Origin of the sequence: Streptomyces hokutonensis, from assembly GCF_042751305.1 — a bacterium.
Taxonomy (GTDB): domain Bacteria; phylum Actinomycetota; class Actinomycetes; order Streptomycetales; family Streptomycetaceae; genus Streptomyces; species Streptomyces hokutonensis_A.
The window spans coordinates 525,822-582,850 of the sequence record NZ_JBHYWD010000002.1 but is presented as its reverse complement, the minus strand read 5'-3'; the positions used below and the strand labels follow the sequence as shown (position 1 = coordinate 582,850).

The window sequence follows — 57,029 nt, the reverse complement described above, 5'->3', positions numbered from 1 at the left end:
ACGCCTCGATCACGGCGTCGTGTTCACGGATGTTCAACTGCCGGTGGCGTTCGTCGCCGGCGAGGGCGAGCGAGGAGACGTTGCGCGGGAAGCTCTCGTTGATCCGGTCGATCATCCGGGTCAGCCAGGGGTTGTCGGCCGCGTCGCAGATCACCGTGTGGAAGCAGTCGTTGGCGGCGGTGGTGGTGGGGCTGCCGGCGCTCCGTCCCTCTCCGGCGACCCGTGCCGCTGCCTCGCGCAGGACGGCGTTGTGCTCGCGCAGTGCGGCGAGCCCGCGTTCCGTGATGCGGGAGGCGGCGCGCCGGGCGGCCATGCCCTCCAGCTCGGCACGCACCTCGTACGCCTGCCGCACCTCCCAGGGCGCGGGCACCCGGACCACCGCACCACGGTTCGGCTGCATCTCGATCAGTCCGCCGTTCTGGAGCTGACGCAGCGCCTCGCGCACCGGTGTGCGGCTGACCCCGAACTCGGTGGCCAGCGCCGCCTGGCGCAGCGGTTTGCCGATCGCCAGCTCGCCGTTCATGATCCGCGCGCGGATACGGGCCGCGATGTCGTCGACGAGGGGCTCGTCGTCTGTCTGGGGGGTCATGGGAGTCGGTCAAACCCTTCTCGGGGGCGGTCGGGGGGTGCGCGGTGGTGGAGCAGTTTCCCACGCGGCCCGGGGTGTCCACAGCCTCACACTTTTGGATCCACTTCCATGATATCCGCATCCAATAGGAGGGCCGCATGAATCTGGACTTCGCGAAGGCGATCGACGTGTCCGTTCCCATCCACCCCGGCATGCTGCACTGGGGCCGCCGCCCCGAGGTGGAGATCGTCGAATCCCGCACCGCAGGCGATCCCTCCAACGTCAGCCGCTGGCGCATCGGCGCCCACACCGGCACCCACATCGACGCTCCGGCCCACTTCATCGACGGCGGCAAGACGGTCGACCGGCTCGACCTGTCCGCCCTCAACGGCACCGCCCGCGTCCTCGACCTCACCCACGTCAAGGAACAGATCACCGCCGCCGACCTCGACGCGGCGGGCCTCGGTACCGAGGAACGCGTGCTGCTGCGCACCAGCAACTCGGAAGGCGTCCTGCGCAGCCCGTGGAAGGCCCGGCAGTGGGTCGGCCTGGCCCCGGACGGCGCGGAACGCCTCATCGAGGCCGGCGTGCGCACCGCGGGCATCGACTACCTGAGCATCGAGGCGGTCGCCTACACCACCCACTGGGAAACCCACCAACTCCTCTGCGCCGCAGACGTGTTGATCCTGGAAGTGGTGGATCTGCTGCACACACCGGCAGGGGTCTACGACATGATCTCCCTCCCCCTGCCCCTGCAGGGCGCCGAGGCCGCTCCCTCCCGAACCGTGCTGTTCCCCAGGGACGAGACATGACAGCCGCCTCCCCGCTGATCCTCGCCGCACCGCACCCGGCGGCACTGACGGCCGCCCGGCGCGCGGCCGAGCGGGGCGGCAACGCCGTGGACGCGGCGCTGGCGGCAGCCGCCGCTCTCACCGTCGTCTACCCCCACCAGTGTTCCCTGGGCGGCGACTTGATCGCCCTCGTCCACGCCCCCGGCGGCTCGGTGCGCGCGGTGATCTCGGTCGGGGCCGCCGCAGAGGCCGTGGACGTCGACGCGTTGCGCGCGGCCGACGAGCGGATGCCCGCACAGGGCCCGCAGACGGTGACCGTGCCCGGTGTGGTGGCGGGCTGGGCCGCGCTCGCCGAGGCCCACGGCACGCCCGGTGCCCTGGCCGCAGCGCTGCGGGACGCCGGCGAACTGGCCGAGCAAGGGGCCACCGTATCGGCGGGTCTCGCTCGCGCCATCCGTGAGCGGGCCCCGCAGATCGCGGCGGACCCGGGACTCACCGCACTCCTGACCGGTCCCGGCGGCGCACCGCTCGACGAGGGCGACCCGCTCCCCCAGCCGCAGCTGGCCGACGTACTGCGCACGCTCGCCGACGATCCGTCGTCCTTCTACCGGGGAGCGGTCGCCGAGGCGCTGGCGAACGGCCTGCGCCGGGCCGGGAGTTCACTCACCGCGAGCGATCTCGCGGCCCATCAGGCCGAAAACGTAGAGCCGTTGACGCTGGACGTGGCCGGTACGCGGTGGTGGACCGCACCGCCGCCGAGTCAGGGGGCGAGCCTGCTGGCCCTACTGGAGACCGCCGCCTCGGTGGTGAAGCTGCCCGAGCCGGAGCGCACCGACGCACTGGCTTCCCGCTGCCAAGACGCCTCGGCGGCAAGGGACTTGCTGCTCGGTGACCCGCTCGGCCCCTCCCCCATCGACCTGGACGGACTGCTGCACCCGGCTCCGCTCGCCGGTGCGCGACCGCCCGAGCCGCCCTTCCGGCCCGCCGGGGACACCGTCGCGATCACGGCCGTGGACGCGTCCGGGTTGGCCGTCTCGCTGATCCAGAGCGTGTACCAGACCTTCGGTTCCGGCATCTGCGACCCGGAGACGGGCATCGTGCTGCACAACCGCGGCTCGGCGTTCAGCCTGCTCCCGGGCCATCCGGCCCTCATCGGCCCCGGTCTGCGGCCCCCGCACACCCTCTGTCCCGTGCTCGGCCGGTCCGCCGAGCTGCTGCTCGCGGCGGGCTGCCAGGGCGGCCGGGCGCAGCCGCAGATCCTCGCCCAGACCGTGCCCGATCTGATGGACCCGGCCGCCGATCCGGCCGCCGTACTGGACCGTCCGCGCTGGGTGATCGGCGCCCGCGACATCGGCCACGAGACGCAGACGCTGCTGGCCGAGCCCGGGTCGGTCCCGGCAGGCGCCTTCCCGTCGGCGGTTCCGGTCGTCGTGGCGCCGGGCCGCACCGATCCGGCCGGTCACACCCAGGCCGTACGACTGTCCGCCGGCGGTCGGCTGGACGGCGCCTCCGATCCCCGCGCCGACGGCGGCACCACCTTGGAAGGAAGTTCCCTGTGAGCACTCTCGCCCCCGAACCCGTACCGGCCGGCGCACCGCATCCGCTGGACCCGCTCACCGTCACCGAACTCGCCACGGCCGCAGGGGTGTTGAGGTCCGACACCCGGGTCCCCGAGGATGCGCGGTTCTGGGGTGTGGCGCTGGACGAGGACCACGCCCGTCGCGCCGCGCCCGGGGAAGCCCGGCAGGCCCGCGCGGTGGTGTTCTCCCCCTCCGCCCGTCATGCCTTCGAGGTCGACCTCGAACTCGGCGAAAAGCCGCAGGCAACCGCTTGGCGGGAGTTGGACGTCCGCAGTCCGGGCTGTTCCTCGGAGGAGGCACGGCAGGCCGCTGCGGCCTGCCGCGCCGACCCGCGCTTCCGGGAGGCGCTCGCGCTGCGCGGTATCCACGACGTGTCGCTGGTGATGGTGGATCCGGAGTCGATCGGCGGTTTCGAACCGCCCGAGTACGCGGGCCGTCGGCTGACCTGGGGCAGTGTCTGGCATCGCACAGACGAGGGCGACAACGGTTACGCCCGCCCGGTGCAGGGGGTCGTGCCGATCATCGACATGGAGACGATGGAGATCCTGCACATCGAGGACCACGGGGTGGTGCCGCTGTCGGCGGAGTCGGGCGTGTTCGCCGCCGGAACGGTGGCCGAGCGCCCGGGGCTCAAGCCGCTGGAGGTCGTCCAGCCGGACGGGCCGAGCTTCACCGTCACCGGGCAGCGGATCGACTGGCAGGGGTGGTCGGTGCGGGTCGGCTTCAGTCATCGCGAGGGGCTGGTGCTGCACGACCTGTCCTTCGCGGCGGCCGGGAAGGGGCCTCGGCAGGTGATCCGGCGCGCGGCCGTCAACGAGATGTACGTCCCGTACTTCGACACCGCGTCCACCCAGTACCGGAAGAACTTCTTCGACTGGGGCGAGTACGGCGCGGGACCGCTCACCAACTCCCTTGCCCTGGGCTGTGATTGCCTCGGTGTCATCCAGTACTTCGACGCTGCGGTGCTCGGCGGCGACGGCGTGCCCCGGCTGATTCCCAACGCCGTCTGTGTGCACGAGGAGGACGACGGCATCCTCTGGAAGCACCACGACGGCCGCACCGGCCGTACGGAGGTGCGCCGTTCACGCCGGCTGATCATCTCGGCGTTCGCGACCGTCGCCAACTACGACTACGGCTTCTACTGGTCGCTGTACCAGGACGGTTCGGTGATGCTGGAGATCAAGATGACCGGCATTCTCTCCGCCACGGGTGTCGAGGAGGACGAGGCGACGCCGTACGCGCGCCGGGTCGCGCCGAACGTCGCGGTCACCAACCACCAGCACTTCTTCAGCGTGCGCCTCGACATGGCGGTGGACGGCGATCCCAACCGGCTGGTGGAGGTCACCGCCGAGCACGAGCCCGACCCGGTCCTCGACCCGTACGGCAACGCGGCCCGGACCGTGCTGCGGCCGATCCTCAGCGAGTCGGAGGGCGCTCGGCGCAGCGACCCGTCTCGCGGGCTGCACTGGCGGGTGGAGAGCACCGAGTCCCGCAACCGGATGGGTGAACCGACCGCGTACCGCGTGCACTTGGAGAACACGGCGGTACTGCCGGTGCGCGAGGACAGTGTCTGCGCCCGCCGAGCGCCGTTCGTGGGACGGCAGTTGTGGGCGACGGCTTACGACGCGGAGCGGCGGTTCGTCGGCGGCGAGTACCCGAACCAGGCCGAGCCGGGCGCGGACGGCGTGCACAAGTGGCAGGAGGAGAACCGGTCGTTGGACGGCACGGACCTGGTGTTGTGGGCCACGGTCGGCTCGCACCACTTCCCGCGCCCCGAGGAATGGCCGGTGATGCCGGTCGCCAAGGCGCGGCTGCGCCTGGAGCCCGACGGTTTCTTCGACCGCAACCCGGCCCTGGATGTGCCCGCCCCCGTCTCCTGCCACACGCCGAACCCCACGGCCCCGGACCACTGCTGCGGCTGACCGCGCCCCTCCCCCTCCTCAGAAAGGCGTCCCATGCGCGAGGAAGAGAACACCCGGCTCACCCGGACCGGGCCCGCCACCCCGGCCGGTGAGTGGATGCGCCGCTACTGGCAGCCGATCGCCCTCAGCGAGGAACTCGACGGCGTACGGCCGCTGGTGGCGACCAAGGTGATGGGCCAGGACCTCGTCCTGTTCCGAGGCGGTGACGGCGAACTCGGTCTCGTCGACCGGGGCTGCCCGCACCGGGGCGCCGACCTGGCGCTCGGCCGGCTGGAGGACGGCGGGCTGCGCTGCTGCTTCCACGGCTGGCTGTTCGCCCGCGACGGCTCGTGTCTCGACACCCCGGCCGAGCCCGTCGACAGTCCGCTCAAGTCCCGTGTCCGGCTGGGCAGTTACCCGGTCCGCGAGATCAACGGCATCATCTGGGGCTACCTCGGCCCCGGCCAACCGCCCCAACTCCCCGCCCTGGACTGCTTCCGGGCCCCCGCCGACCACGCCTTCGCCTGGAAGGGGCTGCTGGAGTGCAACTGGCTCCAGGCCCTGGAGGTCGGCATCGACCCCGCCCACGCCTCCTACCTCCACCGCTTCTTCCAGGACGAGGACCCCGCCGACAGCTACGGCAAGCAGTTCCGCGCCGCCTCCCAAGGCACCGGCCTCCCGATGACGAAGATCCTGCGCGAGTACGGCCGCCCCGACATCGACGCCGTCCGCACCCCGTACGGCATCCGCATCACCGCCCGGCGCACGCTCGACGGAACGGACACCCAGGGCCTGCCGATGGACGGCAGCCGTACCCATGTCCGCATCACCCACCAGGTGTTCCCGCACGCCTTCCACATCCCGCTGGACGCGGAGACGGCGATCACCCAGTGGCATGTGCCGATCGACGACAACTCCAGTTACTGGTATGCCCTGTTCACCAGTGTCGGCGGCCCGGTCGACCGATCGGAGATGCGCCGCCAGCGGGTCGGCGCGGTCACCCTGCCCGACTACCGGCCGCGCTTCAACCGCGCGAACGGCTACGGCTACGACCCGGTGGAGCAGCGGGCGACGACGTACACCGGGCTCGGCTTCGACATCAACGTGCACGACCAGTGGGCGGTGGAGGGGCAGGGGGCCGTCCAGGACCGTACGCGTGAGCATCTGGGCCGCTCCGACAAGGCCATCGTGATGTACCGGCGGATGCTCGGCGAGGCCATCGGCGCGGTCGAGCGCGGGGAGGATCCGCCGCTGGTGCTGCCGGCCGAGGAGGCGGGGCGGTTGCACGGGCCGGTCGCCCTGGACGGGATCGGCCCGACCGAGGGCTGGCTGGAGCACTGGACGGCCGTCACCGACAAGCAGCGCGCCGACAGCAGTTGGGCGCGGCCGCTGGGAACGGACGGCTGAGCCGCGTGGGATTCATCGAACGCCACGGCCTGTGGGACCCCGAACAGGCCGCCGCCGCACGGGAGATACTCGCCCGCGCCGAGAGCGGCGGGATGACGGTGGTGCGGCTGGTCTTCGCCGACCAGCACGGTCTGCTGCGCGGCAAGACCGTCACCGTGGGCGAACTGCCCAATGTGCTGCGCGACGGCACCGGCATCGCCTCGTCGCTGCTCGCCAAGGACACCTCGGGGCGGACCGTCTTCCCGCTCTTCACCAAGGAGACGCCGCTCGGGCTGCCCGAGCTGCGGGGCGCCGCCGACATGGTGATGGTGCCCGACCCGTCGACCTTCCGGATGCTGCCGTGGTCGCCGGGCACGGGCTGGCTGCTGTGCGACCTGCGCTTCACCTCCGGCGCGCCGGTCCCGTTGTGCACGCGCGGACTGCTGCGCTCGGTCCTCGACCAGGCCGACGGGCTGACCTACCGCACCGGCCTGGAGGTGGAGTTCCACCTCTTCCGGCTCGACGACCCCCGCCTGGGCCCGGGCGACCAGGGCCAGCCCGGCGCGGCACCCGAGGTCGGCATGCTCAACCACGGCTACCAGTACCTCAGCGAGCTGCGCTACGACGAACTCGACCCCATCCTCGACGTCCTGCGCGCGAACATCGAGGGCCTGGGACTGCCGTTGCGCAGCCTGGAGATCGAATTCGGCCCCAGTCAGGTCGAGTTGACCCTCCAGCCCGCCGACGGCCTGGGCACGGCCGACGCGATGGTCCTGCTGCGCAGCGCCGTCAAGCAGGTCGCCGCCCGCCACGGACACCACGCCACCTTCATGTGCCGCCCCCATCTGCCCGGTGTGTTCTCCAGCGGCTGGCATCTGCACCAGAGCATGGTGCGGGACGGTGTGGGTGCCTTCGCGCCGGAGGGCGGCGAACTCGCCGCGTCCGGGTCGCCGTTGTCGCCGTACGGCACCGCCTTTCTCGGCGGGCTGCTGCGGCACGCGCGGGCCACGAGCGCGTTCTCGACCCCAACTCTCAATGGGTTCAAGCGCTTTCGCTCGCTGTCGCTGGCGCCGGACCGTGCGGTGTGGGGGCGGGACAATCGCGGGGCGATGGTGCGGGTGCTGGGTGACGGGCCCTCGTCCACCCGGCTGGAGAACCGGATCGGCGAGCCGGCCGCGAACCCCTACCTCTACCTCGCCTCCCAACTCGCCGCCGGGCTGGAGGGCGTGGCGGGCGAACTGGAACCGGGTCCGGCCGCCGACGAGCCCTACGCGGCCCGCGCCGAGCCGCTCCCCCGCTCGCTGGGCGAGGCCCTGGACGCGCTGGAGTCCGACCGCATGCTCGCCGACCGGCTCGGCAAGGACTTCGTGGCGTACTACACGAGCATCAAGCGGGCCGAGATCGACCGCTTCAGCCAAGAGGTGACCGACTGGGAACAGCGGGAGTACTTCCGTGTCTTCTGACCTCGACTCCCCTCCTACGACGACCCAACGGCTCCTGGTCCGCCAGGCCCGCTGGGTCGCCGATGACGTGGTGGAACTGCGGCTGGCCCGGGCCACCGGCGGCGCCCTGCCTGCGTGGGAGCCGGGCGCGCACGTGGAGTTGGTCCTGCCCTCGGGGCTGCGGCGCGCCTACTCGCTGTGCGGGGACGTGACGGACGCGGAGGCGTGGACGGTCGCCGTGCATCGGGTGCCCGAGGGGCGGGGCGGTTCACGGGAGATCCATGGAACCGCCCTGGTGGGGCGGGAGTTGGAGGTGCGTGGGCCGGTGAACCGCTTCCCGCTGGTGCCCGCGGAGGGCTACCTGCTGCTGGCCGGCGGCATCGGTGTCACCCCGCTGCTGCCGATGGCCCGAGAACTCACCGCACGTGGCCTCCCCTGGCGGCTGGTCCTCGGCGCCCGGGACCGGTCCCGGCTCGTGTACGCCGAGGAGTTGGTGGAGTTGGGCGGCGACCGGGTGCTGCTCGTACCGCAGGACGAGGTCGGCCTGCCGGACCTGGCCGCGGAACTCGCCGCCACCCCGGCCGCGTACGCCGTCTACGCGTGCGGCCCGCAGCCGATGCTCGACGCGGTGACGGAGCTGTGCCGGGCACCGGACTCCGCGCGGGTGCTTCACCTGGAACGCTTCACCGCCGCCGACCAACTCGGCTCGTCTGCCGGGGAGTTCGAGGTGGTGTTGAGCCGTTCGGGGCTGCGTCTGACCGTGCCCGCCGACCGTTCCGTGCTGGACGTCGTACGGGAGAAGCTGCCGGATGTGCCTTACTCCTGCGAGGAGGGCTACTGCGGCAGCTGCGAGACGGCGGTCCTGTCCGGACTCCCGGAGCACCGCGACTCGGTGATCGAGCCGTCCGAACGCCCCACCGCCACCACGATGATGATCTGCGTGAGCCGCTGCGACTCCCCGGCGCTGGAGCTGGACCTCTAACTGCCGCCTTCTGCAAGGCGGTTGCGGAGAGCGCGGGGTCGATAGGGGATGACCTCGGCCAGGGAGATGGCTGTGCTGGTGCGGTCCACTCCGTCGATGGCGAGGATCGCCTTGGTGATGCGGTGCAGGTCCGTGGTGTTCTTGGCACCGCTTGCCAGTTCCTGTGTGTCGTCGCCTTCTCGCCGACCGGTGGGGCGATACCGGCGACGCTGCTGCGCATGATTGGTGGTCTGATGCCGGCGGGCGGTTCGGCACCGGCCACCATGGGGCTGATCCAGCAGCTCTTCAACGCGGGCAGTTTCGTGGGTCCCTCCGTCGCCGCCTGGCCGGCGACCCGCACCGGCGGCTGGCACTCGACCTGGTGGATCACCTGCGCCTGCGCGGCCATCGGTGCCGCACTCAGCCTCGGGCTTCGCAGCGTGGCCGCGGTCGAATCCGCGCGGCCCGCTACGGCAGGGGCCGTTCGCTGATGCGGTCGTGGAGATCGGTGCGGAGGGGGTCGTCGTCGGGCAGGCCGAGTTCGTCGGTGAGGGCGAGGGCGCGGGTCCAGACCTCGTGGGCGGCGGCGGGCCGGCCAGCGCTTTGGTGGGTGTCGCCGAGGCAGAGAAGACAGGCGGCCTCGCTGTGGCGTTCCCCAGTGGCGCGGAACAGGCCCGCGGCTTCCCGGTAGCGGTCGACGGCCTGTTGGTGACGGCCGAGTTGGTGGTGAATGTAGCCGAGGCTGTCGGAGATGTGGGCCTGTCCGTTCACGTCGCCGGCCTCGCGGGCGAGTTCGAGCGCCTGCTCGCAGTGCGCCAACGCGCTGTGGTGTTCGCCGAGTTGGGCCTCCATCCAGCCGATGTGGTTGAGCGCCGCGGCCTGTCCCGCCCGGTCGTCCGCCACCCGGTAGTGCTCCAGGCTCCGGTAGGCGTGTTCCAGCGCCGGTCCGGAGTCGCCCTGGGCTCCCGACATCCGCGAGAGATGCTGATGGGTACGGGCCTGCCCCGCTTCGCTGCCCAGCTCGGCGAAGAGTTCCAATGCCCGTAAGTAGTGTTCCCGGGCCGGTTCCGGCTTCTTGAGCCGGTCCAGGGCCAGGCCGAGTCCGCGGTGGGCGCCCGCTCGTCCGGCCGGGTCGCCGTCCCGTTCGGCCGCCGCGAGCGCGCTGCGGCCTGCGGTCAGCAGCGCCTCCCAGTGGCCGTGCCGGTCCAGGAAGGTGGTCAGCACGGTGACCAGTCGCCACACATGGCCGTCGAAGCCCGGCGGTGGCTGCCGCACGATCTCCAGCAGGACCGGGTGTTCGGCGACGAGCCAGGCCAGCGCTCTGCCGTAGTCCTCGGGCTCCACAGGATTCGCGCCCGCTCTGGGCGCGGCGGAGGCGACCGGGTTGGGCTGGGGGGTGACCAGGACGTCGGCCGACCGTGCGGAGTGCAGGTAGTGGTCCATCATCCGGTGCAGTGCCGCCCGTCGTTCCCATTCGTCGTCGTACGCGGCCACCAACTCCCCCGCGTAGACGCGTAACAGGTCGTGGAACGCGTACCGACCCGGAGCTTGCTCGACCAGCAGGTGCCCGCCGGTCAGTTCGGCAAGGAGTCCGCGGACGCGCTCCGGCGGGGCGCCGGCCAGGGCGGCTGCCGCGTGCCGTGAGAGGTCCGGGCCCGGGTGCAGCGCGAGCAGCCGGAACAGCCGGGCTGCGGCCGGGCTGAGCGCGCTGTAGGACCACGAGAACACGGCCCGTACCTGGCTGGCCTCCTCGCCGCCGTCGAGCGCGTCCAGCCGGCCGCCCGCCTCGCGGAGTTCCTCGGCGAGCGTGCCGAGCGGCCGTCGGGGCTGGGCGGCGGCGCGGGCCGAGACGACCGCCAGGGCCAGCGGCAGTCCCGCGCACCAGGTGACGACGTCCGCGACGGCCTCGGGGTCGGCGGCCAGCCGGTCCTTTCCGAGCCGTTCCGCGAGGACGTCCCGTGCCGCGTCCGGGGTCAGCGGGTCGACCGCGAGCAGATGGGCGCCCTCGGTCGCGGCCAGCCCGGTGAGCCGGTTCCGGCTGGTCACCAGCGCCATGCAGCCGACTGCCCCCGGCAGCAGCGGGCGTACTTGTTCCTCGTCGCGGGCGTTGTCGAGTACGACCAGCATCCGACGCCCTGTCAGCAGGCTTCGGTAGAGCCCGACTTGGGCCTCCAGGCCCGGTGGCACCCGGTCCGGCCGTACGCCGAGTGCGTCCAGGAATCCGCGGACCGCCTCGGTCGGGGGCATCACCGCGCCCTGTGGATCGAAGCCGCGCAGGTTGACGTACAACTGCCCGTCGGGGAAGGCGCTTTCGGCCCGGCGGGCCCAGTGCACCGCGAGGGCGGTCTTGCCCACGCCCGCCATGCCGGAGACCGCCGAGATCACCACGGCGGCGAACTCGCCCTGCGCCGAGGCGAGGATCTCCTCCAGCCGGGTCAGTTCCTCGTCGCGGCCGGTGAATCCCCGTACGGCCATGGGGAGTTGGGCGGGGAGTTCGGTCGGCCGGGCCGCTTCGGACGGTTCGGGGCGCCTGGCTGGACCGGGGCGGTGGCCGCGCAGGATCGTCTGGTGCAGTTGGCGCAGTGCCGGTCCGGTGTCGGTGCCCAGTTCCTCCGCGAGGCGTTTGCGGACGGCCGCGTAGCAGTCGAGGGCCTCCGCGCTGCGGCCGGTCTCGTGCAAGGCCCGCATCAGGGCCTCGGCGAGGGGTTCGGCGAGCGGGTACTCGCCGAGCAGGCCGGTCAACGGGCCGATGACGGACGCGGGATCGCTGTGGCCCAGTTCCGCGCGGGCCCAGCCGACGGCGGCGTCCTGGTGCCGGCGCCGCCAGGCCTCGCGCATCCGGGCCGCCCACTGCCCGCGCAGACCGGACAGCGGCTCCCCCCGCCACAGGTCCAGCGCCTCGCGCAGCAGCCGGGCCCGTTCCCTGTCGGCCGGGCCCTCGGTGCGTGCCTGGTCCACCAACTGCCGGAAGCGGTACACGTCCACCTGGTCCGGGCGCGCCTCCAGGAGGTAGCCGCCGGAGCGGCGCACCACGGACAACGGTTCCCGCGCGGTCTGTGCGGCCTGCTCGCACACCCGCCGGATCCGGGCGACATGGGCGTGCACGGCGCCGCGCGCCCCGTCCGGCGCGCGCGTGCCCCAGACACGTTCCATGACCACGTCCACCGCGACGGGCCGGCCGACGTCCACGGCCAACGCGGCCATCACGGTGCGGCGTTGGGGCGGCCCCACCTCTACCGGGCGCCCCGCTGCCGACAGTTCCACCGGCCCCAGCAACTGCACGTCCACCATGGTGCCGCCACCCCCTGCACAAAGCCTCCTCCTTTCCTTCACGGACGTGTACGCGGCGCGACAAGCCTTCGACAAGGTTTCCGGTCACACACCGGTGCGAATCTGCTGGGGAACGGACGGGGCGCCGACCGCGTCCCGTCGACGCACGACGGCAGGGCCGTCGCCTGGCGGCTGCGCAACAGGCAAACGGGGGCGAGAAGTGTGATCACAGGGGAAGTGATGGCACCTGGGACACGGGTGCCGACACGGCGGCCGGAGGCGTTGCCGGCCGCCACGGGAAACGCCGGCGGAAGGAGTGTGCTGGAGGGCGCGTTCGCGTTGCTGGAGGCGGTGGAGCAGGCGGTGGAGGCGGGGCCGACGAGACTGGCTTCCGACTGCGGGCTGCCCAAGACGACCGCGTACCGGCTGCTGGAGCAGCTGGCGGACCTGGGCGCGGTCGAGCGGTGCGGGGGAAGTTACCGGGTGGGTAGGCGGATGTTCCGGCTCGGGCGGGCCTGGCAGCCGCATCCCAGGCTGCGCGCCGCGGCTCGGGAACCGATGCGCCGGCTGGCGCAGCTCACGGGGACGACGGTGGGGATCGCCGTGCTGTGGCAGGGCGAGACGCTGATGGTCGAGTGGTGTCCCGACGACATCGAACAACTCGATCCGATGCAGACCCGTATGACCTGGCCGTGGTTCACAGCGGCGGGCAAGGTCCTGGTGGCCACGGCCGTCCCAGCACCGCTGCTGGGGCCGCTTCCCGCGTCCTGGGCGCGGGACGCCGCCGTGATTCGTGAGCGGGGTGTCGCGTTCGACCGGGAGGAAGTGGTGAGCGGGGTGTGCTGTGCGGCGGTTCCGCTGTTCGGCTCGGGCGCCACGCCCCTGGCCGCGCTCTGTGTGCTCACCGATCCGGCACACCATTTGGAGCGGCTCGCCGAGACCGCCCGCCGCACCGCCCGGGTGATCGGCACGGGCCTGCGGGGGCGGTGACACGGCGGGGCCGGCGGCGGCGTTCGGCGCTCGTGCGGGGATGAGCACCGGACACGCCGACGGCCCCGTCCGCGAGTACGCCGGGCGCCCGGGCGGGAGCGAGCGCCCGGCGTACCGATCCGTGTGGAGGGTCGACGTCGCACCACCATGGCCGTACGTCTCCAGCGCGCCGAAACCCCGCGCCGCCCGGCGATCTTCGACATAGGCTGACGGCCGTTGTCTGCCGAGGGAGGACACATGGGGATCCGAAGCCTGACCCGCACCGAAGCCGAGCTCCGCGCCGCGCTGATCGCGGTCGAGCGGTACGACGTGGACGTCGATCTGACCGCGCTGCCCGAGGGGCCGGAGGTCCGCTCGGTCTCCACCGTGGCGTTCACCTGCCGTGAGCCTGGCGCGACGACCTTCGTGGACTGCGCCGCCCGGGTTCTGAGCGCGACGCTGAACGGCGTCGAGGTCGGCCCCGGCGAGGACGGGCGGATCCAGCTCCCCGGTCTCGCCGCGCACAACGTGCTGCGCGTGGAGAGCGTGCAGGCGGACACCACCACCGGCGAGGGCGTGCACCGGGCGACGGATCCCGGTGACGGCGAGGTGTACGTGTGGATGAGTTTCGAGCCGGACGAGGCCCGCTTCGTGTGGGCCTGCTTCGACCAGCCCGACCTCAAGGCCCCGCACGCCTTCAGCGTCACGGCCCCGGCCGCGTGGACGGTCACCAGCAACTCCGGTGACGCGGACGTGGAGGAGCTGGGCGCGGCCCGCCGGTGGACGTTCCCGGACACCCCGCCCCTGTCGACGTACAACACGGTCATCAACGCGGGCCCCTTCCACGAGGTCCGCCGCGAGGTGGACGGCTACAGCCTGGGCCTGTACTCCCGCCGTTCGCTCGCCGAGGTCCTCGAGCGGGACGCCGACGAGATGTTCACCCTCACCCGTCAGGGCCTCGCCTTCTACGCCGAGGTCTTCGCGATGCCGTTCCCGCAGCGCAGGTACGACCAGGTGTTCGTGCCGGAGTTCGGCGGGGCGATGGAGAACTACGGCTGTGTGACGTGGTCGGACGTGTTCCTGCGGCGGGCCGCGCCGACTCCCGCCGAACACGGGCTGCTCGCACGGGTGTTGCTGCACGAGATGGCGCACATGTGGTTCGGCAACATCGTCACCATGCGCTGGTGGGACGACCTCTGGCTGAACGAGGCGTTCGCGGAGTTCGCCTGCCACTGGGCCGCCGAGCGCGCCACCCGGCACACCGACGTGTGGGCGAGCCATCTGATGATCGGCAAGATCAGCGCGTATCTGTCCGACCAGGGCCCCGCCTCGCACCCGATCCACCAGCCCATCCACGATGTCGCCCAAGCCGCGTCGATCTTCGACAACATCACCTATCCCAAGGGCGCTTCCGTCCTCCAGCAGCTCAAGACGTACGTCGGCGAAGAGCACTTCAGGACCGGCATGGCCGCCTACTTCGCCCGCCACGCGTGGGGCAACACCACACTCCAGGACCTGATCGACTCGCTGTCGGAGGCCAGTGGCCGCGACCTGGACACCTGGCGTACCGCCTGGCTGGCGACCGCGGGCACCGACCGCTTCACACTGGAGCGCGAGGGCGACGCCCTCACGCTGGTGGCCGACGGCAGCCCGCGTCCGCAGGTGCTGGCGGTGGGCGCGTACGGGGAGAACGGCGACGTGCTGGAACGCCGGGCGCTGGTGCGGGTCGAGGTGACGGGGACCCGCACCCCGGTGCCCGAACTCCCGCCCGCCGACGTGCTGTTGATCAACGACGACGACCTGACCTTCGCCACGACCCGCCCTGACCCCGCCACCAGGGACGCCCTGTTCCGCACGGCGGCACGGCTGCCCACGGCGATCTCGCGGGGCGTCGCCGCGGCCACCGTGTGGGACATGCTGACGACCGGCGAGGCCACGGCGGCGGAGGCCGGGCGGAGCCTCACCGCGCTGCTGGTGGCCGAGACGTCCGACGCGGTGATCGAGCCGTATCTGAACCTCGCCGCGAACATCGCGGAACTGTGGGCGCCGGCCACCGAGCGGACCGAACTGTCGGCGGCGGTGGCGGCGGCCTGTCTCCGGCTCGCCGACGATCCCGGCCTCCATCAGGTCGCGCTGCGCGGGCTGGCCCGTACCGCGACGACCAGGGCCGATCTCGACCGGCTCCGCGAACTGGCCGGTGCCGACGTGGACCTGCACTGGCGTGCGCTGGTCCGCGACGCGGAACTGGGCGGGGACGTCGCCTCGGAGACCGGGCAGCTGCTCGCCCGCGACCCGGACCCCGACGCCTGGACCCGTGCCCTGACCGTCCGGGCCGCGCTGCCCGACGCCGCCTCGAAGGCGGAGGTCTGGCAGCGGCTGGCCGTGGACCGTGCCGTCCCCATCAACGCGGTGGGTGCGGTGGCGGCGGCCTTCTGGCGCCCGGACCAGGACGCGCTGCTGGCTCCCTACGCGGAACGCTATCTGGAGGCGGTCCCGAAGCTGCACCAGGGCGGAATGATCCTGGCGATGGGCTACACGCGCCACCTCTTCCCGCTGCACGCCATCGACCCGGCGTACATCGAGCGGGCCCGGCAGGCGTCCCTGGAGGCGGTGCCGGTGGTCCGCACCACGCTCCTGGAGCGCTCGGACGAGGTCAGCCGCATGCTCCGGGCCCGCGCGGCGAAGGCCTGATCCGGGGTCGTTCAGTGTCCCAACCGGTCGGCCAGGCACGCGAGATAGAGCGCCATGGCCGTCCGGTACTCCCGCAGCGGGCGGCCGGTGATCTGCTCGATCTTGTTCATCCGGTAGACGACGGTGTTGCGGTGGATGTGCAGGGCCTCGGCGGTGCGGACCAGGTTGAAGCCGCTCTCGCACCATGCGGTGACGGTGTCGCGCAGGGCCGGCCAGTCCGGCTGGGCGCGCAGGTCGGTGGCTGTGAGTTCCAGCAGTCTGCTGCGTGCTGACTGGCTCACCGCCGTCACCACCTGGTGGACGCGCAGGTCAGTGATGAGGTGCACGGGGTCGGTATCGGCGAACCGGCCGCCGAGGCGCAGCGCGTCGCACGCGTCCTGGTAGGAGTCGTGCAGGCCTCCGACAGCGGTGGCCGCCTCGCCGATGCCGGCGCGGGCCGCGAGGCCGTCCTGAGCGGCGATGAGATCGGTGACGCGGCGGCAGTCGGCCACAAGCGAGGCGGTGGAGCGTCCGGGGGGCAACCGGTGCAGGACGCCGATCCAGCCGGGCGCGGTGGAGGCGACAATGTCCTGAGGGTCGGCGAAGAACTCCCCCACCGTGCGCAGGAGTTCGGAGCGAACCAGAGCCATGTCCCGGGTCTGGGCGCTTCCCTGTCGGCGGGGCGCGGAGTGCGGCACGGTCACCTCGAAGGCCACGGCGACCCGTCGTAGGCGCAGGTCGTAGCCGAGTTCGGCCGCACGGAACACGAGGAAGTCGCCTTCGACGACCTGTGGGTCGTAGGACGCGATGTCGGCGAGGAGTTTCTCGGCGGCCCGTTCCGCGAGGAGCCGGGAGCGGAGCATCACGGACTCACGGAGCAGGATCTCCGTCTGGCGTTTGACGAGCAGGCCGAAGCGGCGGACCTGGGCCGGGGTGCCGGTGATACCGACCGTGCCCACGGCCTGTCCGTTGGTGATCAGCGGGAGGGTGACTCCCGGGCGTACGCCGCGCAGTTGCTGTGCCTGGGAGGCGCTGTGCGTGGCCGGTTCCTTCGTACGGACGACGTCGACGGACGCCTCGTGGAAGCTGCCGACGCGGCTGCTGTCTCCGCTGCCGATGACGATCCCTGCGGCGTCCGTGATCAGTACGTTGAAGCCGATGACGGCGGAGGTGTCCCCGGCGATCTCCTGGGCGAGTGACGGGCTGAGCACGGGGTTTCCTCCCGTCGCGGGCGGGCCGGATTGGACGCACCGTACAGGGGACCGCGTGAATCCGGCCACAACTTCGTACGAAGTGGACGATGACGTGTGGCCGGTTGATGCCTAGCGTTTGGGCCCAATCACTTCCCGCCGAGGGCACAGCGCGGTGAACGGCGGGTCCCTTCAGTGCCGATACGGAAGGCCCGTGCCGATGATCCGTGTGCGCTCACTCGTGGTCGCTTTGTCCGCGACGCTGCTGTTGTCCACCGTCGCCGCCTGTGGTTCGGGCGGCGACGACGCCCCGAAGAACGTCTCCGCGAAGACCGCCGCCCTGGGTACGCTCACGCCCGGCGTCCTCAAGGTCGCCGTCGAGCCGTACGCGCCCTACACCACTGTGCGGGGCGGGAGGATCGTCGGGCTCGACGGCGACATCCTCACCTACGTCGCCAAGAAGCTGGGCCTCCAGGTCAAGCCCCAGGTGACCGACTTCGCCGGCATGCTCGCCGGGGTCCAGTCACGTCGGGTGGACATCACGATCGGCGGTGTCGCCTGGTCCGCCGACCGGCAGAAACAGGGGCTGTTCACCGATCCGCCGTACTACTCGCCCCCGGCGATGGCCGTCCGCAGCGGCAAGACCTACCAGACGCTTGCCGACCTCAAGGGCCTGAATCTCGGCACGGTCGACGGCTATGTCTGGGTCAAGTCGATCCAGGCCGTGCCCGGCGCGAAACTGCACGCCTACCCGGACGCCAACGGCGTCTTCGACGACCTCGGCGCCGGCCGCATCGACGTCGGCTTCCTTGACCCGCTCATCATCATCGCGGCGCAGAAGCAGCGCCCGGACCTGAAGATCGCAACGGAGTACCTGACCCCGCCGACCGCCGCCGAGGTGAAGGCGAAGCCGGCCCTCCAGTACTTCGAGCCGTACCAGACGGGCTTCTACCTCCCCAAGAAGGCCACGAAGTTGGAGCAGGCGATCTCCGCGCAGATCGACGCGATGTACCAGAACGGCGAGTTGGCGAAGCTCGTCACCAAGTACGGCGGCGATCCCGCGCAGTTCCTCAGGCCCGCCGCCGATGTCGCCACCGCCCGGCGCGGTGTGGACCGGCCGGGCGACTGGACACCGCCGACCATCGGGAAGTGAGGAACCGACATGTCGGGTCTCTTCCAAGTCCCCTGGTCCGACTACCGTTCCGACCTGATCGACGCCCTGTGGCGCACGGTCTCGTACACGGTGGTCAGCTTCACCGGCGCCGTCGTCCTCGGTCTGGTCGTGGCGCTGCTACGGCTCAGCAAGGCGTGGCCCGCGCGGGCGCTCGCCGCCGTCTACACGGAGATCTTCAAGAACGTCCCGCTCCTCGCCATCATCTTCCTGACCTACTTCGGTCTGGCCTCGGCGGGCATCCGGCTGGACGTGTTCACCGCCGGGTGTCTGAGTCTCGTCGTCTTCTACGCCGCCTATCTGTCCGAGATCTTCCGGTCCGCGATCAGCGGGGTGCACGACGGGCAGACCGAGGCCGGTGAGGCGCTGGGGCTGGGCAGAGTGGGGATCTTCGTCCACATCGTGCTGCCGCAGGCGGTCCGGCAGGCGCTGGCCGGGACCAACACCATGCTCGTCGACCTGTTGAAGTCCACCTCGCTGCTGGTAACGGTGTCCGCCGCCGAGTTGATGTCGGAGGGGCGGCTGATCACGTCCGCGACGTTCCGGGCGCTGGAGGTGTACCTGGTCATCTCGGCCATCTACTTCGCTCTGTGCTATCCGCTCTCCCAGCTCCTCCTGCTGCTGGAGCGCAAGGTCCGGGCGGGCGTCCCCCTCTCCCCCTGGCGGCGGCGCAGGGTGCGCGCGGCCCGGACGCTGCTCGCCGCGGACCTCGGCGCGGGAGCCAACCTGAAGGAGCCGGCCGTATGACCGAGCCCGTCACCACGGCGAAGTCCACCCCAACCACCCGCGCCGAAGCGGTCGTTCGGATCAAGGGGCTGAGCAAGTCCTTCGACGGCCGTCTCGTGCTCGACGACGTGAGTCTCGAGGTCGACCGCGGCCGGATCGTCAGCGTCATCGGTCAGAGCGGCGGCGGCAAGACGACGTTGATGCGCTGTGTGAACCTGCTGGAGCGGCCCGACCGGGGCACGGTCGAGGTCGCCGGGGAGGTGGTGCACCACGACGGCGGCATGGTCTGCCGCGACCTGCCCGGGCTGCGCCGCACCGTCGGTATGGTTTTCCAGCGCTTCAACCTCTTCCCCCATCTCACGGCCGTGGAGAACGTCGTGGTCGCCCAACGCAAGGCCGGTGTGCCGGAGTCGGAAGCCCTGGAGCGGGCTGTTGCCCTGCTGCGCCGGGTCGGGGTGGCCCATCGGGGTCTCGCCCTGCCCGACCGGCTCTCCGGCGGTGAGCAGCAACGCGTCGCCATCGCCCGCGCGTTGGCGCTCCGGCCCGAGGTGCTGCTCTTCGACGAACCCACCTCCTCCCTGGACCCGGAGGCGACCCGCGAGGTGCTGAGCGTGATGCGCGAACTGGCCGCCGACGGCATGACAATGCTGCTGGTCACCCATGAACTCCCCTTCGCCCGCGAGGTGTCCGACCATGTCGTCTTCGTCGACGGCGGCCGGATCGTCGAGGAGGGCCGACCGCAGCAGGTCATCGACCACCCCGAACAGGCCCGCACCCGCGCGTTCCTCGCCGCCTACGGATCCACATCATGACCGGGCACGGTGGTCCGGTCGTCGTGGTCGGCGGCGGTGTCGTGGGACTGTGCACGGCCTACTACCTGGCCGAGGCCGGCCTGGAGGTGGAGGTCGTCGAGCGGCGCGCGCTGGGCTCCGGGGCGTCCCGGGGCAACGCGGGCTGGGTCTGCCTCAGCCATTCGACCCCGGTCCCCGCGCCCGGCGTGGTGCGCTATGCGCTCCGCTCCCTGGGCCGCCCGGACTCGCCCCTGTACCTACGGCCGCTGCCCGATCCGGCGTTCGTGCGGTGGCTGTGGCGGTTCTGGCGCAGCAGCACCCCGGCCGCGTTCCGGCGCGGCTACACGGCGATCGCCGAGCTGAACCGCACCACGTTCGACCTGTTCGACGGGTTGCGGGCGGCCGGGGTCGAGACCGGCCTTACCCGGCCGGGCATGGTGCACGCGTTCCTCTCCCCCGCCGAGGCGCGCCATCATCTCGCCGTGCAGCGGCAGATGGCCCACGGCCGCTATCCGATGCCGGACGACATGGTCACGGGCGACGAGGCCCGGCTGCTCGACCCGGCGCTTTCCGACCGGGTCCGCGCCGCCTATCTCGTGGAGGGCGAGGGCGTGGTCGACCCGGAGGCGTTCGCCCGCGCCCTGGGCGAGGCCCTCACCGCGTCCGGGGTGAAGGTCCACGAGAACACGGAGGCCACCGGGTTCCGCATCGGGGGCGGCCGGGTCACCGCGCTGCGTACCGCGACCGGTGAGATCCCGTGCTCGTCCGTCGTCATCGCGGCCGGTATGCGTTCCTCGGACCTGCTCGGCTCGCTGGGCCATTCGCTGCCGCTCCAGGCCGGGAAGGGCTACAGCTTCTCGGTAGACCTGGATCCGGCGCCCCGGCACACGCTGTACTTCGGGGAGCGCAGGGCCGTCGCCTCGCCGATCGGGGCCACCACCCGCATCGGCGGCACGATGGAGCTGAGCGGCAACAACAACCGTCTCGACTGGCGCCGGATCGTCGCTGTCGCGCTCGCCAGCCGGCACTATCTGGGCCGGTGGTTCGACGACCCCGACGACCTCGTGAGCCTCATCCGCGATCCGTGGGTGGGCGGACGCCCCTTCCTGCCCGACGGACTCCCGGTCGTCGACCGCGTCCCCGGGCACGAGAACGCGTTCGCGGCGACCGGCCACGGCATGCTCGGCGTCACCCTGGGCCCGGTGACCGGCCATCAGCTGGCCGCGTACGTGCGCACCGGCCGGCGCCCGGACGCGCTGACGCCGTTCCGCTTCGGCCGGGGGCCCTGGGCGAGAGCCTAGTCCGCCGGTGCTGTGGGCGCGGGGCCGGCCCGTTCCGGGTGCGGGGAGGAGGGCTGCACACGCAGCGGCCGGGCCGCCCACGCGGGCAGCTGCCAGTTCCAGCCGCCGAAGAGCGAGACCAGGGACGGCACGAGCAGCATCCGGACGATGGTCGCGTCCAGCAGGATGCCGATGCCGAGGCCGGTCGCGAGGGTCTTGAGGTCGGTGCCCGGTCCCGAGGCGAGTGCGGCGAAGGCGAGGAAGAGGATGAGTGCGGCGCTGGTGACGAGGCGGCCGGTGCGGCCGATGCCCTCGACCACCGCTTCGTCGGTGGAGAGGCCGGCGTCGTACTCCTCCCGGATGCGGGAGAGGATGAACACCTCGTAGTCCATGGACAGTCCGAACAGGAACGCGAAGATCATGATCGGGATCCAGAACGTGACGGCCCCCGTCGCAGCGATGCCGAAGATCGCGTTGGAGCCGTGACCGTCCTGCCAGAAGAGGACCATCAGGCCGAGGGTCGCCGCCAGTGAGATCAGGTTCAGCAGCACCGCCTTCAGCGGCAGCAGCAGCGAGCGGAAGGCGCGCACGAGCAGGACGTACGTCAGCAGCGCGATGATCGTCAGCATCAGCGGGAAGTTGCCGTAGACGGCGTGCAGGAAGTCGATCTGGGCCGCGCCGACTCCGGCGACGCCGACTGCGCCGGGCAGGTGCTCGGTGGCGGTCTTGACCCGTTTGACGACGTCGATGCTCTTCGAGTTGACCGTCTCGGTGTCGGGGATGACGACGACGATGCTCTGTCCGCCCCGGTTGCCGGCGGGCCCGCTCGGCACGAGGACGCTGGTCACGCCGTCGACCTTGGCGAGTGCGGCGGCGACGGGTTTGGCCTGGTCGGTGCTGACCAGGACCTCCATCGGGGTGAGCGCGCCGGTCGGGACGCCGCCGCGCTCCAGGGTCTGCAGGGTGTCGTAGGCCGGGCCGTTCTTGGCGAGGGACTCCGAGGAGGCGAGGCCGATCTTGATGCCGAGGAAGACGCCGACGAGGGCCGCGAGGGCGGCCAGTGCGGCGCCTGCCGCGATCCAGCGGCGCCGTACGACGGCGGCGGTCCAGCGGCTCCAGAAGCGGCTCGCCCGGTTCTCGTGCCGGATCTTGGGCCAGTCGACCTTGGGCCCGATGCCGCCGAGGATCGCGGGGGTCAGGGTGAGTGTCGTCAGCACGCTGGCGAGCGGGATGAGCGCACCGCCGTAGCCCATGCTGCGCAGGAACGGGACGGGCAGGACGACCAGGGAGAGCAGGCCGATGGCGACCGTGACGCCGCTGAACACGATCGCGTGCCCGGCGTGCTGCATTGCGACGACGACCGCGTCGTGGTTGTCCCGGCCGCGGTCGCGCTCCTCGCGCCAGCGGGTGACGAACAGCAGCGAGTAGTCGATCGCGACGCCCAGGCCGATGAGGGCGACCAGGAACTGCACGATGAACGACACGTCGGTGGCGTAGGTGAGCGGCAGCAGCATCACGAAGGTCGCGAGGATCGACACCGCGGCCACCAGGAGCGGCAGCAGGGCGAGGAAGGACGCGAACACGAAGGCGAGGACGGCGAGTGCGCCGACGGCGCCGAGGAGGGTCTCGCCGAGTACTCCGGGGCCGCCCCCGTTGTCGCCGCCGGAGGCGAGGGGGTCCTCGCCCGTCACGCCGACGCTGGCGCCCGCCGGCGCGGCCTTCTGGGCGGCCGTCTTGATCGGGTCGGTCAGCAGGGTCTGGCTCGGTGACGGGTTGAACCGGTAGAAGACCAGCGCGTAGGCGGTGCGGTCGTCCTTCGTCCGGAACGCCTTGTCACCGGTGTTGGCCTCGTCGATCACCCGCAGTCCCGGTGCGGCCGTGCCGGCGGCGGTGAACACGCGCCCGACGTCCGTCTCGTGGCCGGTGACGGTCTGTCCGGCGGGCAGAGTGACGGCCACGAGATACGGATTGGTGTCGCCGCCGCTGCCGAAGGCCTTCTCGATCTTGTGCGCGGTCACGGTGCCGGGCTGGCCGGGCAGCGAGAAGTCGATCGTGAGGCGGTCGGTGGTCCGGCCCGCCAGGGCGATGCCGGCGATGAGCACCAGACCCCAGAACGCCACGACCGCCTTGCGATGCCGAAGTACGAATTCGGCCCACCGTCGCATGCCGGACTCCCCGCGTCGTAGGTTGCGCGAGTCTAGCCCGTCGCCCCGTTCATCCGCTATCGGGATAATCCATCCGGTTTGACAGGATCCGGAAGCACAGAATCCGGGTTCGCGCACCTCGGGAAGAGAGCGCGGTCCATGGCTGTTTCAGCCTTAGGTACCGGATCATGACCGGACTCCTGAGAACGGAGCAGTCAAGGTGAACAACGCGTCGAAGGCCGACATACGCCAGGTGCCGGACGTCCCGACTCCGACGCCGGACACGCTGGAGCGGGTCCGGCGGCACCGGCGGCACACCCTGGAACTGCTCACCGTCTGCGCCGTGGGACTGGTCCCCTGGACAGTGCTGCTGGCGGTGACACTGCCGGCCCAGTACGAGGTGCACCAGTGGCGTGTGACGTGGGTCGGGTTCGACGTCCTGCTCGTGCTCTCGATGGCGGCCACCGCGCTGCTCGGCTGGCGGCGGCACCGGGGGGTCATCGTGGCGGCGGTCTTCTCGGCGGCGCTGTTGATCTGCGACGCGTGGTTCGACATGTCGCTGGCCTTCGGCACCGACGACGTCTGGTCGGCCGCGGCCCTCGCGGTCTTCGCCGAACTGCCGCTGGCCGGCTATCTGATCCACCGGGTGATGGCGATGATCTCGCTCGCCCGGTGGCCGAACGTGGAAGCGGCCACCAGGCTCACCGAATAGCCGCCTTGCCCCTGCGGCAACGGTGAGGTTTTCGCAACTCCCCTTTGTTCCCGATGACTTCGTTCGGACATCCACAAGGCCGAAGTTGGTCGCCATGAAGAGCGGCGAGGTGGCAAGACCTCGGCGCGCGGCATGGAGGATGTCATGTCCGAGATGCGATTCGCTGTCCGCGCACACTACGCCGTCGCCGTGGTCGGCGGCGGTCAGGCCGGACTCTCCGTCAGCCACCAGCTCCATGAACGCGGCATCGACCACATCGTCGTCGAGGCCCACCGGGTCGGCCACGAGTGGCGCGAGCGCCGCTGGGACTCCTTCTGTCTGGTGACCCCCAACTGGCAGTGCCGACTGCCCGGTTACCCCTACCGGGGAGACGATCCGGACGGCTTCATGGTCCGCGACGACATCGTGCGCTACCTGGAGGGCTATGTAGCCCACTTCCGGCCACCGCTGGTCGAGGGCGTGACGGTCACCAGGCTGCGCCGCTCCCCGAGCGGGGTCTTCGAACTCTCCACCACACAAGGGGACTTCACCGCCGACCAGGTGGTGATCGCGACCGGCCCCTACCACTCCCCCGCCCTCCCCCCGATGGCCCAGCGGCTGCCCGACCCGGTCACCCAGGTCCATTCCTCCCGCTACCGCAACCCCGCCCAACTCCCCCCGGGCGCCGTCCTGGTGGTCGGCACCGGCCAGTCCGGCTGCCAGATAGCCGAGGACCTGCACCTCGCCGGCCGCCAGGTGCACCTGTCCGTCGGCAGCGCACCGCGCGTGGCCCGCTTCTACCGCGGCCGTGACTGTGTCGCCTGGCTCGACGAGATGGGCCACTACGCCAGGAGCATCGACGACTTCGACGACGCGGGCGCGGTCCGGATGCGCGTCAACCACTACGTCACCGGACGCGGCGGGGGCCGCGACATCGACCTGCGCGCCTTCGCCAGCGACGGTATGCGGCTGTACGGCCGCCTGACCGAAGTCAGCGGTAGGGCACTGGAGTTCGCCGACGACCTCAAGGTGAACCTGGACCACGCGGACGCCGTGGCCGAGGGTATCAAGGACGCCATCGACGCCCACATCACCGCCCATGGCATCGCCGCACCGGACGAGGCCCGCTACATACCGGTGTGGGAGCCCGACGACCAGCCCCGCGAACTCGACCTGGAGCAGGCCGGCATCACGTCCGTCGTCTGGTCGACCGGGTTCCGCCGCGACCACCGCTGGATCGAGGCACCGGTCTTCGACGGCCGCGGCTACCCGATGCACTGGCGCGGCGCCACCAGCGTCCCCGGCCTGTACTTCCTGGGCCTGCCCTGGCAGCACTCGTGGGGTTCGGGACGCTTCGAAGCGGTGGGCAGGGACGCGGAGTTCCTCGCTGACCACATCGACGCCTCGCGCCGCCTGGCCGACGTGTGCGGCACCCTGACCGGCGCCCCCACCGACCTCGCCTCCGCCCTCCCGATCGGCTGAGGAACGGGAGAGACCATGGTCTACGACGCACACCGCCACATCGGCGTCCTGCCCGCGTATCCCTTCTACGGCGGCCCGCCCGTCAACCCCGACACCACCGCCCGCGCCACGGTCAAGCAGCTCATCGCCGACCTGGACGCGGAGGGCACCGAACGCGCCCTGGTCATCCCCAACTACGGCGTGCCCGACCCCTCGATCGCCTTCTCCTTCAACGAGTTGGCGATCGAGGCCGCCCAGACCGACGACCGCGTCCGGGCCGGACTGTGGGTCTCCCCGCGTCCGGAGGACGAGCAACGCACCGCCCGGGCACTGGAGTTGGCGGGCGAGCGGGGCGTGAAGGCGCTCAAGCTGAGCTTCCTGCTCGGCGGGCGCCCGACCGACCCGGCCTGTCGCCCCCACCTCGACCACATCTTCGCCACGGCGGCCCGCCACGGCCTCGTCGTCCACGTCCACACCTCCCCCGGAGCCGCCTCCGACATCGACGAGGTCGGCCACCTGGTCGACTGGTACGCCGATCGGGTCCCCGTCCATCTCGTGCACTTCGGCGGCGGGATGAGCGGCCACATCAAGCTGGCCGGTTCCCGGTTCTTCGACTGGATCAGCGCCGGCAAGCACGTCTACACCGACCTCTCCTGGGCCATCGGTTTCACTCCCCGCTGGCTGGCCAAGGAGATCGAGCGCCGCGGCATCGGCCACGACCGGGTGCTCTTCGCCAGCGACCAGCCGTGGGGCGACTTCACGGGCGAGTACGCCCGCCTCGCCGAAGCGACCGGCGGCGGCACACTCGGCGACCTGGTCTTCAGGGACACGTTCGCCGCGCTCTACGACTGACCGACCCCCCTTCTCTCAAGTCCGGCACGCACGTACAAGGAGACAGCCATGTCCGAAACCGTCGAACTCAGCGAGATCGAGCAGAAGTCCCTCACCGAGATCCCCCACCCGTCCCTCCCCGAGGGCACCAGCATCTACGGCTCCACCAAGGTCTTCCCCGACTACAAGGCCGAGGACGGCGAAACGTACTTCACCCTCGTCCACGGCATCGCCCACGAGTCGTCGGTCTCCTTCGTCGCCGTCCTCCAGGCGACCCGCGCCCTGCGCAAGGGCTTCGAGACGGCCATCTACTTCTACGGCCCCGGCTCCCTCAACTGCCTTGCCACCCGCGGCTTCCCGACCACCGGCAACTCGGCCTTCCCCGGCGAGCACAACATCAACAACCAGCTCAAGACGTTCATCGCCGAGGGCGGCAAGGTCTTCTGCTGCCGCTTCGGCCTCTCCCTGCACGGCGCCCGCGAGGAGGACCTCATCGAGGGCGTCATCCCGACCCATCCGCTGGACGTCCAGGACGCGCTGATCCACTACGCCCGCAAGGGCGCCATCATCAACTCCACCTACCAGCTGTAAGGGGCGGGCCGTGAGCGTTGGCACCAACACAGCGGTGGACGTGCGGATCATGACCCGTGCCGAACTCGCCCTCCACGGAGTCCGGTTGGACGCTCCGGTGCGGCGGCCGGACGGCGCGGGACCGAGCGACGACGGTCATGTCCTCGTCGACGGTGCCAACGCCGCGCTGCCCACCAACCCCGAAAGCCCCTACTCCGTACGGGACGGCAGGGTCTGGCTCGGCGAGGACGACACCGGCCTGACGCTGTCCGCCGTCGACCGCCCGAAGTTCTACGACCTCACCACCGCCGACGGCGTCTCCTACGAACACATCGCCCGTCTGCACGGCGCCGACGTCCTCGCCACCACCGTCGTCCAGACCTGCATCCGTTACGCCGAGTCCGACCGCTGCCGCTTCTGCACCATCGAGGAGTCCCTGCGCGCCGGCGCGACCGTCGCCGCCAAAACACCTGCTCAACTCGCCGAAGTCGCCGAGGCCGCCGTCCGGTTGGACGGCGTACGGCAGATGGTCATGACCACCGGCACGACGACCGGTCCGGACCGGGGCGCGCGCACTCTCGTCCGCTCCGTGCGCGCCGTCCTCGAAGCGGTCCCCGGCCTACCCGTCCAGGTGCAGTGCGAACCGCCCGGCGACCTCGCCTGGATCCGCGCCCTGCACGAAGCCGGGGCCACCGCGATCGGCATCCACGTGGAGTCCCTCGACGAGGACGTACGGCGGCGCTGGATGCCCGGCAAGTCGAGCGTCCCGATGGCCGAGTACGAGGCCGCCTGGGACAAGGCGGTGCGGGTCTTCGGACCGAACCGCGTCTCCACCTACCTGCTCGTCGGCCTCGGCGAGGATCCCGACGAACTCATAGCGGGCGCCGGGGAGTTGATAGACCGGGGAGTGTATCCCTTCGTCGTCCCCTTCCGTCCGATGCGCGGCACGCTCGCCGCCCGCGACGGGATCGCGCCGCCCGGTGCGGAACTCCTGCGGTATGTCACCGAGGGTGTCGCGGCCCGGCTGCGGGCGGCCGGGATGAGCGGGGCCGACCAGAAGGCGGGCTGCGCGGCCTGCGGCGCGTGCAGTGTGCTGCGCACCGCGGGCGGGTGAACGCCATGTACCTCGACGGCTCGGCGGCACCGCTCGTGGCGGACGGGCCGGTGGACATCCTGGCGCTGCTCGGCGACCGCAGCACCCTCGCCCGCCGCCCCGCGTTCCACATCCAACAGGCCGCCGACGACACCGAGTTGGCCGCCTACGGACGGCTGCGCACCGACACCTTCGTCCACGAGCAGGGGCTCTTCGCCGGCGACGACCTCGACGACCGTGACGCCGACCCCCGTACCGTCGTGCTGGTCGCCAGGGCCCCGGACGGCACGGTGATCGGCGGGGTGCGGCTGGGCCCGGTCGACGATGGGCCCGACCTGGGCTGGTGGCAGGGCGGCCGGCTGGTCGTCGCACCGAAGGCGCGAGGCCCGCACGGCATCGGCGCGGCACTGGTCCGGGCCGCCTGCGCACGGGCGGAGACGGAGGGTGTGCTGCGGTTCGACGCGACCGTGCAGGCCCGCAACGAGGTGCTGTTCCGGCGGCTCGGCTGGCGGTCCGTGCGCACCACGGAGGTCGCCCGCACCGCGCATGTCCTGATGCGGTGGCCCATCGGGCGGATTGCGGCCCAAGTCACCCTCACGAAGGCCGCGTTGGGCTCCCTGCTCGCCGAGCTGCCCGCGCCGTCCGGCTTCGCCGGCGACGACGGCGCGCCCGTCCCCGGCACCGATGTGATCGCCGCGTGCGACGCGATCGTGCCGTCGATGGTCGAGCGGGACCCCGAGTGGGCGGGCTGGTGCGCGGTCCTGGTGAACGTCAACGACCTTGCCGCGATGGGTGCTTCACCGGTCGGACTGCTGGACGCGGTGGGCGCCCGCGATGCGGCGCACGCCGCGTTGATCCTCGCCGGACTGACCCGAGCAGCGCGCGCCTACGGCGTCCCGGTGCTCGGCGGCCACACCCAACTCGGCGTCCCCGCCGCCCTGTCGGTGACCGCGCTCGGCCGCACAGACAGGCCGGTACCGGGTGGCGGCGGGCGTCCCGGACATGCCGTACGGCTCACGGCCGACCTCGGCGGCGGCTGGCGCGCGGGCTACCGGGGCCGCCAGTGGGACTCGACCACCTGTCGTCGTACGGACGAACTGCGCACGATGACACGTGCGGTGGCCGCCGGTCGACCGGCCGCCGCGAAGGATGTGTCGATGGCCGGGATCGCCGGCACGCTGGGGATGCTCGCCGAGGCGAGCGGCTGCGGGGCGGTGCTCGACGTGGCCGAAGTGCCACGTCCCACAAAGGCCTCGATGGGCGACTGGCTGACCTGCTTCCCGGGTTTCGCGATGCTGACCGCCGACGAGCCCGGCGCGCCGCCGCTGCCCGCCGGCCCGGCAACCGGCGCTGTGTGCGGCGAGTTGACCGACGGGCAAGGGGTCGGGCTGCGCTGGCCCGACGGAGAGATCACCGAGGCGGTCACCTCCACGGTGACCGGAATGGGGACGGCATGAGCACGCTGCGGATGGCGGCCGTGGCCGCCGAGTTCGGCCGCGACCTGGAGGAGGACTTCGCGATCGCCGAACGGCTGATCAAGGAGGCCCGGGAGCAGGGCGTGGGGCTCCTCGCCCTGCCGGAGGCGTGCCTGGGCGGATACCTGCTGAGCCTGGACGACGACAGCGCGCTGGACGAAGGGCCGCCCGCGCTCGCCCTCGACGGCCCGGAGATCCGCCGACTGGCCGCCCTGGCCGGGGAGTTGACGGTCGTGGCCGGGTATTGCGAGGTCTCGGGGGACACCCGCTACAACAGCGTCGTCTGCGTCACCGGCGACGGTGTCCTCGGCAACCACCGCAAGGTCCACCAACCCCTCAGTGAGGATGCGAGTTACTCCTCCGGCGACCGTTTCCACGCCTTCGACACCCCGGTCGGCCGGATCGGCATGATGATCTGCTACGACAAGGCGTTCCCGGAGTCGGCACGGGCGCTGGCCCTGGACGGTGCCGAGATCGGGGTGTGTGTGTCGGCCTGGCCGGGGGCGCGGACGAACGCGAGCGCGGACCTGGAGAAGGACCGCTGGAAGCGGCGTTTCGACCTCTTCGACCGGGCCCGCGCCCTGGAGAACCAGATCGTGTGGCTGTCCGCCAACCAGGCGGGTACGTTCGGGTCGCTACGCTTCGTAGGCAGTGCCAAGGTCGTCGACCCGGGTGGCGAGATCCTCGCCGACACGGGTGTGGCGTCCGGCATCGCCGTCGCCGAACTGGACGTCGCGCAGGCCCTGGAGACCGCCCGCCGGTCGATGGGGCATCTGCGCGACCGGCGGCCCGAGACCTATGGCCCAGCCCCGGGAGCAGTCACCGTATGAGCACCGTCCGGATCGCGGCCGCGGCCGCCCACTTCGGCCGCGACCTGGAGTTCGACCTCGCGCGCGTCGCCAAACTCATCGACGACGCCCGCGGCTCGGGCGCCGGCCTGCTGGTGCTGCCCGACGCCGCTCTCGGCGGCTACCTCGCCGACCTGCGCCACCCCGACCCCGAGGCGCTGCCCCCGGCACTCAAGCCGGACGACCCGCTGATCCTCCAAGTGGCCCGGCTGGCCGCGGAGATGGTGGTGTGCGTCGGCTACTGCGAGGACGGCGGGACCGAGCGCTACAACGCGGCCGTGTGCGTCAGCGGCGACGGCGTACTCGGCCGGCACCGCAAGGTCCACCTCCCGGCGGGCGAGATCGCCGCGTACACGGCGGGCGACCGCTTCGACGCCTTCGACACGCCGGTCGGCCGCATCGGCATGCTCATCGACTACGACAAGACCTTCCCGGAGTCGGCGCGTTCGCTGGCCCTGGACGGCGCCGAGATCCTCGCCTGTCTGTCCGCCTGGCCCACCAGCATCACCAACCGGGCCCCGCGCATGGCACAGGACCGCCAGGCCCGGCTCTTCGACCTGTACGACCAGTCCCGCGCCGCGGAGAACCAGGTCGTCCTGGCCTCCTCCAACCAGACCGGCGCCATGGGAGGCATGCGCTTCCTCGGCCAGGCCAAGGTGGTCGGTCCCGGCGGCGACATCCTCGCCCGCACCTGGTCCAAGGCAGGTCTCGCCGTCGCCGAGATCGACGTCGCCGCCGAGACGGACCGCGCCCGACGTGTCCTGCGACACCTGGACGAGCGCCGCCCCGACGCCTACCGGGAGTCGCGTACGTGAAGATCGCCCTGCTCAGCTACTCGACCAGGCCGCGCGGCGGGGTCGTCCACACCCTCGCCCTCGCGGAGGCCCTCGCGGCACTGGGCGAGGACGTCACGGTGTGGACCCTGGGCCGGGGCGGCGACGCGGGCTTCTTCCGCCCGGTGGACCCGGCGGTACGGCTCCAGGTCGTCCCCTTCCCGGACGGTCCGCCCGAGGAGTCCGTCGGCGCCCGCGTCCTGCGCTCCATCGCCACCCTCCGCACCGCCTTCGACCCCAGCCCCTACGACATCGTCCACGCCCAGGACTGCATCAGCGCCAACGCGGCCGGCCGCTGCGTCCGCACGGTCCACCACCTCGACCACTTCACCACCCCCGAACTGGCCGCCTGCCACGAACGGGCCATCTTCGAGCCGTACGCGCACCTGTGCGTGTCGGAAGCGGTCGCGCGGGAGCTGGCCGGGGGCTGGGGCATCGAGGCGCGGGTCATTCCCAACGGGGTGGCCTACGACCGCTTCGCCGTCACCGACCCGGCCGCGCGGGCGAGTTGGCGCTCCCGTCTCGGCCCGTACGTCCTCACCGTGGGCGGCATCGAACCCCGCAAGGGCTCGCTGGACCTCCTGGAGGCCTACGCCCTGCTGCGCGCCGCGCGTCCCGACGTCCGGCTGGTGATCGCGGGTGGTGAGACCCTCTTCGACTACCGCGACTACCGGGCGGCTTGGGAGGCGAGGGCCGCCGAACTCGCCGTGGAACCGGTCGTGTTGGGTCAGGTCGCGGAGGACGAACTGCCGTCCCTGGTCGCCGCGGCGGACGTGTTCGCCTTCCCGTCGCTCAAGGAGGGCTTCGGGCTCGCCGCGATGGAGGCGCTGGCGGCGGGGGTGCCGTTGGTCGTGCGGGATCTGCCCGTGCTGCGTGAGGTGTTCGGGGCCGCCGCGCGCTTCGCCGCCACGCCCGAGGAGTTGGCCACGGAACTCGGCAACGCCCTGGCCGTCGAGGACCCGGTGCGGCGGGTCGCGGGGCGGGACCTGGCCGTCCGCCACACCTGGGACACCGCCGCCCGTAGTCACCTCGACTTCTACCGGTCCCTCAACTTGCCTTGCTGAGCACGGGCGTTGACACCTTGCGCGATCCGCGTCACGGTGAGGGCCCGTAGCGCTCGGAGGTCGCCCATGGCTCCGCTCCCGTCCGATGCCGGTCTCGTCGCACGCGTACGGGAGTTGCAACCCCTGCTCCGTGAACGCGCGTTGCGCACCGAGCAGGAGCGGCGGGTGTCGGCGGAGGTGGTGTCCGCGCTGACGGACGCCGGGGTGTACCGGATGAACGTCCCACGCCGGTACGGGGGTTACCAGAGCCGGCTGAGCACCCAGGTCGAAGTGCTGGGCGAGATCGCCGCCGGGTGCGGCTCGACCGGTTTCATGGCGCTGATCCAGGCGGGGTGTGCCTATATCGCCGCCCTGTTCCCGGACGAGGCGCAGGACGAGATCTTCACCGGCCCCGATGTGCGGGTCGGCGGCACACTCATCCCGGACGCCGTCGCGGTGGCCACGGACGGCGGCTATCTGGTCAACGGCACCTCGGGCTTCGCCACCGGCTGTCAGAACGCCGACTGGCATCTGCTGACGGCCCGGGTCGAGTCCGACGACGGACCGCCCGAGGTGCTGTGGACCGCCGTACCGATGTCGGATCTGGAGATCCTCGACGACTGGTACGTGTCGGGGCTTGCGGGCAGCGGAAGCAACAGCGTCGTCGCACGGGACGTGTTCGTGCCCGCGCACCGCATCCTGCCCGTGGGGCAGTTGCTGGGCGGCGGCTCCCCCTCCAAGGCCAACGCCGACGACCCCTTCTACCGGATGCCGGTCCTGATGCTGTTCTGCGCCTGGACGGCGCCGAACGCGCTGGGCCTGGCCCGGGCGGCCCTCGCGGAGTTCACCGAGCGCATCCACCGGCGGGGCATCACGTATACCTTCCACGAGCGGCAGTACGAGGCGGGCGTCACCCATCTCCAGGTCGCCGAGGCCGCGTTGAAGATCTCCTGCGCCGAACTGCTGACTGCCGAGTTCGTCGCCCGGATCGAGTCCGCGGCCGACAACGACGAACCGTACACACAGGCGGAACGCGCCAAGATCCGTGCGCAGAGCGGCTATTCGACCCGGCTGTGCAAGGAGGCCGTGGATCTGATCGCGTCCGCGTCGGGCGCGTCCTCGCTGCACCGGGACGTACCCATCCAGCGCGCGGTGCGCGATCTGCACGCGCTCAGCCTGCACTCCTTCGTCAACCCCAGCACCAACCTGGAGCTGTACGGCCGGGTCCTCTCCGGTCTCGACGCGGGCACGCCCTTCCTCTGACGGCTCAGCCCAGGGACGCCAACCAGGCCGCGGTCTCCCGGGGTCGGTCGAACCGGAGCGTGCTGAGCGGAGCGAAGCGCGGGTCGTTGGTCCGGCGCTCGATCTCACGGCGCCGCCCCGCATGCTGGGACCAGGCCCACCAAGCGGGGTGCTCGCGGCTCAACCACCCCGCCCAAGTCTCCCTGTTGCCGCCGAAGATGCGCTCGCGCGTGACCGTCCGGCGGAGGGAGCGGCGCAGGACGCGCGGCATGATCACGCGTCTCCCGTAGTCCAGCCAGAGCACCGTGTCGGCCTTCTCCCAGAGCAGATCACGGACTTCGGGCGAGCCGATCGAGTCGACGATCCAGCGGGGCTCGGCGGTGAACCGTAGAACATCGTCGGTCAGGTGCTCGTTGACGGCCCAGTCGGCACCGACGTAGTACAGCGCGTCCATCTCGTGGTACGGCACCTTCAGCCGCTCGCTCACGCCCCGGGCCAGCGTGGACTTGCCCGCTCCCGTCGCTCCGACCACCAGGATCCGCTCCATCCCGGCACCTTAACTACGATGTGCGCTGCCCGCCGATCTTTAACAGGAGCCCCGCCATGAGCAGCCCGCAACACGCCCACGCCTCTCTGGACGGCCTGGTGACGGGCGACGCCTTCGGGGACAGCTGGTTCACCCGGTCCGACGAGCCCGCCGAGGAGTTGTGGGCCGCGCGCGAACTGCGGCCCGCGCCGTGGCTGTGGACGGACGACTCGGCGATGGCCTTCGTCCTCTTCGCGCATCTGGTGGCCCACGGGGAGGTTCAACCGGACGCGCTGGCAAGGGAGTTCGCCGCCGAGTACGAACGCGAACCGGGGCGCAAGTACGGCCCGTCCATGCACGGTGTGCTGCGCCGCGTCGGCGAGGGGGAGGACTGGCAGGCGGTCACCACGGGGCAGTTCGGCGGGCAGGGGTCCTACGGCAACGGTGCCGCGATGCGGGTCGCCCCGCTGGGCGCCTGGTTCCGGGACGATGTCGCCACCGCCGCCGAGCAGGCCCGGCTGTCCGCGCTGACCACCCACGCCCACCCGGAGGCCGTCGCGGGGGCCGTGGCCGTGGCGGTGGCCGCCGCGCTGGCCGCCGCCGGCGCGGATCAACAGGCCCTGCCGCGCGCCGAGTTCCTTCGCGAGGTCGCCTCGCACGTCCCGGACGGCGACGTCCGCTCCCGTCTGCTGGTGGCCGCGGGCTTCTCCGAGCGGACGTCGGTGCGGCACGCCGCGTCCGTACTGGGCTCCGGGACGCTGATCTCGGCTCCGGACACCGTGCCGTTCGCCCTGTGGTCGGCGGCCGGGCACCAGGACGACCTGCCGGAGGCGTTGTGGCAGACCGTCGCCGGGTGGGGCGACCGGGACACGACCTGCGCGATCGTGGGCGGAGTCGTCGCGGCCCGCACCGGCACCGGGGGCGTCCCGGCCGCCTGGCGGGAGGCCCTGGAGGCGATCCCCGCCTGGAGCGGTTGGGACGCGCCCACGGCGATCGGCCGAGCCGGGGTGTAGGGCGGGCGTCAACCCAGTACCGTCCCCGCGCTCTTGTCGTTCACCGGCCGCAGTCGGGGGAAGGTGCTCAGGTCGGTTGTGTGGCCCGTTTACGGGGCCTTGAACACCACGGGGCGCGCAACACCGGTCGGCGCACGCGCCCGAGGTCGGCTCCGGCCTCGACAGCCGTACGTAATGGGCCTAGAGGCGCACGGCCAAGTCCTGCCGGGCCACCGAGACCATGCGCTCGCCCACCAACTCCATGCACAGCCGCATGTTCTTGTCCGCGACGTCGTTGTCCGGGATACGGCAGGCGAACTGCAGACCCTCATGGACCCGGGTCACCCACGCGCACACCTGATCGCCGTACGACACCCGGATCAGTCCGTACGCCTTCAGCTCCTGCCAGCGGTCCGAACCGGGCAGGGCGCGCGAGTCGACGTAGGAGACGATCGAATACAGGTCGGGGGACGTGGGCCTGAAGTCGGCGCCGAGCAGGCGCAGTACGCGGGCGATGGGCATGCGGGCCAGTGGGCGGTTCTCGCGGAGGGTGGCGCGGACCATCCGAAGGGCGTCGTCGAAGTCCCGCGCATGCTCGATGGGGATCTCGATCGGCGCGCCGCCCACGTACCAGCCGACGGAGTCGGCCCAGCGGGACTTGGCCCGGGTGTGGAAGGGCACGACGGTGCGGTACACGTCGAGGCCGCTGATCTCGCGGGCGGCGAGGGCGACGGCCGCCAGGACACCCACGAGGCTTCCGCCGTACGGGCGGCAGTGGGCCTCGAAGGCCGCCGCGTCCGTGTCGTCGGTCAGCATCTCCTGGAGGAACTTCTGTGTGGGCAGCGGCCCTTGGGGGTCGAGGCCGAGGTCGACGGGGAAGTTCGGCAGTTTGCCGTCGCAGCGGGCGATGAACTCGCGCCAACGGGAGACGACGGTGTGCGTGTCGTCGATCAGGTCCGCGTCCGTGCGTTCGCCCGCGCAGAAGTCGATGTAGCTGGCGACGGGCGCCACTTCGACCGTCTTCCCGGCGAGCCCGGCCGCGTACAGCTCGTGCACCTCGCCCGCGATGCGATGGAGCGAGTAGGCGTCGACGTTGCTGTGGTCGAACGCCAGGTACACGCTCGTGCAGTCCTGCCGTACGACCGCTGCGAAGAGGAAGTTCGGCCAGGTGAGCGCGTCCGCCGTGACATCGAAACGGTCCTGCAGATACCGGGTCAGAGTCCCCGCGTCCGCGAACTCGCCCACGTCCTCGCGGTGCAGGGCCACATCGTCGGCGTCCAGCGTGAAGCGGCGCATCTCGTCGCCGGCCCACCGGAAACCGCTGCGCAGCGTCTCGTGCCGGAGCATCCAGTCCCGCAACGCGCCCTGCAGCACGTCGAGTTCGATCCTCCCCGGCATGTCGAAGGCGGTACCGAGCCAGGTCGGCACGAACAGCCCGTCCTCGCGCACCGAACGCGCCGTACGGATATGGGACTCCTGCACATACGCCGGCGGCCGCACGTCGTCGGGAAGTGCCCGCGCCGCTCCTACGGCCGCTGGGTGCAGCGTCCACTCGACGAGTCGTCCGGGACGGATCTCGCACCGCTGAAGGTCACTCATGCGCACAGGGCTCTCCGTTCGCCTGCCCACGGGAGGCCGCCGGGCACCACTGTCGATCCACGCCTCCATGCCGCTCGGGCACCGCTCACTGCATGCGGAGATCAACGAGCGGGCCGATCGGAAAGCAACGCTCTGGAACCCGCCGTTCCGAAAGGGAGTGGATCAAAGGGGATCAGAGGGGGGTGCCGGCGCGTGCGGCGATGACCGCCAGGGTGGTGTAGGGCATCGTGAAACTGCCGCCCAGGGCGTCGACGGCTCGGCCCACCTCGCCCAGAATCTCGGCCAGTTGGCCGGGTGCGAGGCGGGTGAGGCCGCCGGTCGTGGGGAGGAGGTCCAGCCACTGGTCGCGCGTGTAGGACCGCTCCCAGTCGAATCGCGACTGCTGCGGGTCGTCGAACTGTCCGGTCTCGCGGATCTCGCCGGCGACCTTCGCGTACGCCGCCTGGTACATCTCCAGCGGGCGGCGGGCCGACCCACCGCCGAACGGCGAGTCAGGTACCACTCGTCGGTAGGCGGCCGCGAAGGGCTCGGCCACTTCGGCGGGCGGCTCGTACACGTGCCCGAAGATCGCCAACAGGCCGTTGGGGCGCAGCACTTGGGCGGCTTTGACGGCACCGGCGAACGGGTCCACCCAGTGCCAGGACTGGGCGGCGGTCACCGCGTCGAACGTTCGGCCGCTCGGTTCCCAGGCCTCGAAGGTCGCCACCTCGACCGGCAGGCCGCGGTCCCGCGCGAAGTCGGCCATGCGCGCGTCCGGTTCGACGCCGAGCACGGTGCAGCCGACGGCCTGGAACTGGCGGGCGGCGATGCCGGTACCGCAGCCGACGTCCAGCACGTCGAGCCCACCGGCCCCCGGGCTCCTGGCGACGATGCGCGCCACCAGGCCATCGGGGTAGCCGGGGCGGGCCTGGTCGTAGCGTTGGGCGTCCACGCCGAAGGACTCGGCCATCTGTCGGGCCCGGTGCAGGGGGGCGGGCGCTGGCTGCTCTCGCGGTAAAGTGGGCATGCGTTCACCTTAGTGGGCAAGCGCCCACAAGCCAATGGGTGGCAGAGGACTGACGCACGAGAGGAACCGCAAGTGCCGACCGGGGTGCACCTTCGTGATGCGCGGCAGCAGTTGTTCGACGCCGCCGAGCGCGTGCTGTTGCGCGACGGCCCGAACGGGCTGACCAGCCGGGCCGTCACCGACGAGGCGGGCTGCGCCAAAGGCGTTCTGCACCGGCACTTCACCGACTTCGACGCGTTCGTCGCCGAGCTCGTCCTCGACCGGGCCGCACAGTTGGAGACACAGGCGCAGGCGCTGCGCGACTCCGCCGGAACGAGCACCGTCGCCGCCAACCTCACCGGCGCGCTGACCACGCTGTTCGGGCCCGTACCGGTGGCGATCATCCCGCTCATCACCTTCCGGGACGAGTTGCGCGCACGGCTGCGGGAGGCCCGGCCCGGAGGCGGCATCGCCATCCTCGGCGAGATGACGACGGCGGTCTCCGCCTATCTGACCGACGAGCGGGCCAGGGGCCGCATCGCGGCCGACGCCGACATCGGCTCGCTCACGCTGTCGTTGGTCGGAGGCGGGCATCTCCTGTTCGCCGACCGAGCCTCGGACCCGCCGACCACATCGACCGTCGGCAAGCTGGTGTCCACGGTGCTCGCGGATGTCGTACAGCGGCGGCCACGCTGAACTCGCCTTGCAGCGCCAGGTGTTGGCGAGACCCGGCCGACGGGTGTGTCAGCGGAAGCCGACCTCGGTGAAGGCGCAGCCGCCCCGCTCGGCGTGAGGCAGTGTCTGTCGCGACGCGAGCACCGGTGCTTGACGGAAGTACTGGCGGTAGCCGGACGCGCGGAACCTCAAGTCGAAGGCGTGGCCCTCGATATGCCACAGCGGCAGGTCCTCCCGGCCGTCGTCCGGCACGAGTCGGTGCACGCCGTCGATCTCCAGATCCGGGGTCGTGCCCTTGAAGTCGAGGTCTCCTTCGAGGTCCCAGACGCCGTCGAAGACGAGCGTCGCCGGGGCGATCCAGAAGGAGAAATGTGTCGCCGGCGGGACCGGGTGGACCCAGCGGACGATGTAGTCGAGGTCGAGAAGAAGACGCGGCAGAACGTCGTCGGTCGGCTGCACGGACAGGGCGTGGACCGTGGCGTCGTGCCAGCCCATCTCCGGGAAGTCGGCGTCGCTCCAGACGCTCTTGGAAAGGCCCGATTCCTGGTGGCCGCCGTGGTCCATGCCTGTATCCAACCAGTCGGCCTGGTGAGCCCCGGCACGGCAGGGCCTCGCGGCCAGAAGCAGGAGTCAGTCCGTGGCGGAGTGCGGCAGCGGCTCGGGCACGGCGGACTGGCGCCTGGCGAGGTACTCCGCGATGCGGTCCTCGATGGCGTCGAACCGCTGGGCGGCCTCGGGGAGTCCCTGCCCGGCACGCCGCCGTCGCCAACTCCCTTTCAGCTTAAGAGATCTGCGCGGAGTCGATCTTACGAGAGTCTGACGCGGCCCCCCGAGGCCTTCACCCGTCGCCGCACAGCGGCAACTCTGGTCCCACCCACCGGTGGACACCGTCGCGGTGAAGGGAAAGCGGCCATCGCGGCGGGACATCCCGGGCACGTGACGAGCGTGCCCGGGAAGCCGTGCGGTGCAGGAGGACTCCTACAGAGGAGCCGCACCGATCCAGCGGCGATAGGCGTCCGCGTCCACGTTGCCGCCGCACACGATGGTGACCACATGACGGCCCGCGAAACGGTCGCGGTCCTCGATGATCGCCGCGATGCCGAGCGCGGCCGACGGTTCGACGACGAGTCCGGCGCGGTCGAAGAGCATCCGCATACCGGCGATGATCGACTCCTCCCGGACCAGGACGGCGTCGTCGGCGACCAGGAGGAGGTCGTCCAGGACGGCCGGGATGGGAAAACGGCCGGCGACACCGTCGGCGATGGTGTCCGCCGAGTCGGTGGTGACGATCCGCCGCGCACGCCACGAGAGCGTCAACGCCGGTGCGCCCAGTGGCTGGACGCAGATCACCTCCACCTCGGGCGCCAGGTCCTTCAGCACATGCCCCACTCCGGTGGCCAGCGCCCCGCCACCGAGGGCGATCAACACAGTGTCGAACTGCCGTGCCGCGTCGGCCAGTTCCAGGCCGATGGTCGCCGCGCCCTCGCAGGTCTCGAGGTCCAGGCTGTCCTCGACCAATCGGATGCCCTCGGACCGTGCGACGGCCGCCGCCCGCTCACGGGCCAACTCGTGGTCCCCGTCCACCAGTTCCAGCTTTGCGCCCAGCGCGCGGATGCGGTCGAGCTTGGCCGCGGTCGCGAAACGCGACGCCACCACGGTGACGTCGAGCTCCCGGCCACGACCGGACCACGCGAGGGCCTGCCCGAGGTTGCCCGCGCTGGCGCACACGACGGCCTGCTCGCCGCTGTCGGCGAGCAGGCTCGCGACCAGCTCGGTGCCGCGCGCCTTGAAGCTGCGGACCGGGTTCGCCGTTTCGAGCTTGACGCTGACCGCGCACCCGAGGCCGGGCTCCAGCGCCTCGCAGCGGTACAGCGGGGTGTCGAGGAACATCGGGTCGATCACCCGGCGGGCCGCCCTGATCCGGGCGATATCGAGGCGTGTCTGCTGCACGACACGGCAGCGTAGCGGCATCCGTGCGGCGCCCGTCGGTCACGAATCGTCGACCGCCCGGGCTCGCAGCCGCTCGCGCAACTCGTACTTGCGGACCTTCCCCGAGGGCGCCAGCGGGAGTTCTTCCACGGCCTCGACGCGTTCCGGTGTCTTCTGCGGGGCGACTCGATGGCGGGCGAACAGCTCCCGCACTTCCTCGATGTCCAGCGTGCCGCCGTCGAGGACCACGAACGCGGCCACGCGCTCGCCGTAGCGCGGGTCGGGTTCGGCGACCACGGCCGCGTGGCGCACCCGGGGATGGGTGGCGAGGATGTCCTCGACCTCCTTGGAGGCAATGTTCTCGCCGCCGCGGATGATGATGTCCTTGATGCGGTCGGTGATGGTCAAGTACCGGTCCGCCTCGAGACGTCCGACGTCGCCGGTGCGGAACCAGCCGCCGGGCACGAACGCCGACGCGTCGTGGGTGGGATCGCGGTAGCCGACGAACTGGCTCGGGCCCCGGGTCAGAACCTCCCCCTCCTCGCCCACGGGCAGCTCCCGCAGTTCCTCGTCGACGATCCGCACCTCGTCACCGAAGCGCACGACACCGTCGGTCAACGACCGCTTCGGCGCGGGGGCGTTGAGCGGAGAGGTCGCGCAGCGCGGGTGCTCGGTGCTGCCGTAGGCCCGTGCCACGACGATGCCGGCGGCGTCGGCCCTGGCGACCAGCGCGGGCGGCACGTTGGCTCCGCCGACCTGGACGAAGCGCAGGCTGGAGATGTCCCGGCCGTGCTGCTCGGCCGCCGTGAGGATCGCCTCGACGTGCAGCGGGGTGCCGCTGGTGATGGTGCAGCGGAACTTTTCGACGAGTTCCACGGCGTGGGCGTCGTGCCAGCGGTCCATGTGCACGGTGTCCGTGCCGCCGGTGATCCCGCAGCACGCGGCGAGCAGGCCGGCGACATGGCCGGAGGGCCAGGGGATGAGCCGGATGTCGCCCGGTGCCGTCTCGTTCATCAGGTCGCCCTTGCGCAGTTCGCACAGCAGCGAGTTGTGGCTGTGCTGCACGCCCTTGGGTACGCCGGTCGTTCCCGAGGTGTAGATCACCGCGCACACGTCGTCGGCCCGTACGCCCTCGGGCGGCGGTATCTGCCCTTCCCCGTCGGTCAGTTGGGACCACGGGACGGTACCCGGCGCGGTCCGCTCGCCGATCATCACGACGTGCTCGAGGGCGGGGCCCGGGTCGAGTCGGGCGAGGCGGGCAGTGAAGTCGATGGAGCGCCAGGCGTCGGGCAGGATCAGCACCTTCGCGCCGGCGTCGCGCAGGATGGCGCCGACCTCGGCGGAGTCGTAGATGTGGGTGATGGGCAGGACGACCGCGCCGAGCAGCCAGGCGCCGAAGTACGACACCACGAGTTCCTGCCGGTTGGGGATCTGCACGGCGACCACGTCACCGGGGCCCACTCCCCTCCGGCGCAGCCCGGCCGCCGCGCGCCGGCCGAGGGCGAGCATGTCGGTCAGGGTGAGCGTGGTGCGGGTCGCCTCCGACGCGAAGACGAACCGCGTTTCCGGGAAGCTCCGGCCCGCGTCCTCCAAGGTCTCGGCCATGGTGCGCGCGGAGTAGTGGCCCTCCCGGTACCAGCGGTCCCGCAGCACTTCGAGGTCCTGGTGTCGCTGCTCAGGTGTCACGGTCACAGGGGTCACTCCTGGATCCGGATCGTGAGTACGGGGCACACGGCCGCCACGGTACGGGCGTCGTCGGCCACCTCCTGCCACGGGTTCTCGGTGAGCAGGACGACTACGCCGCCCTCGTCACGCTGGTCGAACGCGCGCGCTGCCGCGGAGGCATCTTTCCCGGTGGTCGGCACAGTCCGGGATTCATTCTCCGGCCCGGGGACTGCCCGAGGTCTCGAACGGACGGCTGCTCGTGACCTGGCCTCCGTCGTCGCGTTGAGCTGCCGGAAGCAGGTCCGCCGTTCCTGCGGGAACCGCCGGCCTGACAGTTGCGAGGAGAGGGAATCAATGGGAGCGACGAAGTGGTCCACGGTCCTGGGAACCGCGGGGCTGGCCCTCGCCGCCGTCACGGTTTCGGCCACGGCCACGGCGCCGGCGGCTGCCCAGGACCGGGCATCGGACGCACGCCTGGCCCAGCGCGTAGTGCTCACGAACGTGGACAGCGGGCGGGCGGTGGCCGCGAGCGCCGGTGACGACGTCGAGGTCCGGCTCACCGGCTACCGCGAGGGCGGGCTCACCTACACCTGGAGTGTTCCGGCGGCCGACGACTCCACGGTGCTCCGGGGCACCGGCGGCACCACGACACCGTCCGGGGGCGCCTCGGCGGTCCTGCACGCGGACCACAGCGGCGTCGCCACCGTCAGCGCCCAACGACGCTGCGTCCCCGGCCCGGGCCGCGTCTGCCCCCAGGTCATCACACCCTGGAAGGTCACCGTCGAGGTGAAGTGACCGAGCGGTCGGCCGGCGCTCGCATGGACCGGGTCGCCCGGCAGAAATCCGGGCCGGGTCGGCCGGACAGCTGATGCGAGGCGTCTCCGGCCCCGGGCGGCGTCGGTGGGGACTCGGTGCCGCTACGGCCCGGTGACCGCGGCGGGTTGCGGGAAGGTGACGCCGGTCGGTTCCTGGGACATTCACGTGGCCACTCACCGCGTCGGCGCCGAGACGCAGCGCCTCCTCGACGGTCGCGACCAAGCATTTCGCGTCAGGGTCGGGAGCATGCGCGGTGCTCGCGCTCAAATGCACGACGAGCGATATCTGCGTGAACCAGGCCGGATCCACGCGACGGACACTTCCCTTGTGCAGCACCACGGCATCGGCACCGTTCGTCGCCAACTGCCCGACCAACCGGTTCAGTCCAAACCACCGCCGGCCATCGGCCCGTCCGTCAGGGGATGGTCCAGGGCAACCACCAGCATGCGTCGAGGATTACGCCGATACATCCGAAGCAGCCTCAATTCACGGGCACTTGAAGCGCCGTCGAATATCTGCATCTCGTCCATTCCCATACCAGTGCCTGGCCAACTGTCCGGTCCCCGGAAGCCGGCTCTTCGAGCGCCCCCTCTGTCGTTGACTACGGCTGCCACCCGGGGGAGGTTCTGTGCGTGATCGCACCGATTGAGTCATGACCGGCCGGCACAAGCCGGTCACGGTGACGGCTACCGTGACCGGCTCGAAGGTCGGCTGGTGGGGAGGGACGGTCACATGTTGATCATGTGTCCGGCCAGGCCGTGCACCGCTTCCTTCACCGCCTCGCCCAGGGTCGGGTGGGCGTGCACGTTGCGGGCGACCTCGTGGACGGTGAGGTCCCACTGCTGGGCGAGGGTCAGTTCGGGGAGGAGTTCGGTGACGTCGGGGCCGATGAGGTGGCCGCCGAGGAGTTCGCCGTACTTCGTGTCGCTGATCAGCTTCACGAAGCCGGTGGTGTCGCCGAGGCCGTGCGACTTGCCGTTCGCGGTGAACGGGAACTTCGCGACCTTGATGTCGTGGCCCAACTCCCGTGCCTGCGCCTCGGTGTAGCCGAAGCTGGCGATCTGCGGCTGGCAGTAGGTGGCGCGCGGGATCATCGCGTAGTCCAGCTCCATCGTCTCCGCCTCCGCGAGGGTCTCGGCGGCGATGACGCCCATCGCCTCGGCGGCGTGCGCGAGCATCAGCTTCGCGGTGACGTCGCCGATGGCGTACAGGTGCGGGACGGAGGTGCGACACCGGCCGTCCACGTCGATCGCGCCGCGCTCGGTCACCCGTACGCCCGTGTTCTCCAGGCCGAAACCGGTGACGTTCGGGGCGAAGCCGATGGCCTGCAGCACCTTGTCGGCCTCCAGGACCTGCTGGGTGCCGTCCTTGCCGGTGACCGTGACGCGGACCTGCGGGCCGGACTCGTCGATCGACTCGACGCGGGTGGAGGTGAGGACGTCGATGCCCAACTTCCGGTATTGCTTGGCGAGTTCGGCGGAGACCTCGGCGTCCTCCAGGGGCGCGACGCGGTCCAGGAACTCGACGATCGTGACCTTCACGCCGTAGTTGTGCAGCACGTATGCGAACTCGATGCCGATGGCGCCGGCGCCCGCGATGACGATGGACTGCGGGAGGTCGTCGGCGAGGATCTGCTCCTCGTACGTCACGACGCGCGCGCTGCGCTTGGTGCCGGGCAGCAGCCTCGGGGTGGCGCCGGTGGCGATGACGCAGTGCTCGAAGGCGATGGTGCGGGTGTCGCCGTCGTATCCGGCCACCTGGAGGGTGTGCGGGTCGAGGAAGGTGCCGCGGCCGTCGATCTCCGTGATCTTGTTCTTCTTCATCAGGTAGTGGACGCCCTTGACCCGGCCGTCGGCGACCCGGCGGCTGCGGCGGAACGCCTCCCCGTAGTCGAAGGAGACCTCCCCCTCGACCTTGATGCCGAAGGTCTTCGCCTCACGCGTGAAGATGTGCGCCAGTTCGGCGTTGCGCAGCAGCGCCTTGGTCGGGATGCACCCCACGTTGAGACAGACGCCGCCCCAGTACCTCTCCTCCACCACCGCGACCCGCTTGCCGAGTTGCGCCGCGCGGATGGCGGCGACATAGCCGCCGGGGCCCGCGCCGAGTACAACGACGTCGAACCGATCGTCCTGCGAGTTCTGCTGGCTCATCGAAAGATCCTTTACCACGGGAAGGTCATGGTCGAGCATGCGTCCTCTGTAGATCCTCTAACAGTGTCCACGATCCCCGGTCACCGGCGGACTACGAAGATTTTGCGAACTCGCGGGGACTCCATGAACCGGCCCCCACCTGGGCGAAGTCCCCTTTGTCCGCTCCCGTTCGGCGGCGGTAATCCCGAGTTCACCGGGGTTCTCTTCCTCAGCGTTCTACGCGCGTGGTGTCATGCCCACGCTCACCACCCCCCACGTGGGCATCAACTCGACTAGGAGTCACGCATGTTGAGGACGTTCCTCAGCCGTGCCGGCGTCGCACTGGCAGCCGGCGCCACCCTCTTCGTCACGGCTGTCCCCGCCAACGCCGCGACGTACACCGCGTTCGCCTTCTCGCAGACCACCAGCGAGCCGACGATCTACGACTTCATCAACTCGGCCACCTCCTCGCTCGACATGACCATGTACGAGCTGGAGGACACCACCGCCGTCAACGACCTCATAGCGCTGGAGAAGAAGGGCGTCACCGTGCGGGTGGTCCTCGACACCGCGCACCAGTCCGCCAACAGCTCGGCGTACACGGCGCTGACGAACGCGGGCGTCGGCGTGGTGTGGTCGCCGTCCAGCTTCGTCTACACCCACCAGAAGACGATCACGGTCGACGCCACCAAGTCCCTGATCCTGACCGGCAATCTGACCTCGCAGTACTACACGACCGGCCGCGACTACGGCGTCTTCACCGACGACACCCGCGATGTCGCCGCGATCGAGAAGGTGTTCAACGCCGACTACGCCGGTACCTCGATCACCCCGACCGACGGCGACCACCTGCTCTGGTCCCCCACCGACTCCCGCAGCCGGCTGCTCACCGTGATCAACGCGGCCACCAAGACGCTCGACGTGGAGGAACTGGAGTTCAGCGACAGCACGGTGGTCAACGCGATCGTGGCCAGGGCGAAGGCGGGGGTGACCGTGCGGGTGGTGCTGGAGACCCCGTCGAGCTACGCCAGCGAGGTGTCCGCGATCAAGGCGGCGGGCGGCACGGTCGTCGGGTACTCCGACCCGAACGGCTTCTACATCCACGCCAAGGCGATGGTCGCCGACTACGGTCTCTCCACCCAGGAGGTGGAGGCGGGCTCGATGAACATCAGCAGCAACTCCCTTTCCAACAACCGGGAGTTGGGCATCATCCTCACCGGCACGGGAGTGGCCCAGTCCGTCGCCACCACCATCGAGACCACCTTCAAGAGCGACTACGCGGGCGGTACGGCCGCCTAGTCGGCACCGGTGGACTCCGAGGACGGGGGCCTCGGAGTCTGCCGGACGGCGCGCAGCGCGAGGGAGAGTTCGGTGATGCCGCGGGGGTCGGTCAGTGAGCGGCCGGTGCGTTCGGTGATCCGGCGCAGCCGGGTGCGCACGGTGTTGGGGTGGACGTACAGCACCTTGGCGGCCTCCTCGGCCGAGCCGCCGGAGTCGAACCAGGCCTCCAACGTGTCGAGCAGCAGGGCGCGTTCGTCGTCGGGCAGGGCCTCGACGGGACCGAGGACCTGGGCGGCGACCCGGGCCATGACATCGGGTGCGCCCGCTGTGGCGACCGCGACCGGGGAGTCGTCGAAGACGGTGACGGCGGCGCTGCCCGCGTCGCCGCCGCGCAGCGCGACCTTGGCGAAGCGCAGGGCGTCTCCGGTGCGGCTGGCAATCCGTCCCGTCCGGCCAGTACCTCCGGCCAGGTGTCCGGTCTCCCCCGCTCCAACGCCAGGTGTGTGAGCGACCACGCCCCCAGCGCGCCGAGCACCGTCGCGGGCAGAACCCGTAGCACCGGGCCGACCCGCCGCCGTACACACCACACCACAACGGCCGCGACCGGTGCGAGGAGGGCGACGGCCTGCACCGTTCCCACCGGGGCGTCCCGCAGGGCCGTCGATCACAGTGCTCACGTCGGCTCCTCGTCGACAGGCCGGAGGCCAGGGGTGCCGATGGTCCCGCCGCGACTCGGGCGGCGCATCGGTCAGTTGGCTGTACCCCTTCATGTCATGGCGACCGGGGGGTATGGAAGTAGCGGATGCAGTCGTATGACAGATCGCGGCCGGGGGGCGCGACCCTGGCCTTCGTGGCGGACCATGGCCCCGGGCGCGGACCGGGGCGACATTCGTATGGGGAAGGTGACCATGTTCAGTTCACCCAACGTGCTCCTCTCACGCGGTCTGCTGGCCGTCGTCCTCGGTGTGGTCTCCGTCGCCTGGCCCGGCATCACGATCGGCGCGGTCGTCGTCCTCTTCGCCGTCTACGCGTTCATGATCGCGGCGACGGACGCGGCACGCGCCTTCGCCAGCGATCGGGTCGGGCCCGTCCTCGGCTGGCTGCTGCTCTCCCTGCTCTCGCTGGCCGGCGGAGTGGTCGCCCTCGCCTGGCCCGGCATCACGGCTCTCGCGCTCACCATCTGGATCGCCGCGTGGGCCCTGACGTCCGGCGCCATGGAGATCGGCCTGGCCTTCCAGCGCGGCGAGACGGCGGGGGAACGCACCTTGTTCCTGCTGACCGGCGCGGTGGCGATCGTCTTCGCGTTCTCGCTGTTCGTCCACCCGGACATCGGCGCGGTCTCCCTCGCCACGGTCTTCGGCCTCTTCAGCCTCGTCTACGGCGTCTCGGCGGTCTTCGCCTCGTTCGAGGAGCGGCGCCACCGCACCGGCGCGACCCAGGCGTGAACCCAGGGGCGGCGGCCCTCAGTCGAACTTCTCGACCACCGTCTCGAACTGCCGCACCATGGCCGACAGTGACCGGCCGTCCAGATGGTCCATGACCCGTTTGCGGGCACTGGCGAGATGGACCGGATACGCGGCCTGAAGGCGCTTCATCCCGTCCGGGGTGAGCTTCGTGACGTTGCCCCGGGCGTCACCTTCGTAGCGCCGTTTGACGACCTGGCCCCGGCTCTGCAGCGCGTCCACGACGCGGGTGATGCGGCTCGCCGAGAGGGCGGTGGCCGAGGCCAGGTCCGCCATGCGGAGTTCCTGGTTCTCGGCCTCGGACAGGTTCATCAGGACGACGTACTCGGTGAGCGTCAGACCCGTGGCGCGCAGCAGATCGTCGTCCAGCGAGCGCGGCAGCGAGACGATGACACGCATCAGCGCGCGCCAGAAGCGCTCTTCCTGCGCGGTGAGGGGATCTTCGACGGTCATCCTCGCAGATTAGCGTGCTCAAGCAAGGAACCTCAACGGCGGCCAGCTACACGTCCAGTCGCCTTACGTCCGTGACGCTGTAGGACATCGAGGCGCGGAAGCCGGCGCCGGTGCGCACGGGAGCCAGGTCGGCCGGTTCCTCGCCCCGGGCGGCGAAGAGGCGGATGTCTCCGGTGCCGGTCGGTGGACGGCGCCCAGGTTGTTCGGGAAGCCCTGCGCCCAACCGCGCGCCAGGGCAAGGTCGTTGTCGCGTGGATGTACCGTCGTGCTGCGCGCAGAACTGCCAGTCGATGAACAGCGCAACCGCGTGCCCGTCGGAGTCCGGGTCCGGTGTCGGCCCCGCGGGGAGTGTCGTCCGGTGGATCCTGCCGCAGACTCGGGGCGTGGCACGCACACCTGCGGCGTTGCCGGCGGTCTCGCTCCCCCCGGACTCGGCTTCGCTCGACCGGGAGGGACCCCCTCGCTCCGCGTCGACTCCCTCCCCCGCCTTGCAGCTGTACGCACCACACCCCGCTCACCGGCGTTGATCGGGAACCGCCGTTTTCCTGCGACCTGATCCGCCGGACAGGCCCTGGTGCCACGGCGGCGCGGGCCCGAGGCTCGCCTCTCCGCGCGGTGACAGCGGGTAGGTGTAGCCCTGGAGCATGGGCGCCTCCTCGACGGCGGGTGGGGCCGGAAGGTCACCATGTTTCGCCGGAGAAGGCGCGTCCGGCTTGGGTCAGGTGACTTCTTCGCCGTACGCGGACGTCTGTTCGCGGGAGTCGTGGCCCGCCCGGCACCGGTCCTGGAGCGGATCGGCCACCGCCCGCAGTTCTTCCGCCAGTTGGTCGACCAGGGCCGGGTCGAGCTGGTCCATGACACGTCGGCGCGCGCTGGCCAGATGCGCCGGGTAGGCGCCGCGCAGCTGCTGCCGTCCCGCTTCGGTGAGTACGGCCATGCTCCCCCGGGCGTCCGTCGAGTGCGGTCGCTTGACCACCAGTCCTTGGGCGCGGAGGGTCTCGACGAGGCGGGTGATGCGGCTCGCCGACAGGCCGGTCGTGGTGGCCAGGTCGCTCATGCGCAGGCTCGCGCCGTCCGCCTCCGACAGGTGCATCAGCACGGTGTACTGGGTGAGCGACAGACCCGTGGAGCGCAGCAGGTCCTCGTCGAGCGCCCGGGGCAGCGTCACCAGCAGTCTCTGCAGCGAGCGCCAGAGGCGTTCCTCGACACAGCTCAGCGGGGCCGACACCGGGCTCGTGGGGTGCTGTTGCTCCGCCGGCGTTCTCATGTCCTTCACCCTCTCGCCGAAACTCCCGGTAGGAACACTGAACCACAGGAACTACTTGCTTGACGAAGCATTTCCCAGGGGCCGAAGATACTTGCCCAAGCAAGCACAACCGCCGCGCGGGCCGCCCCGTGCGCCGAGCGAGAGGCCGGCAGGGCATGAGCGTCTCCTTGCCCCCAGCCGGGACGTACGAGGTCGACCCCCGAGCTGTCGTCCGTCACCTTCACCAAGCGGCACCTGTTCGGCCTGGGCAAGGTGAGCGGCACGTTCCAGGTGGAGTCGGGGCGCGTCACGATCGCGGAGCCCGTCACCCACTCGACCGCCCGGGCCGCCGCCGCGTACCAGGGCAAGCGCGTGGCCGCGGTCACCGCGCGGTTCAACAACGCGTGACAGCACGGCAGTCGGGTGCCGGCGACAGCCGTCGGCACCCGGCTGCGATGACGGCCTTCCAGTCCTTCGGCCGGCGAGACGCTCGCCGCCCAGAGCGGAGAAACCAGCCGGGAGAACCCAGATGACCACGAGCACCCCGCGCGACGAGACCGGGTCGTTGCCGCCGGAACTGGAGAGTGCCGCGTTCCAGGCGGACCCGCACGCGCCGCTGCGCCGGTTGCCGGAGTCCGCCGCCGCGCACCGCTGCGAACCGCGCCGTGCTCAAGTCCGGGACGAGTCCGCTGAACGGCGTCGTCGGCTACGCGGAACCGGTCACCGCGCCGGGCCTCACCTTCATGGACACTCCCGGCTACGACCCGGTGTCGGCCACCGGGATGGTCGCGGGCGGCGCCAACCTGCTCGCCTTCACGACCGGCCGCGGCTCACTGTTCGGCTCCCGACCCGTCCCGTGTCTGAAGATCAGCACCTCCAGCGGGCTCTACGAGCGGATGCGCGGCGACATCGACTTCGACGCCGGGCCCGCCGTGAGCCACACCGATCAAGTCGCTTACGGCACCGCCCTGTTCGAGGCTCTGGTGGACCTGGCCTCCGGTGCGGAGAGCAAGTCCGAGGCGCTCGGGTTCGGGACCGAGGAGATCCTGCCCTGGCGTATGGGAGCGGTCCTGTGAGGGTCAGCCGCGCTCTCGGTACAGGTCGCGCAGCATGGCGATCTCGGCTCCGTGGTGCAGTACTTCCTGGTTGACCCACCACACGATGTCGATGAACGGCTCCTGCCCGTCACTGCCGTGCGGACAGGTGCAGTACCCGACGGTGTCGAGCGCGGTGTCGTCGACGCTGAGCAGGGCCTTGCGCCAGGCCTCGGCACCGGCGTCGAAGGCGGCCACCGCGCTCGCCGCGTCGCCGCGGACGGAGTGGTCGTCGCGGGTCAGCGTGTGGCTGCCGGCCGTGTGGTCGGCGCGCAGGGTCAGCAGTTCGGTGAGGTGGCTCAGGCGCCAGGCGAGGGTGGTGAAGGGCGGCGGCCAAGGGTGCGGGTAGGCGGCGGAGTCACGGCCCCAGTCCCCCTGTCCCTCAAGGACAGTTGCGCGCGGTCCCGGGCCGTCCGAGCGGCGCCGCACCGACCAGCAGCCGGGCACCGGCTCCCAGAAGTACTCCTCGTCGGTCAAGGGCCCGACCCGGGTGTCCGTGCCGCCGCCGCTGTCCATGACGGGCCCTGCCATCCGGCCGGTGAGGCGTTCGCGCGCGAAGTCGAACTGGTCGAGCAGCGGAGCCGGACGGGGTGGGATCACTGGGCGCTCCTGTGGCGACTCGGGCTGTCCTCGGCCCGAAAACCTAACGGCGCCGCTGCCGAACCGCCCTTCAATTACTGGCCGCGGGACCGCAGCCGGCGCAGCATGCGCGGGTCCTCGAAGCCGACGGAGCGGGCGGCGGCGTCGATCGTGGTGCCGTGGCTGATGAGGTGCTCGGCGCGTTCGAGGCGGAGGGTCTGCTGGTAGCGCAGCGGGGTGAGTCCGGTGGCCCGGGTGAAGAGGCGGGTGAGGGTACGTTCGCTGACGCCGACGGCCGAGGCGAGGGCGGGCAGCGGCAGCGCCTCGTCGAAGCGGGTGTCGATGAGGTCCTGGGCGCGGTGCACGGTGTCGTCCAGGTGGGAGCGGTGCCGGAGCATCGCGCTGGACTGCGGTTCGTGGCCGTTGCGGCGGGCGTAGACGACCATGTCCCGGGCGATCTGGGCGGCCACGGCGGGGCCGTGCCGGGTGGCGACGATGTGCAGGGCGAGGTCGATGCCGCTGGCGATGCCGGCCGAGGTGATGACCCGGTCGTCGGTGGTGAACAGGACGTCCCGGACGACGGTCGCCTGCGGGTGGCGCAGGGCGAGTTCGTCCTGCACGTCGTGGTGGGTGGTGCAGTGGCGCCCGTCGAGGAGTCCGGCCCGGCCGAGCGCGTCGGCTCCGGCGCAGACACTGGCCACCGTTCCGCCGCGGGCGTGGTGCTCCCGTAGGGCCCGCAAGGGCGTGGGCCCGATAGCGGGCCCCTGGGCTAGCCGGAGCGAACGCCAGCCGGGCACCACGATCAGGTCCTCGGGGTCGAGCTCGGGCCAGTCGAGCCCGGCCGTCAGCGGCAGCCCCTGGGCGCTGGTGACCCGGGGCTGCTCAGCGACGTAGGAAAGCGTGTAGGGGTGCCCGAAGTCGGCCGCCGTGGAGAAGACCTGCGCGGGGCCGGCCAGGTCCAGCAGGTGGACTCCGGGTACCAGGAAGAAGACGACGTGGCTCACGATCCGGTCATCATGCCTGATGTGCGGCGGCGGCTTCCAGTTCGGCGACCGTCGCGATGGTGGCGAAGCGGCCGGCGAGGGCGTACTCGGTGCGCCTGATGATCTCGTCGGCGGGGAGGGTGCGGGGGTCGGCCAGGAGTTCGGCGACGGTCTGGTCGGCGGGGGCGTCGCGGTGCGCGATGGGGTTCGTCGCGGTCGCGTCGGTGACGAAGGTGACCTGGTAGCCGAAGTCGCTCGCGATCCGGGTGGTGGTCTCGACGCACTGTTCGGTGCGGATGCCGCAGATGGTGAGTTCGCGGACGCCGTGCTCGGTGAGGATCTGCTGCAGGTTGGTGGTGGTGAAGGCGTTGTGCGAGGTCTTGTGGATGAGCGGTTCGCCCTCCGCGCGCTCCAGTCCGTCGATGAGTCGGACATGGCCGAGGGCCGGGTCGAAGACGTCGCCGCTGCCGGGCTCGGAGTGCAGTACCCACACGACCAGGTCACCCGCTCGGCGGGCGAGCTGCACCAGGCGGTCGGCCTGCTCGGCGATCTTCGGGTCGGAGATGGTCTCCCACAGCGGGCGGGCGCGGAAGGATTCCTGGACATCGATGACGATCAGTGCTCGGTTCATGTCCCAAGGATGATCCGCGCGGGTGGGGCGGCGACAGGCCGCATCGGGTCCGGGACCGGACCGATCCGGTCACCGGTGGGGCAACCTGTCGCCGCCGTCCGCCTACCTCAGCTCGACGAGCAGATCGCCGCCCTCCACCTGCTGAATGCGGTTGATGGCGAGGCGCGAGACCCGGCCGGACTTGGGAGCGGTGATCGCCGCCTCCATCTTCATGGCCTCGATGGTGGCGACGGTGACACCGGCCTCCACCTCGTCGCCTTCCTCGACCGCGAGGGTGACGACGCCCGCGAACGGGGCTGCAACATGGCCCGAGTTGGCGCGGTCGGCCTTCTCGGTGACAGGGATGTCGGAGGCCGCCGCGGAGTCACGGACCTGGATCGGACGGAGCTGGCCGTTGAGCGCGGACATCACGGTGCGCATCCCGCGTTCGTCGGCCTCGCCGACGGCCTCCAGCTCGATGAGGAGCCGTACGCCCGGTTCCAGGTCGACCGTGTACTCCTTGCCGGGCCGGATGCCGTAGAAGAAGTCCTTGCTGTCGAGGACGCTGGTGTCGCCGTAGGTCTGGCGGTGCGTCTCGAACTCCCGCGTGGGGCCGGGGAACAGCAGGCGGTTGAGGGTGGCGCGCCGGTCCTTTTCGAGGGCCGTTCGGTCCTCCGCGGAGAGTTCCTGTACGGGCTTTGGAGCGGCGCGGCCCTGGAGCGCCTTGGTGCGGAACGGCTCGGGCCAGCCGCCGGGCGGGGTGCCCAACTCGCCGCGCAGGAAGCCGATCACGGAGTCGGGGATGTCGTAGCGGTCGGGGGACGCCTCGAAGTCGGCGGGGCTGACTCCGGCGCCGACCAGGTGCAGGGCGAGGTCGCCGACGACCTTCGACGAGGGGGTGACCTTCACCAGGTGGCCGAGGATGCGGTCGGCGGCCGCGTACATCGCCTCGATGTCCTCGAAGCGGTCGCCGAGTCCGAGCGCGATGGCCTGGGTGCGCAGGTTGGAGAGCTGGCCGCCGGGGATCTCGTGGTGGTAGACACGCCCGGTGGGCGAGGCGAGGCCCGCCTCGAAGGGGGCGTAGATCCGGCGGACGCTCTCCCAGTACGGCTCCAGGTCGCCGACGGCCTGGAGATCGAGGCCGGTGGGGCGGTCGGAGTAGTCGGTCGCGGCGACGATCGCGGAGAGCGACGGCTGCGAGGTCGTACCCGCCATCGAGGCCACCGCACCGTCGACGGCGTCCGCACCGGCCTGGATCGCGGCGAGGTAGGTGGCGAGCTGGCCACCTGCCGTGTCGTGGGTGTGCAGGTGTACCGGCAGGCCGAACTCGCGGCGCAGGGCAGACACGAGCTTCGCGGCGGCGGGTGCGCGCAGCAGGCCCGCCATGTCCTTGACGGCGAGGACATGAGCACCCGCCTCGACGATCTGCTCGGCCAGGCGGAGGTAGTAATCGAGCGTGTACAGGCGCTCGTTGGGGTCGGACAGGTCCGAGGTGTAGCAGAGGGCGACCTCGGCGATCGACGTTCCGGTGGCGCGTACGGCGTCGATGGCCGGGCGCATCTGTCCTACGTCGTTCAGCGCGTCGAAGATACGGAAGATGTCGATGCCGGTGGCGGCGGCCTCCTGGACGAAGGCGTCGGTCACCTGGGTGGGATACGGCGTGTAGCCGACGGTGTTGCGCCCGCGCAGCAGCATCTGGAGGCAGATGTTGGGCACGGCCTCGCGCAGGGCGGCCAGCCGGTCCCAGGGGTCCTCGGCGAGGAAGCGGAGCGCGACGTCGTAGGTGGCGCCGCCCCAGCACTCCAGGGAGAGCAGTTGGGGCACGGTGTGGGCGACCACCGGGGCGACCGCGAGGAGGTCCTTGGTACGGACGCGGGTCGCGAGGAGCGACTGGTGGGCGTCGCGGAAGGTGGTGTCGGTGACGCCGATCGTGGGCGACTCGCGCAGATGGCGGGCGAAACCCTCGGGGCCGAGTTCGGCGAGCAACTGACGTGAACCGGCCGGAGGTTCGCCGGCCGGGACGGGCGGCAGCTTGGTGGTGGGGTCGATCAGGTCGGGGCGTTCGCCGTGCGGCTTGTTGACCGTGACGTCGGCGAGGTAGGTGAGCAACTTGGTGCCGCGGTCGGCGGATTGACGAGCCGTCAGCAACTGCGGGCGCTGCTCGATGAACGACGTGGTGATGCGCCCCGCCTGGAAGTCCGGGTCGTCCAACACCGCTTGCAGGAACGGGATGTTGGTGGCCACACCCCGAATGCGGAACTCGGCGACAGCGCGCCGGGCGCGGTTGACGGCGGTGGTGAAGTCCCGTCCCCGGCAGGTGAGTTTGACCAGCATGGAGTCGAAGTGCGCGCTGATCTCCGTACCCGCGTGGGTGGTTCCGCCGTCGAGACGGATGCCGGAGCCGCCGGGCGAGCGGTAGGCGCTGATCCGGCCGGTGTCCGGGCGGAAGCCGTTGGCGGGGTCCTCGGTGGTGATACGGCACTGGAGGGCCGCGCCGTGCAGGGTGACCGTCTCCTGGGAGAGGCCGAGGTCGGCGAGGGTCTCCCCGGAGGCGATCCGCAGCTGCGCCTGGACGAGGTCGACATCGGTGACCTCCTCGGTCACCGTGTGCTCGACCTGGATGCGCGGGTTCATCTCGATGAAGACGTGGTTGCCGTGCGGGTCGAGGAGGAACTCGACGGTGCCCGCGTTGCGGTAGCCGATCTCGCGGGCGAAGCGGACGGCGTCGGCGCAGATGCGGTCGCGCAGTTCGGGGTCGAGGTTGGGCGCGGGGGCCAGCTCGACGACCTTCTGGTGCCGACGCTGCAGCGAGCAGTCGCGCTCGAAGAGGTGGATGACGTTGCCCTCGCCGTCAGCGAGGATCTGCACCTCGATGTGGCGGGGGTCGACGACGGCCTTCTCCAGGAACACCGTGGCATCGCCGAACGCGGACATGGCCTCGCGGGCCGCGGCCTCGATGGACTCGCGCAGGGCGGCCGGGTCCTCGACGCGGCGCATGCCACGCCCGCCGCCACCGGCGACGGCCTTCACGAACACCGGGAAGCCGATCTCCTCGGCGGCGCGCACCAGTTCGTCGACGTCCGTGGAGGGCGCCGAGGAGCCGAGCACCGGTACGCCGGCCGCGCGGGCGGCGGCGACGGCGGTGGCCTTGTTGCCGGTCAGCTCCAGGATGTGGGCGCTGGGGCCGACGAAGGTGATGCCCGCCTCCTCGCAGGCGCGGGCGAGTTCGGGGTTCTCGGAGAGGAACCCGTAGCCCGGGTAGACCGCGTCCGCTCCCGCGCGCTGTGCAGCGCGGACGATCTCGTCGACCGAGAGATAGGCGCGGACCGGATGGCCGGGCTCACCGATCTCGTAGGCCTCGTCGGCCTTGAGCCGGTGCAGCGAATTGCGGTCCTCGTGGGGAAAGACGGCGACCGTGCGCGCGCCCAGCTCATAGCCGGCGCGGAACGCCCTGATCGCGATCTCGCCACGGTTGGCGACCAGCACCTTGCGGAACATTCCCGATCCCTTCAGCCTGCCGGTGACGTGCACCATGGTGTCGGCGTCACCCCTACAACGCCATGTGAGCCGGGACACTAGTCGCAAACGTGTCGCGCGACGCGCTTCAACGGGCCGACGGTAAAGAAATCGTATGGTCTAGTCCAAAGCGGGATTTGGTCCAGTCCAATCCATTGACGTGGCCGCGACACGGCCAGAAGCTGGGCGCCTCCCCCACTCCCACCGGAGGCACAACGTGACACGTCTTCGCGCATGTCTCGGCGCGGCGGCCGCAGTGACGCTCGCCGCCGCGGGCACGACCGCTCTCATCGCGACCAACGCCCAGGGCGCGACCAACGCGGCCACCGCGCTCAGCAACCGCTGGTACGCCGCAGCCCCCTATCTGATGCCGACGGACAACAACCCGCCCGACGCCGGCACCATCATGGACGCCACCGGCCTCAAGGCCTTCCAGCTCGCCTTCGTCCTCGCCCCCAACGGCGGCGGCTGCACCCCCACCTGGGGAGGCACCTCACCGGTCTCCTCGGACACCGCCGTCCAGTCGGTCATCAACACGATCCGCGCCAAGGGCGGCGACGTCTCCGTCTCGATCGGCGGCTACGGCGGCACCAAGCTCGGCCAGGCCTGCGCCGACCCGGCCTCGACGGCCGCGGCCTACCAGCAGGTCATCACCAAGTACGGCCTGCACGCTATCGACTTCGACCTGGAGGAGCCGGAGTACGAGAACACGGCGGCGATCCACAACGAGATCGGCGCGGCCAAGATCCTCCAGCAGAACAACTCGGGCCTGTACGTCTCCGTCACCACCGCCGGTACGGCGGACGGCACCGGCTGGTTCGGCAAGCAGATGCTGCTGGAGGCGAAGTCGCAGGGGTTCACCCCGAACAACTTCTCCATCATGCCGTTCGACGGCGGCTTCAACGGCGCGGCCTCCCAGACCAGCGCGCTCACCAACTTCAACTCCATCCTCCAGTCCACGTTCGGCTGGGACCAGGCGACCGCGTACGCCCACGAGGGCTTCTCGGGCATGAACGGGCGCAGCGACACCGGCGAGTACTTCACCCAGGCCGACTTCCAGACGGTCCTGAACTACGCCACCAGCCACAACATGGACCGCTTCACGTTCTGGTCCCTCAACCGCGACCGTCAGTGCAGTCCTGTCGACAACGGCGGTACGACATCCGGGACCTGCTCCAGCGTGGCGCAGAACGCGTGGGACTTCGCCAAGTACTCGGTCCAGTTCGCGGGCGTGACTCCGCCGACCACGACACCGACCCCGACGCCCACGCCGACCCCCGGCACGTGCAGGACGGCGTGGAGCTCCACCGCCGTCTACACGCAGGGCAACGAGGTGTCGTACGGCAACCACAACTGGGTCGCCAAGTGGTGGACCCAGAACGAGGTGCCCGGTGCCTCCCAGTGGGGCCCCTGGCAGGACGAGGGCTCCTGCTGATCCGGCGGGATCGGCAGGAACATGGGCAGCGACGTCAGGAAAGAAAGGGGGAGGCGCAAAGACGAGGAGAATGACGGGGGGGGCGAAAAGGTGGTGAGGCACCCCCAAACCCACCACCAACAGAGC

General features: G+C 71.1%; 51 protein-coding genes and 1 pseudogene (1 of these 52 only partly in view). 31 read left to right on the top strand and 21 right to left on the bottom strand.

The features are described from left to right. Positions 1–589, bottom strand: the 5' portion of a protein-coding gene (locus tag ACFXC1_RS08825; protein ID WP_381240704.1) for a GntR family transcriptional regulator. 116 nt of this gene lie to the left of the window's left edge; only the first 589 of its 705 coding nucleotides appear in the window; it begins with the start codon at positions 587–589; the stop codon falls past the left edge of the window. Positions 590–726: 137 nt separating this feature from the next. Here ACFXC1_RS08825 and ACFXC1_RS08820 point away from each other — a divergent pair, with 137 nt between their 5' ends. From ACFXC1_RS08820 to ACFXC1_RS08790, 7 genes are all read left to right on the top strand, one after another. After that, positions 727–1,380: a cyclase family protein gene (locus tag ACFXC1_RS08820; protein ID WP_381240701.1), complete on the top strand. Its 654-nt coding sequence runs from the start codon at positions 727–729 to the stop codon at positions 1,378–1,380. Then, positions 1,377–2,918, top strand: coding sequence for a gamma-glutamyltransferase (locus ACFXC1_RS08815; protein WP_381240699.1), 1,542 nt, complete (start codon positions 1,377–1,379; stop codon positions 2,916–2,918). Before ACFXC1_RS08820 ends, ACFXC1_RS08815 begins: the two co-directional genes overlap by 4 nt. Beyond that, positions 2,915–4,861 (top strand): primary-amine oxidase, encoded by a 1,947-nt coding sequence (locus tag ACFXC1_RS08810; protein WP_381240696.1) that lies wholly within the window; start codon positions 2,915–2,917, stop codon positions 4,859–4,861. Before ACFXC1_RS08815 ends, ACFXC1_RS08810 begins: the two co-directional genes overlap by 4 nt. Before the next feature lie 33 nt (positions 4,862–4,894). After that, positions 4,895–6,247 (top strand): Rieske 2Fe-2S domain-containing protein, encoded by a 1,353-nt coding sequence (locus ACFXC1_RS08805; protein ID WP_381240693.1) that lies wholly within the window; start codon positions 4,895–4,897, stop codon positions 6,245–6,247. Positions 6,248–6,252: 5 nt separating this feature from the next. Continuing rightward, positions 6,253–7,689, top strand: a complete 1,437-nt coding sequence (locus ACFXC1_RS08800; RefSeq protein ID WP_381240691.1) for a glutamine synthetase family protein — start codon at positions 6,253–6,255, stop codon at positions 7,687–7,689. Next, positions 7,679–8,650 (top strand): PDR/VanB family oxidoreductase, encoded by a 972-nt coding sequence (locus tag ACFXC1_RS08795; protein WP_381240688.1) that lies wholly within the window; start codon positions 7,679–7,681, stop codon positions 8,648–8,650. Before ACFXC1_RS08800 ends, ACFXC1_RS08795 begins: the two co-directional genes overlap by 11 nt. Positions 8,651–8,868: 218 nt before the next feature. Further along, positions 8,869–9,120, top strand: coding sequence for a hypothetical protein (locus tag ACFXC1_RS08790; protein WP_381240685.1), 252 nt, complete (start codon positions 8,869–8,871; stop codon positions 9,118–9,120). Here ACFXC1_RS08790 and ACFXC1_RS08785 read toward each other — a convergent pair. Beyond that, on the bottom strand, positions 9,098–11,920 hold the full coding sequence (locus ACFXC1_RS08785; protein ID WP_381240683.1) for an AfsR/SARP family transcriptional regulator: 2,823 nt from the start codon (positions 11,918–11,920) through the stop codon (positions 9,098–9,100). The two genes, ACFXC1_RS08790 and ACFXC1_RS08785, sit on opposite strands and share 23 nt — an antisense overlap. A 219-nt stretch (positions 11,921–12,139) precedes the next feature. Between ACFXC1_RS08785 and ACFXC1_RS08780 the strand changes: the two genes are divergently transcribed. Further along, positions 12,140–12,889, top strand: coding sequence for an IclR family transcriptional regulator (locus ACFXC1_RS08780; protein WP_381240681.1), 750 nt, complete (start codon positions 12,140–12,142; stop codon positions 12,887–12,889). Positions 12,890–13,126: 237 nt separating this feature from the next. Continuing rightward, positions 13,127–15,559 carry an aminopeptidase N gene (gene pepN, locus ACFXC1_RS08775; RefSeq protein WP_381240679.1) on the top strand — a complete coding sequence of 811 codons (2,433 nt, stop codon included), beginning with the start codon at positions 13,127–13,129 and terminating at the stop codon, positions 15,557–15,559. Positions 15,560–15,570: 11 nt separating this feature from the next. Here pepN and ACFXC1_RS08770 read toward each other — a convergent pair whose 3' ends face one another. Continuing rightward, positions 15,571–16,749: a CdaR family transcriptional regulator gene (locus ACFXC1_RS08770; protein WP_381240676.1), complete on the bottom strand. Its 1,179-nt coding sequence runs from the start codon at positions 16,747–16,749 to the stop codon at positions 15,571–15,573. A gap of 199 nt (positions 16,750–16,948) precedes the next feature. Between ACFXC1_RS08770 and ACFXC1_RS08765 the strand changes: the two genes are divergently transcribed. From ACFXC1_RS08765 to ACFXC1_RS08750, 4 genes are read left to right on the top strand one after another with little or no spacing between them, the layout of a single operon-like run. Next, positions 16,949–17,881, top strand: a complete 933-nt coding sequence (locus tag ACFXC1_RS08765; RefSeq protein ID WP_381241133.1) for a substrate-binding periplasmic protein — start codon at positions 16,949–16,951, stop codon at positions 17,879–17,881. 9 nt (positions 17,882–17,890) lie between these two features. Further along, on the top strand, positions 17,891–18,646 hold the full coding sequence (locus tag ACFXC1_RS08760; RefSeq protein WP_381240674.1) for an amino acid ABC transporter permease: 756 nt from the start codon (positions 17,891–17,893) through the stop codon (positions 18,644–18,646). Then, on the top strand, positions 18,643–19,437 hold the full coding sequence (locus ACFXC1_RS08755; protein ID WP_381240672.1) for an amino acid ABC transporter ATP-binding protein: 795 nt from the start codon (positions 18,643–18,645) through the stop codon (positions 19,435–19,437). Before ACFXC1_RS08760 ends, ACFXC1_RS08755 begins: the two co-directional genes overlap by 4 nt. Then, positions 19,434–20,717, top strand: coding sequence for an NAD(P)/FAD-dependent oxidoreductase (locus ACFXC1_RS08750; RefSeq protein WP_381240670.1), 1,284 nt, complete (start codon positions 19,434–19,436; stop codon positions 20,715–20,717). The genes ACFXC1_RS08755 and ACFXC1_RS08750 overlap by 4 nt, the downstream gene beginning before the upstream one ends. On the opposite strand, the gene ACFXC1_RS08745 is transcribed toward ACFXC1_RS08750, so the two are convergent. Continuing rightward, on the bottom strand, positions 20,714–22,861 hold the full coding sequence (locus ACFXC1_RS08745; protein WP_381240669.1) for an MMPL family transporter: 2,148 nt from the start codon (positions 22,859–22,861) through the stop codon (positions 20,714–20,716). The genes ACFXC1_RS08750 and ACFXC1_RS08745 overlap by 4 nt on opposite strands. 199 nt (positions 22,862–23,060) lie before the next feature. On the opposite strand from ACFXC1_RS08745, the gene ACFXC1_RS08740 reads away from it, so the two are divergent. The 10 genes from ACFXC1_RS08740 (at position 23,061) to ACFXC1_RS08695 (ending at position 32,948) form a co-directional block, all read left to right on the top strand. Then, on the top strand, positions 23,061–23,552 hold the full coding sequence (locus ACFXC1_RS08740; protein ID WP_381240666.1) for a hypothetical protein: 492 nt from the start codon (positions 23,061–23,063) through the stop codon (positions 23,550–23,552). 144 nt (positions 23,553–23,696) lie between these two features. Next, entirely contained in the window at positions 23,697–25,013 is a 1,317-nt protein-coding gene (locus ACFXC1_RS08735) for an MSMEG_0569 family flavin-dependent oxidoreductase (RefSeq protein ID WP_381240664.1), read from the top strand. Positions 25,014–25,028: 15 nt separating this feature from the next. Then, positions 25,029–25,844, top strand: a complete 816-nt coding sequence (locus ACFXC1_RS08730) for an amidohydrolase family protein (protein ID WP_381240663.1) — start codon at positions 25,029–25,031, stop codon at positions 25,842–25,844. 48 nt (positions 25,845–25,892) lie between these two features. Next, positions 25,893–26,414: an MSMEG_0572/Sll0783 family nitrogen starvation response protein gene (locus ACFXC1_RS08725; RefSeq protein ID WP_381240661.1), complete on the top strand. Its 522-nt coding sequence runs from the start codon at positions 25,893–25,895 to the stop codon at positions 26,412–26,414. A gap of 10 nt (positions 26,415–26,424) precedes the next feature. Beyond that, on the top strand, positions 26,425–27,507 hold the full coding sequence (locus tag ACFXC1_RS08720; protein WP_381240658.1) for an MSMEG_0568 family radical SAM protein: 1,083 nt from the start codon (positions 26,425–26,427) through the stop codon (positions 27,505–27,507). 5 nt (positions 27,508–27,512) lie between these two features. Next, positions 27,513–28,943: an MSMEG_0567/sll0787 family protein gene (locus ACFXC1_RS08715; RefSeq protein WP_381241132.1), complete on the top strand. Its 1,431-nt coding sequence runs from the start codon at positions 27,513–27,515 to the stop codon at positions 28,941–28,943. Beyond that, complete coding sequence (locus ACFXC1_RS08710; RefSeq protein WP_381240656.1) at positions 28,940–29,791, top strand: carbon-nitrogen hydrolase family protein; 852 nt, start codon at positions 28,940–28,942, stop codon at positions 29,789–29,791. The genes ACFXC1_RS08715 and ACFXC1_RS08710 overlap by 4 nt, the downstream gene beginning before the upstream one ends. After that, on the top strand, positions 29,788–30,624 hold the full coding sequence (locus ACFXC1_RS08705; RefSeq protein WP_381240654.1) for a carbon-nitrogen hydrolase family protein: 837 nt from the start codon (positions 29,788–29,790) through the stop codon (positions 30,622–30,624). The genes ACFXC1_RS08710 and ACFXC1_RS08705 overlap by 4 nt, the downstream gene beginning before the upstream one ends. Continuing rightward, positions 30,621–31,706 (top strand): MSMEG_0565 family glycosyltransferase, encoded by a 1,086-nt coding sequence (locus ACFXC1_RS08700; RefSeq protein ID WP_381240651.1) that lies wholly within the window; start codon positions 30,621–30,623, stop codon positions 31,704–31,706. The genes ACFXC1_RS08705 and ACFXC1_RS08700 overlap by 4 nt, the downstream gene beginning before the upstream one ends. A gap of 66 nt (positions 31,707–31,772) precedes the next feature. After that, complete coding sequence (locus ACFXC1_RS08695) at positions 31,773–32,948, top strand: flavin-dependent monooxygenase (protein ID WP_381240648.1); 1,176 nt, start codon at positions 31,773–31,775, stop codon at positions 32,946–32,948. Positions 32,949–32,952: 4 nt separating this feature from the next. Here the strand turns inward: ACFXC1_RS08695 and ACFXC1_RS08690 are convergent, their stop codons facing one another. Continuing rightward, positions 32,953–33,474 carry a P-loop NTPase family protein gene (locus ACFXC1_RS08690; protein WP_381240646.1) on the bottom strand — a complete coding sequence of 174 codons (522 nt, stop codon included), beginning with the start codon at positions 33,472–33,474 and terminating at the stop codon, positions 32,953–32,955. A 56-nt stretch (positions 33,475–33,530) separates the two neighbouring features. Here ACFXC1_RS08690 and ACFXC1_RS08685 point away from each other — a divergent pair, with 56 nt between their 5' ends. Then, on the top strand, positions 33,531–34,466 hold the full coding sequence (locus ACFXC1_RS08685) for an ADP-ribosylglycohydrolase family protein (protein WP_381240644.1): 936 nt from the start codon (positions 33,531–33,533) through the stop codon (positions 34,464–34,466). 180 nt (positions 34,467–34,646) lie between these two features. On the opposite strand, the gene ACFXC1_RS08680 is transcribed toward ACFXC1_RS08685, so the two are convergent. After that, the gene (locus tag ACFXC1_RS08680; RefSeq protein WP_381240641.1) at positions 34,647–36,044 is read right to left on the bottom strand and encodes a condensation domain-containing protein; all 1,398 of its coding nucleotides are present in this window, start codon (positions 36,042–36,044) and stop codon (positions 34,647–34,649) included. A gap of 172 nt (positions 36,045–36,216) precedes the next feature. Further along, the gene (locus tag ACFXC1_RS08675; protein WP_381240639.1) at positions 36,217–37,050 is read right to left on the bottom strand and encodes a class I SAM-dependent methyltransferase; all 834 of its coding nucleotides are present in this window, start codon (positions 37,048–37,050) and stop codon (positions 36,217–36,219) included. A gap of 72 nt (positions 37,051–37,122) precedes the next feature. On the opposite strand from ACFXC1_RS08675, the gene ACFXC1_RS08670 reads away from it, so the two are divergent. Continuing rightward, positions 37,123–37,725 (top strand): TetR/AcrR family transcriptional regulator, encoded by a 603-nt coding sequence (locus tag ACFXC1_RS08670; protein WP_381240636.1) that lies wholly within the window; start codon positions 37,123–37,125, stop codon positions 37,723–37,725. 48 nt (positions 37,726–37,773) lie between these two features. Here the strand turns inward: ACFXC1_RS08670 and ACFXC1_RS08665 are convergent, their stop codons facing one another. From ACFXC1_RS08665 to ACFXC1_RS08650, 4 genes are all read right to left on the bottom strand, one after another. Next, complete coding sequence (locus ACFXC1_RS08665; protein ID WP_381240633.1) at positions 37,774–38,268, bottom strand: hypothetical protein; 495 nt, start codon at positions 38,266–38,268, stop codon at positions 37,774–37,776. Positions 38,269–38,682: 414 nt separating this feature from the next. Beyond that, positions 38,683–39,654, bottom strand: a complete 972-nt coding sequence (locus ACFXC1_RS08660; RefSeq protein ID WP_381240631.1) for a threonine ammonia-lyase — start codon at positions 39,652–39,654, stop codon at positions 38,683–38,685. Positions 39,655–39,693: 39 nt separating this feature from the next. Further along, positions 39,694–41,325: an AMP-binding protein gene (locus tag ACFXC1_RS08655; protein WP_381240629.1), complete on the bottom strand. Its 1,632-nt coding sequence runs from the start codon at positions 41,323–41,325 to the stop codon at positions 39,694–39,696. A 5-nt stretch (positions 41,326–41,330) separates the two neighbouring features. Further along, positions 41,331–41,498, bottom strand: a complete 168-nt coding sequence (locus ACFXC1_RS08650) for a ferredoxin (RefSeq protein ID WP_381240627.1) — start codon at positions 41,496–41,498, stop codon at positions 41,331–41,333. Between the two features lie 154 nt (positions 41,499–41,652). Here ACFXC1_RS08650 and ACFXC1_RS08645 point away from each other — a divergent pair, with 154 nt between their 5' ends. Further along, positions 41,653–42,093, top strand: coding sequence for a hypothetical protein (locus tag ACFXC1_RS08645; RefSeq protein WP_381241157.1), 441 nt, complete (start codon positions 41,653–41,655; stop codon positions 42,091–42,093). Positions 42,094–42,330: 237 nt separating this feature from the next. On the opposite strand, the pseudogene ACFXC1_RS08640 reads toward ACFXC1_RS08645, so the two are convergent. Beyond that, positions 42,331–42,450: pseudogene (locus ACFXC1_RS08640) on the bottom strand (2-amino-4,5-dihydroxy-6-one-heptanoic acid-7-phosphate synthase); the annotation flags it as partial. 392 nt (positions 42,451–42,842) lie between these two features. Further along, complete coding sequence (gene lpdA / locus ACFXC1_RS08635) at positions 42,843–44,264, bottom strand: dihydrolipoyl dehydrogenase (RefSeq protein ID WP_381240624.1); 1,422 nt, start codon at positions 44,262–44,264, stop codon at positions 42,843–42,845. A 285-nt stretch (positions 44,265–44,549) separates the two neighbouring features. Here lpdA and ACFXC1_RS08630 point away from each other — a divergent pair, with 285 nt between their 5' ends. After that, positions 44,550–45,542, top strand: coding sequence for a phospholipase D-like domain-containing protein (locus ACFXC1_RS08630; protein ID WP_381240621.1), 993 nt, complete (start codon positions 44,550–44,552; stop codon positions 45,540–45,542). On the opposite strand, the gene ACFXC1_RS08625 is transcribed toward ACFXC1_RS08630, so the two are convergent. Continuing rightward, positions 45,539–46,039, bottom strand: coding sequence for a PucR family transcriptional regulator (locus tag ACFXC1_RS08625; RefSeq protein WP_381240619.1), 501 nt, complete (start codon positions 46,037–46,039; stop codon positions 45,539–45,541). The two genes, ACFXC1_RS08630 and ACFXC1_RS08625, sit on opposite strands and share 4 nt — an antisense overlap. A 393-nt stretch (positions 46,040–46,432) precedes the next feature. Between ACFXC1_RS08625 and ACFXC1_RS08620 the strand changes: the two genes are divergently transcribed. Continuing rightward, positions 46,433–46,969: an HdeD family acid-resistance protein gene (locus ACFXC1_RS08620; protein WP_381240616.1), complete on the top strand. Its 537-nt coding sequence runs from the start codon at positions 46,433–46,435 to the stop codon at positions 46,967–46,969. Positions 46,970–46,987: 18 nt separating this feature from the next. Here ACFXC1_RS08620 and ACFXC1_RS08615 read toward each other — a convergent pair whose 3' ends face one another. The 3 genes from ACFXC1_RS08615 to ACFXC1_RS08605 all read right to left on the bottom strand — a co-directional run bounded on the left by ACFXC1_RS08615 (position 46,988) and on the right by ACFXC1_RS08605 (position 48,707). Continuing rightward, positions 46,988–47,440 (bottom strand): MarR family winged helix-turn-helix transcriptional regulator, encoded by a 453-nt coding sequence (locus ACFXC1_RS08615; protein WP_381240614.1) that lies wholly within the window; start codon positions 47,438–47,440, stop codon positions 46,988–46,990. A 46-nt stretch (positions 47,441–47,486) separates the two neighbouring features. Beyond that, the gene (locus ACFXC1_RS08610; protein WP_381240611.1) at positions 47,487–47,663 is read right to left on the bottom strand and encodes a hypothetical protein; all 177 of its coding nucleotides are present in this window, start codon (positions 47,661–47,663) and stop codon (positions 47,487–47,489) included. A gap of 495 nt (positions 47,664–48,158) precedes the next feature. Further along, a complete protein-coding gene (locus ACFXC1_RS08605; protein WP_381240608.1) occupies positions 48,159–48,707 on the bottom strand; it encodes a MarR family winged helix-turn-helix transcriptional regulator in 549 nt (182 codons plus the stop codon). A gap of 252 nt (positions 48,708–48,959) precedes the next feature. On the opposite strand from ACFXC1_RS08605, the gene ACFXC1_RS08600 reads away from it, so the two are divergent. Together ACFXC1_RS08600 and ACFXC1_RS08595 are read left to right on the top strand one after the other, a co-directional pair. Continuing rightward, positions 48,960–49,094, top strand: a complete 135-nt coding sequence (locus ACFXC1_RS08600; protein WP_381240606.1) for a hypothetical protein — start codon at positions 48,960–48,962, stop codon at positions 49,092–49,094. Between the two features lie 257 nt (positions 49,095–49,351). After that, the gene (locus ACFXC1_RS08595) at positions 49,352–49,762 is read left to right on the top strand and encodes a hypothetical protein (RefSeq protein ID WP_381240603.1); all 411 of its coding nucleotides are present in this window, start codon (positions 49,352–49,354) and stop codon (positions 49,760–49,762) included. A 3-nt stretch (positions 49,763–49,765) separates the two neighbouring features. Here the strand turns inward: ACFXC1_RS08595 and ACFXC1_RS08590 are convergent, their stop codons facing one another. From ACFXC1_RS08590 to ACFXC1_RS08575, 4 genes are all read right to left on the bottom strand, one after another. After that, positions 49,766–50,380 carry a DinB family protein gene (locus tag ACFXC1_RS08590; RefSeq protein ID WP_381240601.1) on the bottom strand — a complete coding sequence of 205 codons (615 nt, stop codon included), beginning with the start codon at positions 50,378–50,380 and terminating at the stop codon, positions 49,766–49,768. 74 nt (positions 50,381–50,454) lie between these two features. Beyond that, a complete protein-coding gene (locus tag ACFXC1_RS08585) occupies positions 50,455–51,363 on the bottom strand; it encodes a GlxA family transcriptional regulator (protein WP_381240598.1) in 909 nt (302 codons plus the stop codon). 10 nt (positions 51,364–51,373) lie between these two features. Then, positions 51,374–51,973, bottom strand: a complete 600-nt coding sequence (locus ACFXC1_RS08580; protein ID WP_381240595.1) for an isochorismatase family protein — start codon at positions 51,971–51,973, stop codon at positions 51,374–51,376. Between the two features lie 102 nt (positions 51,974–52,075). Beyond that, positions 52,076–55,450, bottom strand: coding sequence for a pyruvate carboxylase (locus ACFXC1_RS08575; protein WP_381241131.1), 3,375 nt, complete (start codon positions 55,448–55,450; stop codon positions 52,076–52,078). A gap of 235 nt (positions 55,451–55,685) precedes the next feature. Here ACFXC1_RS08575 and ACFXC1_RS08570 point away from each other — a divergent pair, with 235 nt between their 5' ends. Further along, positions 55,686–56,903: a chitinase gene (locus ACFXC1_RS08570; RefSeq protein WP_381240592.1), complete on the top strand. Its 1,218-nt coding sequence runs from the start codon at positions 55,686–55,688 to the stop codon at positions 56,901–56,903. Positions 56,904–57,029 lie beyond the last annotated feature (126 nt).

Coding starts and splice junctions, on each gene's coding strand:
- ACFXC1_RS08820 (WP_381240701.1), top strand. CDS start 727: ATGAATCTGGACTTCGCGAAGGCGATCGACGTGTCCGTTCCCATCCAC.
- ACFXC1_RS08815 (WP_381240699.1), top strand. CDS start 1,377: ATGACAGCCGCCTCCCCGCTGATCCTCGCCGCACCGCACCCGGCGGCA.
- ACFXC1_RS08805 (WP_381240693.1), top strand. CDS start 4,895: ATGCGCGAGGAAGAGAACACCCGGCTCACCCGGACCGGGCCCGCCACC.
- ACFXC1_RS08790 (WP_381240685.1), top strand. CDS start 8,869: ATGATTGGTGGTCTGATGCCGGCGGGCGGTTCGGCACCGGCCACCATG.
- ACFXC1_RS08785 (WP_381240683.1), bottom strand. CDS start 11,920: ATGGTGGACGTGCAGTTGCTGGGGCCGGTGGAACTGTCGGCAGCGGGG.
- ACFXC1_RS08780 (WP_381240681.1), top strand. CDS start 12,140: ATGGCACCTGGGACACGGGTGCCGACACGGCGGCCGGAGGCGTTGCCG.
- pepN (WP_381240679.1), top strand. CDS start 13,127: ATGGGGATCCGAAGCCTGACCCGCACCGAAGCCGAGCTCCGCGCCGCG.
- ACFXC1_RS08765 (WP_381241133.1), top strand. CDS start 16,949: ATGATCCGTGTGCGCTCACTCGTGGTCGCTTTGTCCGCGACGCTGCTG.
- ACFXC1_RS08760 (WP_381240674.1), top strand. CDS start 17,891: ATGTCGGGTCTCTTCCAAGTCCCCTGGTCCGACTACCGTTCCGACCTG.
- ACFXC1_RS08755 (WP_381240672.1), top strand. CDS start 18,643: ATGACCGAGCCCGTCACCACGGCGAAGTCCACCCCAACCACCCGCGCC.
- ACFXC1_RS08750 (WP_381240670.1), top strand. CDS start 19,434: ATGACCGGGCACGGTGGTCCGGTCGTCGTGGTCGGCGGCGGTGTCGTG.
- ACFXC1_RS08745 (WP_381240669.1), bottom strand. CDS start 22,861: ATGCGACGGTGGGCCGAATTCGTACTTCGGCATCGCAAGGCGGTCGTG.
- ACFXC1_RS08735 (WP_381240664.1), top strand. CDS start 23,697: ATGTCCGAGATGCGATTCGCTGTCCGCGCACACTACGCCGTCGCCGTG.
- ACFXC1_RS08730 (WP_381240663.1), top strand. CDS start 25,029: ATGGTCTACGACGCACACCGCCACATCGGCGTCCTGCCCGCGTATCCC.
- ACFXC1_RS08725 (WP_381240661.1), top strand. CDS start 25,893: ATGTCCGAAACCGTCGAACTCAGCGAGATCGAGCAGAAGTCCCTCACC.
- ACFXC1_RS08715 (WP_381241132.1), top strand. CDS start 27,513: ATGTACCTCGACGGCTCGGCGGCACCGCTCGTGGCGGACGGGCCGGTG.
- ACFXC1_RS08710 (WP_381240656.1), top strand. CDS start 28,940: ATGAGCACGCTGCGGATGGCGGCCGTGGCCGCCGAGTTCGGCCGCGAC.
- ACFXC1_RS08705 (WP_381240654.1), top strand. CDS start 29,788: ATGAGCACCGTCCGGATCGCGGCCGCGGCCGCCCACTTCGGCCGCGAC.
- ACFXC1_RS08695 (WP_381240648.1), top strand. CDS start 31,773: ATGGCTCCGCTCCCGTCCGATGCCGGTCTCGTCGCACGCGTACGGGAG.
- ACFXC1_RS08690 (WP_381240646.1), bottom strand. CDS start 33,474: ATGGAGCGGATCCTGGTGGTCGGAGCGACGGGAGCGGGCAAGTCCACG.
- ACFXC1_RS08685 (WP_381240644.1), top strand. CDS start 33,531: ATGAGCAGCCCGCAACACGCCCACGCCTCTCTGGACGGCCTGGTGACG.
- ACFXC1_RS08680 (WP_381240641.1), bottom strand. CDS start 36,044: ATGAGTGACCTTCAGCGGTGCGAGATCCGTCCCGGACGACTCGTCGAG.
- ACFXC1_RS08675 (WP_381240639.1), bottom strand. CDS start 37,050: ATGCCCACTTTACCGCGAGAGCAGCCAGCGCCCGCCCCCCTGCACCGG.
- ACFXC1_RS08665 (WP_381240633.1), bottom strand. CDS start 38,268: ATGGACCACGGCGGCCACCAGGAATCGGGCCTTTCCAAGAGCGTCTGG.
- ACFXC1_RS08645 (WP_381241157.1), top strand. CDS start 41,653: ATGGGAGCGACGAAGTGGTCCACGGTCCTGGGAACCGCGGGGCTGGCC.
- lpdA (WP_381240624.1), bottom strand. CDS start 44,264: ATGAGCCAGCAGAACTCGCAGGACGATCGGTTCGACGTCGTTGTACTC.
- ACFXC1_RS08630 (WP_381240621.1), top strand. CDS start 44,550: ATGTTGAGGACGTTCCTCAGCCGTGCCGGCGTCGCACTGGCAGCCGGC.
- ACFXC1_RS08620 (WP_381240616.1), top strand. CDS start 46,433: ATGTTCAGTTCACCCAACGTGCTCCTCTCACGCGGTCTGCTGGCCGTC.
- ACFXC1_RS08615 (WP_381240614.1), bottom strand. CDS start 47,440: ATGACCGTCGAAGATCCCCTCACCGCGCAGGAAGAGCGCTTCTGGCGC.
- ACFXC1_RS08605 (WP_381240608.1), bottom strand. CDS start 48,707: ATGAGAACGCCGGCGGAGCAACAGCACCCCACGAGCCCGGTGTCGGCC.
- ACFXC1_RS08580 (WP_381240595.1), bottom strand. CDS start 51,973: ATGAACCGAGCACTGATCGTCATCGATGTCCAGGAATCCTTCCGCGCC.
- ACFXC1_RS08575 (WP_381241131.1), bottom strand. CDS start 55,450: ATGTTCCGCAAGGTGCTGGTCGCCAACCGTGGCGAGATCGCGATCAGG.